This is a genomic window from Mesorhizobium sp. NPDC059025, assembly GCF_042739655.1.
Classification (GTDB): domain Bacteria; phylum Pseudomonadota; class Alphaproteobacteria; order Rhizobiales; family Rhizobiaceae; genus Mesorhizobium.
The window spans coordinates 112575-167100 of sequence record NZ_JBHYIM010000009.1 but is presented as its reverse complement, the minus strand read 5'-3'; the positions used below and the strand labels follow the sequence as shown (position 1 = coordinate 167100).

At 61.0% G+C, this 54526-nt stretch carries 63 protein-coding genes (2 of these 63 only partly in view); 33 read left to right on the top strand and 30 right to left on the bottom strand.

From position 1 onward, the window contains the following. From ACFWYE_RS21570 to ACFWYE_RS21515, 12 genes are all read right to left on the bottom strand, one after another. Positions 1-368, bottom strand: partial view of a M20 aminoacylase family protein gene (locus tag ACFWYE_RS21570; RefSeq protein ID WP_379114155.1) — the 5' end (the start) only. It extends 862 nt beyond the left edge of the window; the window shows 368 of its 1230 coding nt (coding positions 1-368); the start codon lies at positions 366-368; the stop codon falls past the left edge of the window. Further along, the gene (locus ACFWYE_RS21565) at positions 368-1720 is read right to left on the bottom strand and encodes an LLM class flavin-dependent oxidoreductase (RefSeq protein WP_379114153.1); all 1353 of its coding nucleotides are present in this window, start codon (positions 1718-1720) and stop codon (positions 368-370) included. Before ACFWYE_RS21565 ends, ACFWYE_RS21570 begins: the two co-directional genes overlap by 1 nt. A 33-nt stretch (positions 1721-1753) precedes the next feature. Further along, entirely contained in the window at positions 1754-2740 is a 987-nt protein-coding gene (locus ACFWYE_RS21560) for an MsnO8 family LLM class oxidoreductase (protein ID WP_379066681.1), read from the bottom strand. 165 nt (positions 2741-2905) lie between these two features. After that, the gene (locus ACFWYE_RS21555; RefSeq protein WP_379114151.1) at positions 2906-3553 is read right to left on the bottom strand and encodes a DUF3088 domain-containing protein; all 648 of its coding nucleotides are present in this window, start codon (positions 3551-3553) and stop codon (positions 2906-2908) included. 302 nt (positions 3554-3855) lie between these two features. Continuing rightward, positions 3856-4044 (bottom strand): hypothetical protein, encoded by a 189-nt coding sequence (locus tag ACFWYE_RS21550; RefSeq protein ID WP_379114150.1) that lies wholly within the window; start codon positions 4042-4044, stop codon positions 3856-3858. Between the two features lie 256 nt (positions 4045-4300). Continuing rightward, on the bottom strand, positions 4301-4813 hold the full coding sequence (locus tag ACFWYE_RS21545) for a DUF995 domain-containing protein (RefSeq protein ID WP_379114148.1): 513 nt from the start codon (positions 4811-4813) through the stop codon (positions 4301-4303). Positions 4814-4838: 25 nt separating this feature from the next. After that, positions 4839-5801: a glycoside hydrolase family 26 protein gene (locus ACFWYE_RS21540; RefSeq protein ID WP_379066673.1), complete on the bottom strand. Its 963-nt coding sequence runs from the start codon at positions 5799-5801 to the stop codon at positions 4839-4841. Between the two features lie 15 nt (positions 5802-5816). After that, complete coding sequence (locus tag ACFWYE_RS21535; protein ID WP_379114147.1) at positions 5817-6413, bottom strand: DUF995 domain-containing protein; 597 nt, start codon at positions 6411-6413, stop codon at positions 5817-5819. A gap of 7 nt (positions 6414-6420) precedes the next feature. Further along, positions 6421-7812 carry a UDP-glucose dehydrogenase family protein gene (locus ACFWYE_RS21530; protein WP_379114146.1) on the bottom strand — a complete coding sequence of 464 codons (1392 nt, stop codon included), beginning with the start codon at positions 7810-7812 and terminating at the stop codon, positions 6421-6423. Positions 7813-7855: 43 nt separating this feature from the next. Further along, complete coding sequence (locus ACFWYE_RS21525) at positions 7856-9703, bottom strand: glycosyltransferase family 2 protein (protein WP_379114145.1); 1848 nt, start codon at positions 9701-9703, stop codon at positions 7856-7858. Then, the gene (gene galE, locus ACFWYE_RS21520; RefSeq protein ID WP_379114275.1) at positions 9700-10686 is read right to left on the bottom strand and encodes a UDP-glucose 4-epimerase GalE; all 987 of its coding nucleotides are present in this window, start codon (positions 10684-10686) and stop codon (positions 9700-9702) included. Before galE ends, ACFWYE_RS21525 begins: the two co-directional genes overlap by 4 nt. Continuing rightward, entirely contained in the window at positions 10686-11699 is a 1014-nt protein-coding gene (locus ACFWYE_RS21515) for a UDP-glucuronic acid decarboxylase family protein (RefSeq protein ID WP_379114273.1), read from the bottom strand. The genes galE and ACFWYE_RS21515 overlap by 1 nt, the downstream gene beginning before the upstream one ends. Before the next feature lie 429 nt (positions 11700-12128). Here ACFWYE_RS21515 and ACFWYE_RS21510 point away from each other — a divergent pair, with 429 nt between their 5' ends. After that, the gene (locus ACFWYE_RS21510) at positions 12129-13283 is read left to right on the top strand and encodes a helix-turn-helix domain-containing protein (protein WP_379066665.1); all 1155 of its coding nucleotides are present in this window, start codon (positions 12129-12131) and stop codon (positions 13281-13283) included. Between the two features lie 55 nt (positions 13284-13338). Here ACFWYE_RS21510 and ACFWYE_RS21505 read toward each other — a convergent pair whose 3' ends face one another. Both ACFWYE_RS21505 and ACFWYE_RS21500 read right to left on the bottom strand, forming a co-directional pair. Next, positions 13339-13812 carry a LysR substrate-binding domain-containing protein gene (locus tag ACFWYE_RS21505; RefSeq protein ID WP_379114144.1) on the bottom strand — a complete coding sequence of 158 codons (474 nt, stop codon included), beginning with the start codon at positions 13810-13812 and terminating at the stop codon, positions 13339-13341. After that, entirely contained in the window at positions 13769-14233 is a 465-nt protein-coding gene (locus ACFWYE_RS21500) for a LysR family transcriptional regulator (protein WP_379114143.1), read from the bottom strand. The genes ACFWYE_RS21505 and ACFWYE_RS21500 overlap by 44 nt, the downstream gene beginning before the upstream one ends. Before the next feature lie 66 nt (positions 14234-14299). Between ACFWYE_RS21500 and ACFWYE_RS21495 the strand changes: the two genes are divergently transcribed. The 4 genes from ACFWYE_RS21495 to ACFWYE_RS21480 all read left to right on the top strand — a co-directional run bounded on the left by ACFWYE_RS21495 (position 14300) and on the right by ACFWYE_RS21480 (position 18565). Further along, positions 14300-15352 (top strand): agmatine/peptidylarginine deiminase, encoded by a 1053-nt coding sequence (locus ACFWYE_RS21495; RefSeq protein ID WP_379114142.1) that lies wholly within the window; start codon positions 14300-14302, stop codon positions 15350-15352. 113 nt (positions 15353-15465) lie between these two features. Continuing rightward, entirely contained in the window at positions 15466-16461 is a 996-nt protein-coding gene (locus ACFWYE_RS21490) for an agmatine deiminase family protein (protein ID WP_379114141.1), read from the top strand. Between the two features lie 8 nt (positions 16462-16469). Continuing rightward, positions 16470-17360, top strand: a complete 891-nt coding sequence (gene aguB / locus ACFWYE_RS21485; protein WP_379114140.1) for an N-carbamoylputrescine amidase — start codon at positions 16470-16472, stop codon at positions 17358-17360. Between the two features lie 119 nt (positions 17361-17479). Continuing rightward, the gene (locus ACFWYE_RS21480; protein WP_379114139.1) at positions 17480-18565 is read left to right on the top strand and encodes an extracellular solute-binding protein; all 1086 of its coding nucleotides are present in this window, start codon (positions 17480-17482) and stop codon (positions 18563-18565) included. Between the two features lie 33 nt (positions 18566-18598). Here ACFWYE_RS21480 and ACFWYE_RS21475 read toward each other — a convergent pair whose 3' ends face one another. Then, positions 18599-19600, bottom strand: a complete 1002-nt coding sequence (locus ACFWYE_RS21475; protein WP_379114138.1) for an FkbM family methyltransferase — start codon at positions 19598-19600, stop codon at positions 18599-18601. Between the two features lie 295 nt (positions 19601-19895). On the opposite strand from ACFWYE_RS21475, the gene ACFWYE_RS21470 reads away from it, so the two are divergent. The 7 genes from ACFWYE_RS21470 to ACFWYE_RS21440 all read left to right on the top strand — a co-directional run bounded on the left by ACFWYE_RS21470 (position 19896) and on the right by ACFWYE_RS21440 (position 26683). Next, positions 19896-20234 carry an ArsR/SmtB family transcription factor gene (locus ACFWYE_RS21470; RefSeq protein WP_379066652.1) on the top strand — a complete coding sequence of 113 codons (339 nt, stop codon included), beginning with the start codon at positions 19896-19898 and terminating at the stop codon, positions 20232-20234. Positions 20235-20292: 58 nt separating this feature from the next. Then, positions 20293-20760, top strand: coding sequence for an SRPBCC family protein (locus ACFWYE_RS21465; RefSeq protein ID WP_379114137.1), 468 nt, complete (start codon positions 20293-20295; stop codon positions 20758-20760). 222 nt (positions 20761-20982) lie between these two features. Beyond that, positions 20983-21918 carry a sugar ABC transporter substrate-binding protein gene (locus ACFWYE_RS21460; RefSeq protein WP_379066648.1) on the top strand — a complete coding sequence of 312 codons (936 nt, stop codon included), beginning with the start codon at positions 20983-20985 and terminating at the stop codon, positions 21916-21918. Between the two features lie 60 nt (positions 21919-21978). Further along, positions 21979-23547, top strand: a complete 1569-nt coding sequence (locus ACFWYE_RS21455; RefSeq protein WP_379114136.1) for a sugar ABC transporter ATP-binding protein — start codon at positions 21979-21981, stop codon at positions 23545-23547. After that, positions 23534-24532: an ABC transporter permease gene (locus ACFWYE_RS21450; RefSeq protein ID WP_379114135.1), complete on the top strand. Its 999-nt coding sequence runs from the start codon at positions 23534-23536 to the stop codon at positions 24530-24532. Before ACFWYE_RS21455 ends, ACFWYE_RS21450 begins: the two co-directional genes overlap by 14 nt. Positions 24533-24672: 140 nt before the next feature. Beyond that, the gene (locus ACFWYE_RS21445; RefSeq protein ID WP_379114134.1) at positions 24673-25665 is read left to right on the top strand and encodes a LacI family DNA-binding transcriptional regulator; all 993 of its coding nucleotides are present in this window, start codon (positions 24673-24675) and stop codon (positions 25663-25665) included. A gap of 79 nt (positions 25666-25744) precedes the next feature. Next, on the top strand, positions 25745-26683 hold the full coding sequence (locus ACFWYE_RS21440; protein WP_379114133.1) for a MerR family transcriptional regulator: 939 nt from the start codon (positions 25745-25747) through the stop codon (positions 26681-26683). A 66-nt stretch (positions 26684-26749) separates the two neighbouring features. On the opposite strand, the gene ACFWYE_RS21435 is transcribed toward ACFWYE_RS21440, so the two are convergent. Then, the gene (locus tag ACFWYE_RS21435) at positions 26750-27538 is read right to left on the bottom strand and encodes a 3-hydroxybutyrate dehydrogenase (RefSeq protein WP_379114132.1); all 789 of its coding nucleotides are present in this window, start codon (positions 27536-27538) and stop codon (positions 26750-26752) included. Between the two features lie 202 nt (positions 27539-27740). Between ACFWYE_RS21435 and ACFWYE_RS21430 the strand changes: the two genes are divergently transcribed. Both ACFWYE_RS21430 and ACFWYE_RS21425 read left to right on the top strand, forming a co-directional pair. Further along, entirely contained in the window at positions 27741-28490 is a 750-nt protein-coding gene (locus ACFWYE_RS21430; RefSeq protein ID WP_379114131.1) for an acetoacetate decarboxylase, read from the top strand. A gap of 28 nt (positions 28491-28518) precedes the next feature. After that, on the top strand, positions 28519-29679 hold the full coding sequence (locus ACFWYE_RS21425; RefSeq protein WP_379066636.1) for a patatin-like phospholipase family protein: 1161 nt from the start codon (positions 28519-28521) through the stop codon (positions 29677-29679). A 17-nt stretch (positions 29680-29696) separates the two neighbouring features. On the opposite strand, the gene ACFWYE_RS21420 is transcribed toward ACFWYE_RS21425, so the two are convergent. Both ACFWYE_RS21420 and ACFWYE_RS21415 read right to left on the bottom strand, forming a co-directional pair. Beyond that, on the bottom strand, positions 29697-30719 hold the full coding sequence (locus ACFWYE_RS21420) for a transporter (protein ID WP_379114130.1): 1023 nt from the start codon (positions 30717-30719) through the stop codon (positions 29697-29699). 130 nt (positions 30720-30849) lie between these two features. Beyond that, positions 30850-32454 carry an inorganic phosphate transporter gene (locus ACFWYE_RS21415; RefSeq protein WP_379114129.1) on the bottom strand — a complete coding sequence of 535 codons (1605 nt, stop codon included), beginning with the start codon at positions 32452-32454 and terminating at the stop codon, positions 30850-30852. A gap of 363 nt (positions 32455-32817) precedes the next feature. On the opposite strand from ACFWYE_RS21415, the gene ACFWYE_RS21410 reads away from it, so the two are divergent. Further along, entirely contained in the window at positions 32818-32982 is a 165-nt protein-coding gene (locus ACFWYE_RS21410; RefSeq protein WP_129413309.1) for a Flp family type IVb pilin, read from the top strand. 55 nt (positions 32983-33037) lie between these two features. Beyond that, positions 33038-33178: a Flp family type IVb pilin gene (locus ACFWYE_RS21405; protein WP_379114128.1), complete on the top strand. Its 141-nt coding sequence runs from the start codon at positions 33038-33040 to the stop codon at positions 33176-33178. Between the two features lie 108 nt (positions 33179-33286). On the opposite strand, the gene ACFWYE_RS21400 is transcribed toward ACFWYE_RS21405, so the two are convergent. Next, positions 33287-33655: a hypothetical protein gene (locus ACFWYE_RS21400; protein ID WP_379114126.1), complete on the bottom strand. Its 369-nt coding sequence runs from the start codon at positions 33653-33655 to the stop codon at positions 33287-33289. 190 nt (positions 33656-33845) lie between these two features. On the opposite strand from ACFWYE_RS21400, the gene ACFWYE_RS21395 reads away from it, so the two are divergent. Further along, entirely contained in the window at positions 33846-34388 is a 543-nt protein-coding gene (locus ACFWYE_RS21395; RefSeq protein WP_379066624.1) for an NUDIX hydrolase, read from the top strand. 131 nt (positions 34389-34519) lie between these two features. Here the strand turns inward: ACFWYE_RS21395 and ACFWYE_RS21390 are convergent, their stop codons facing one another. Both ACFWYE_RS21390 and ACFWYE_RS21385 read right to left on the bottom strand, forming a co-directional pair. Continuing rightward, positions 34520-35059 carry a GNAT family N-acetyltransferase gene (locus ACFWYE_RS21390; protein ID WP_379066622.1) on the bottom strand — a complete coding sequence of 180 codons (540 nt, stop codon included), beginning with the start codon at positions 35057-35059 and terminating at the stop codon, positions 34520-34522. 105 nt (positions 35060-35164) lie between these two features. Further along, a complete protein-coding gene (locus ACFWYE_RS21385; protein ID WP_379114124.1) occupies positions 35165-35395 on the bottom strand; it encodes a YdeI/OmpD-associated family protein in 231 nt (76 codons plus the stop codon). A 107-nt stretch (positions 35396-35502) separates the two neighbouring features. On the opposite strand from ACFWYE_RS21385, the gene ACFWYE_RS21380 reads away from it, so the two are divergent. Beyond that, positions 35503-35964 carry a DUF2214 family protein gene (locus ACFWYE_RS21380; RefSeq protein ID WP_379114123.1) on the top strand — a complete coding sequence of 154 codons (462 nt, stop codon included), beginning with the start codon at positions 35503-35505 and terminating at the stop codon, positions 35962-35964. Positions 35965-35974: 10 nt separating this feature from the next. On the opposite strand, the gene nth is transcribed toward ACFWYE_RS21380, so the two are convergent. Then, the gene (gene nth / locus ACFWYE_RS21375; protein WP_379114121.1) at positions 35975-36775 is read right to left on the bottom strand and encodes an endonuclease III; all 801 of its coding nucleotides are present in this window, start codon (positions 36773-36775) and stop codon (positions 35975-35977) included. 22 nt (positions 36776-36797) lie between these two features. On the opposite strand from nth, the gene ACFWYE_RS21370 reads away from it, so the two are divergent. After that, positions 36798-37292 (top strand): DUF2244 domain-containing protein, encoded by a 495-nt coding sequence (locus tag ACFWYE_RS21370; protein ID WP_379114119.1) that lies wholly within the window; start codon positions 36798-36800, stop codon positions 37290-37292. 153 nt (positions 37293-37445) lie between these two features. Further along, positions 37446-38366, top strand: a complete 921-nt coding sequence (locus ACFWYE_RS21365) for a methylated-DNA--[protein]-cysteine S-methyltransferase (RefSeq protein ID WP_379114117.1) — start codon at positions 37446-37448, stop codon at positions 38364-38366. Positions 38367-38398: 32 nt separating this feature from the next. Here the strand turns inward: ACFWYE_RS21365 and ACFWYE_RS21360 are convergent, their stop codons facing one another. Further along, complete coding sequence (locus ACFWYE_RS21360; protein WP_379066612.1) at positions 38399-39292, bottom strand: EamA family transporter; 894 nt, start codon at positions 39290-39292, stop codon at positions 38399-38401. Positions 39293-39521: 229 nt separating this feature from the next. Here ACFWYE_RS21360 and ACFWYE_RS21355 point away from each other — a divergent pair, with 229 nt between their 5' ends. From ACFWYE_RS21355 to ACFWYE_RS21315, 9 genes are all read left to right on the top strand, one after another. Beyond that, positions 39522-40430 (top strand): ribokinase, encoded by a 909-nt coding sequence (locus ACFWYE_RS21355; protein ID WP_379114115.1) that lies wholly within the window; start codon positions 39522-39524, stop codon positions 40428-40430. Between the two features lies 1 nt (position 40431). Then, positions 40432-41904: an amidase gene (locus ACFWYE_RS21350; RefSeq protein ID WP_379114113.1), complete on the top strand. Its 1473-nt coding sequence runs from the start codon at positions 40432-40434 to the stop codon at positions 41902-41904. A gap of 88 nt (positions 41905-41992) precedes the next feature. Further along, entirely contained in the window at positions 41993-42316 is a 324-nt protein-coding gene (locus ACFWYE_RS21345) for an ArsR/SmtB family transcription factor (protein WP_379066606.1), read from the top strand. Next, on the top strand, positions 42313-42732 hold the full coding sequence (locus ACFWYE_RS21340; RefSeq protein WP_379066604.1) for an SRPBCC domain-containing protein: 420 nt from the start codon (positions 42313-42315) through the stop codon (positions 42730-42732). Before ACFWYE_RS21345 ends, ACFWYE_RS21340 begins: the two co-directional genes overlap by 4 nt. Before the next feature lie 146 nt (positions 42733-42878). Then, positions 42879-43100, top strand: coding sequence for a hypothetical protein (locus ACFWYE_RS21335; RefSeq protein ID WP_379114111.1), 222 nt, complete (start codon positions 42879-42881; stop codon positions 43098-43100). 11 nt (positions 43101-43111) lie between these two features. Further along, positions 43112-43582: a DUF1801 domain-containing protein gene (locus tag ACFWYE_RS21330; RefSeq protein ID WP_379114109.1), complete on the top strand. Its 471-nt coding sequence runs from the start codon at positions 43112-43114 to the stop codon at positions 43580-43582. 68 nt (positions 43583-43650) lie between these two features. Continuing rightward, positions 43651-43989 carry a YciI family protein gene (locus tag ACFWYE_RS21325; RefSeq protein WP_379114108.1) on the top strand — a complete coding sequence of 113 codons (339 nt, stop codon included), beginning with the start codon at positions 43651-43653 and terminating at the stop codon, positions 43987-43989. A gap of 5 nt (positions 43990-43994) precedes the next feature. Beyond that, complete coding sequence (locus tag ACFWYE_RS21320) at positions 43995-44426, top strand: DUF1801 domain-containing protein (RefSeq protein ID WP_379114106.1); 432 nt, start codon at positions 43995-43997, stop codon at positions 44424-44426. Between the two features lie 131 nt (positions 44427-44557). Beyond that, positions 44558-45172 (top strand): LysE family translocator, encoded by a 615-nt coding sequence (locus tag ACFWYE_RS21315; RefSeq protein WP_379066595.1) that lies wholly within the window; start codon positions 44558-44560, stop codon positions 45170-45172. 473 nt (positions 45173-45645) lie between these two features. Here the strand turns inward: ACFWYE_RS21315 and ACFWYE_RS21310 are convergent, their stop codons facing one another. Then, a complete protein-coding gene (locus tag ACFWYE_RS21310) occupies positions 45646-46590 on the bottom strand; it encodes a nucleoside hydrolase (protein ID WP_379114104.1) in 945 nt (314 codons plus the stop codon). A 130-nt stretch (positions 46591-46720) separates the two neighbouring features. Between ACFWYE_RS21310 and ACFWYE_RS21305 the strand changes: the two genes are divergently transcribed. Both ACFWYE_RS21305 and ACFWYE_RS21300 read left to right on the top strand, forming a co-directional pair. Next, a complete protein-coding gene (locus ACFWYE_RS21305) occupies positions 46721-47146 on the top strand; it encodes an Hsp20 family protein (RefSeq protein WP_326890129.1) in 426 nt (141 codons plus the stop codon). 63 nt (positions 47147-47209) lie between these two features. Further along, positions 47210-47467, top strand: coding sequence for a DUF1150 family protein (locus ACFWYE_RS21300; RefSeq protein ID WP_054309700.1), 258 nt, complete (start codon positions 47210-47212; stop codon positions 47465-47467). 229 nt (positions 47468-47696) lie between these two features. Here ACFWYE_RS21300 and ptsN read toward each other — a convergent pair whose 3' ends face one another. The 6 genes from ptsN to lptC form a co-directional block, all read right to left on the bottom strand. Then, on the bottom strand, positions 47697-48161 hold the full coding sequence (gene ptsN / locus ACFWYE_RS21295) for a PTS IIA-like nitrogen regulatory protein PtsN (RefSeq protein ID WP_129413289.1): 465 nt from the start codon (positions 48159-48161) through the stop codon (positions 47697-47699). Positions 48162-48220: 59 nt separating this feature from the next. Further along, positions 48221-48805, bottom strand: coding sequence for a ribosome hibernation-promoting factor, HPF/YfiA family (hpf, locus tag ACFWYE_RS21290; RefSeq protein ID WP_379066590.1), 585 nt, complete (start codon positions 48803-48805; stop codon positions 48221-48223). A 265-nt stretch (positions 48806-49070) separates the two neighbouring features. Further along, complete coding sequence (gene rpoN / locus ACFWYE_RS21285) at positions 49071-50594, bottom strand: RNA polymerase factor sigma-54 (protein WP_379114102.1); 1524 nt, start codon at positions 50592-50594, stop codon at positions 49071-49073. A 174-nt stretch (positions 50595-50768) separates the two neighbouring features. Beyond that, a complete protein-coding gene (gene lptB, locus ACFWYE_RS21280; protein ID WP_245488616.1) occupies positions 50769-51479 on the bottom strand; it encodes an LPS export ABC transporter ATP-binding protein in 711 nt (236 codons plus the stop codon). Between the two features lie 95 nt (positions 51480-51574). Next, positions 51575-52165: an LptA/OstA family protein gene (locus tag ACFWYE_RS21275; protein WP_129413285.1), complete on the bottom strand. Its 591-nt coding sequence runs from the start codon at positions 52163-52165 to the stop codon at positions 51575-51577. Next, the gene (gene lptC / locus ACFWYE_RS21270) at positions 52152-52874 is read right to left on the bottom strand and encodes an LPS export ABC transporter periplasmic protein LptC (protein WP_379066587.1); all 723 of its coding nucleotides are present in this window, start codon (positions 52872-52874) and stop codon (positions 52152-52154) included. The genes ACFWYE_RS21275 and lptC overlap by 14 nt, the downstream gene beginning before the upstream one ends. A gap of 346 nt (positions 52875-53220) precedes the next feature. Between lptC and sppA the strand changes: the two genes are divergently transcribed. Both sppA and ACFWYE_RS21260 read left to right on the top strand, forming a co-directional pair. Further along, the gene (sppA, locus tag ACFWYE_RS21265; protein ID WP_379066585.1) at positions 53221-54171 is read left to right on the top strand and encodes a signal peptide peptidase SppA; all 951 of its coding nucleotides are present in this window, start codon (positions 53221-53223) and stop codon (positions 54169-54171) included. An 81-nt stretch (positions 54172-54252) separates the two neighbouring features. Further along, positions 54253-54526, top strand: partial view of an integration host factor subunit beta gene (locus ACFWYE_RS21260; RefSeq protein WP_129413282.1) — the 5' portion only. It continues 11 nt past the right edge of the window; 274 of the gene's 285 nt are visible here — the first part of the coding sequence; the start codon lies at positions 54253-54255; its stop codon lies beyond the right edge, outside the window.

The following is a 54526-nucleotide window of genomic DNA, read 5'->3' as shown; positions in this document are numbered from 1 at the left end:
GCTGCCAGTAGGATCGTCGTATGACCATCATGGCCGCAGGCATGCATGGTGCCTGATGTCGTGCTGGCATAGGCCAGGCCCGTCGCCTCCAGGATCGGCAGAGCATCCATGTCGGCCCTGATGCCGATCGAGGCATCGCCAGCGCCATTGCGCAACGTGCCGACGACGCCGGTCTTGCCGACGCCGCGGGTTACGTCGTAGCCCCAGGATTCCAGCAGTTCCGCGATCAGCGCCGAGGTCTTCACCTCGCGAAAACCCATTTCCGGCTCGCTATGCAGCCTGTGCCGCAGAGCGACGAATTCGTCACGATAGGCAAGCAGCGTCGACGCGACGTCATCCTTGAGCGGAGCGGCTTGATGAATGGTCATCAGGCCGCGCGCTCCGCTGCGGATTTGGCTTCCTCGCCGGACTGGTTGTAGCGGCTCTGCTTGAAGGGCAGATCGAGATGATCACGCAGCGTCGCGCCGGCGAGCTGGTTGCTGTGTCGGCCGCGCGCCTCGAGCAGCGGCAGGACGTGTTCGGCAAAGTCATCGAGACCTTCGGTGATCACCTGGAACGAAAGAACGAAACCGTCGGCAGCTCCACCATCGACCCAGCGGATGATCTCGTCCGCCACCTTTTCCGGTGTCCCGATGAAGCGCGTACGCGGCGTGGCAACCTCCAGGGCGACCTCCCGAAGCGTCTGCCCCCGCTCTCTTGCGGTCCGCTTGATACGATCGGTGGTCGAACGGAAATTGTTCTGGCCGATATCGCCCAGATCGGGGAACGGCTCATCGAGCGGATAGGCCGCGAAATCGTGATGATCGAAGAAGCGGCCGAGATAGCGCAGCGCTTCCGGCACGCTGACGAGATCGCGGATCAACTGATATTTGCGCTCCGCCTCTGCCTCGGTCGTTCCGACGATCGGTGCAATGCCTGGGAATATCTTGATGTCGTCGGCACCGCGCCCATGCGCCACGGCAGCATCTTTGAGCCGCCGGGAAAGCGCCTGGTTTTCCTCGAAGGAGTCGGCGCCGGCGAAGACGGCGTCGGCATGACGGCCGCCCAACGACACACCGTCCTCGGAGGCGCCGGCCTGAAACAGCACCGGCTGTCCCTGGGCGGAGCGGCCCAGATTGAGCGGCCCTTCCGCCGAGTGGAACCGCCCCTTGTAGTTCAGACGATGCATCCTGGAGAAATCGGCATATTGGCCGCTCTCGCGATCGCGCACGAAGGCATCGTCGTCCCAGGAATCCCACAGGCCTTTGACGATCTCGATATGCTCGGTGGCGATCTGATAACGCAGCGCATGCTCGGGATGCTTGTCCCGGCCATAGTTCCTGGCCGACCCCTCGAGAGGGGACGTAACGGCGTTCCAGCCGGCGCGGCCGCCGCTGACCAGATCCACCGAACCGAACTGCCGTGCGACGGTAAACGGGTCACTGTAGGATGTGGAAAGCGTTCCGACCAGGCCGATGCGATCCGTCACCGCGGCCAATGCCGACAGGAGCACGATCGGCTCGAACCGGTTGAGAAAATGCGGGATCGACTGTTCGTTGACGTAGAGCCCATCGGCGACGAACGCGAAAGCGATACCAGCGGCTTCGGCCTGCCTGGCAGTCCTGACATAGTAGTCGAAGTTGGTGCTGGCGTCGGCCGGCACGCTGGGGTGCCGCCAGGCATTCATATGCCCCCCGGGGCCTTGCAGCATGATGCCGAATGGAATGCGTTTTTCACTCATGCGCGAAATCCTTCTTCCTGGTCGGGTTGCGCCTTACGCGGCGACAGCCGAGCGTCGACGCGCCAGGAGCTCCAGCGTGGCGAGACGCCACGAGCCGTTGACGGCCGGTTCGACGATGAATTCGGCGATGCCGTAACGATCTGCCAGGCGATCGAATTCGGACCACACCTGATCGGGCGTGCCGGCGATCACGCTCGATTGCTTCGGTTCGATGCGATACTCGGCGGCGCCCACCTGACGGGCATATTCCTCGGCCTGCTCCGCGCTGCCGACCGTTACGCTCTGGGCACCCGGCACATGCACCTTGAACAGCTTGGTGTTTTCCGCCTCGGCAATGGCCTCGCCGGCATATTCCGAAACGATCGCCGATACGGCGACGATCGGCGCCTTACCGGCAATGCTGCGATAGGTCGACGCGACCGCATCGAGCAGGGCATCGTCACCGTTGAGGTGGCGGGCAAAAACAAACTCCCAGCCATGTGCCGCGGCAAGTTCGGCGCTCTCGACACTGGCGCCGAGCAGGAAACGCTGCGGCGCAATCGTCGGCAAGGGCGTTGCGGCCAACCCTTCCACCGGCCCTTGCCTGTCAAGATAGGCACCCAATTCCGCGATCTGCTGCGCAAAGTCAGACTTGCGGGACGGATCGCGATCTGCCTGCAGTGCACGGGTCGACAGCGGCAGGCCGCCTGGCGCTTTGCCGACACCAAGGTCAACGCGGCCTGGCGCCAGCGACGCGAGCAGGTTGAAGTTCTCCGCCACCTTGTAGGCGCTGTAGTGCTGCAGCATGACACCGCCCGAACCGATCCTGATACGGTTGGTGTGGGCGAGCAGATGGGAGATCAGGATTTCCGGCGAGGAGCTGGCAAGGTCGGGAACATTGTGATGCTCGGCCACCCAGAAGCGATGGTAGCCCAGGCGCTCCGCCAGCTGTGCCAATGCGATGGTGCGCTTCAGGGCATCCGTCGGACTGTCCTGGCCGGCAAGCGGGCTCTTATCCAGTGCACTCAGGACGTAGGACATGTCATCCCCTTTCTGATCGCGTATTCCCGGGGATTTTAGTCGATTAATTCTATAGACTTTATAGTCTATTTGGCGAAATTGACCGCTTATGGAGAAAAGCCTTTCAGCGGATGAGCGAAATTCGGAATGCCCCGCTCACTTCGCTGAAAGGCTCCCACCCGACCTCTAGGGATGAGGCGGCGGGATGAGTTCGCGCTCCACAAGAACTGCGATGATCGGTTCGGCACCAGCAACGAACTGCCTGCCACCGGCTTCACCTGAAGCCTGTCCCGATGTTTCACCGGACCGGAGTATGAGAACAGGCAATGCCTGGTTTGCCTCTCCGACCAGGGCAACAACCTCTGCACGCGGCCGTTTGAAATCGATCCGTCGGATATCCAGCAGATCCTCAAGTACCGGAAACGAAGCAATGACCCCTTCGACCAGCGCCGAATGGCGACAAAAGAAGCGCTGCTCAGGATATGCCGCATCCTCAAAATTGGGAGAAAGCAGGAAAAGGCGTGGTTTTTGCTGGTCGGTTGTTGTCAAGGCAATATCCCGTTCTCCGGAAGAGCGTACTTGTCCCGGGCAATGAAGCCGGAAGGGTCCGTCGCCATTCAATGTTCGATATCGATAATCGTTACGGAAATTGAGTTCACGGGAAAGAAAAACGCCTCTTTCCATGCCATCGATATCGAATGTTTTTTGCGCGGACCCCGTCGGCCAGAGTTTCGGAACGGCGCAGTGAATGTTTCTTTGCACGGCAATGACCGCCTCACCGAGGCACGGTAAGCGATCCATCATCCGAGCGGGGCGGACGGAGGTTTCTTCCAACGTCCACACTCTTCGATTGTTTCGCGCTGCGATTATTTTTTACTGTCGGGCGAGGGAGAGCGACGCTAGAAGGCCCCGGCAATCAAGACGGTGCCGCTGTAGCAGTACGGAACCGTCGCCCACTTCCACGCAAGTCGTTAAGAACAGGCTCCGCGAAAGCTGTGCATTTGCAGCGTTGTTTCCACGGTGTCTTAAGCGACTCGGTGTATCTCTTGGTTGCATACGTGCATGCCCCAACCAATGAGGAATGACAGGATGGCTTCGATTTCGAAGGCTGCCCCCTCCCGGGCCGGCAGTAAGCTTCACACGGTTCCGCTGCTTTGTGCCGCGATCGTGGCAATGGCCCTATCGGGCTGCAACTCCATTACCGACAGCAATGTAAGATCCGTGTCCGTTACCACGCAGACGAGCCATGCCTTCACGGCGGAGGTCATCAAGCCTAAAAGCAGGATCGCGACGGTCAGCCGCCGCGCTGCGGTGGCCAAGAGCACGCAGAACATTTCCGATAACGTGCGATTCTATGGTCGCGCGCCGCATATCTGCTCGCCAAGCGGCTTCGGGCAGACCTCGCACTGTTTCCTCAGAACCTGACGCCAGACGTCCTCAAGAGGGAACCGGCAGCTGCTCGAACAGCTGCCGGACTGGAGCGTTTCCGTTTTTCACGGAAACACGGGAACGCTCAGGCTCTTTGTTTGTACGCAATTCCGGACGGAAAACCGTTACACACTTTTCCTGGAATTGCTCGGGTCAGCGCCCGAGTGTCAGTTTGTCCTCGACCTTGCCCAGTTTCGCGACGACATAGTCGCCCCGACGCAGCTTGGTGATTTCATCACCCTTCCGGACCGGCGCGTTTGCAAAGACGTACCAATCGCCCTTGGGCTCACGCCTCTGGTAGATGACGTTGCCCTTCCTGCGGTGGCTGAAGCAGGTGAGGGCTGGCGCGGCGCCGCTCTTGGCGTACCAGTCGGCTCTGAAACAAAGCCGGCCTGCATCGGCAATGAACCAGCTTCCCACCCCATACGAAGCGTCCTTGCCCTTCCCAGTCCATGCCGAAAAACGGCGCTGCGGCACGGCAAAATACCCGGCGCCGTCTTTCCATATCCACGACCGCTGGCTGTAGAGCCGATAGAGATCGTCGTTGCTGAGCGGTTCGGCCTGTCTGATCGTGGCAGCGCTTGGCGCGGCCGAAGCGGCAACCGTAGCGGCCCCCGCCGCGCCGACCAATGCCGCAACCATGATCAGTCTCTGTGCAATGGTCATCTCTTTTCTCCCGCCCTGGTTCTCATCAGTTGGATGCTTCGCGCGTCTGCACGACACGCCAGTTGGGCAGGCCATATCCCTTCGGCCACGGATAGACCTCGCGGTCATCGAAATAGACGATCGCCTTCAGCTCGGGAAATTCGGGATAGGACTTGGCGACAGTCTGCGCCCAATCCTTGACGTATCCGGCATCCCCTTCATAACCGAGCTCTGCAACCACGATCGGTTTGCCGAAGCCTTTGACGCGGGCGTACTTCTCCCGCATCTGCTCGACGAAACTCGTTTCGTGACCGACGACACCCTGGTCGTAGGGTTGATAGCCGAACACCGACAGGCCGACGATGTCGACGAAATTGGTGCCCGGATAAAATGCTTCCAGCCCTGCGTTCCCCAATGGAGACCACATGTATTTGGCGGTCTTGTTGTGCTCACGGCACACGGTCACCATGCGCTGGTAGGCTTTCGCATAGTCGGCTGGATTCCAGTGCGCCCAGGTGAACTGGTTGTTGGTCTCGTCCATTTCCTGTGCCCAGCGGATGGTGACATCGCTCTTCAACTTGGCCGCTTCAGAGCAGACCGCGGCCATGTAGCCGTCGCGTTCACCGCTCAGGATGCTGTGCAACAGTTGCGATGAAGACAGCCGCCAGTTGGGCGACCACGACCATGGTTCGACGGTGACCAGCAGCGACCGCCCGCGTTTCTGCGCGTAGTCGTCCGCCAGTGCGAGGGTGCGAAGGTCGACGTCCTCCCAAGGCAGGAACAGATGCTCGATCTTCGAGTTGGCGTCGGTGCCGAAATCACCATGGGGGTCATAAGCCCCAAAGCCGACAGAGGTCGGGGTGATCACTGGACGCTTGTCGGAAGGCATGGTTGCCGTCGCCGAGTTTTCATTGGGGATTCCAAGTGGACGTTTGTTGGCCGCCAGGCTTACCCCAGTCAGCATCAGTCCCGCGCACGAGAGCGCGATAGCTGCAAGTTTCCTCTTCATTGTCGTTCTCCACTGTCAAAACGCACCGACCGGCGCCCGCGTCGGCAATGGTGCGAATTTTGGGGTTTCTGTCGCCTGCGCCACCGGCCGGTAGGCCATCACCTTGGCGCTCACTGTGTCTTGCTTGACGAGCTTTCCGTACTCGTCGTCCTTGTCCGGCGCCGTGTGCCTGAACACGTACCAGCCTCCGGACGGTTCCTTCTTTTGATAGACCGTGCCGTCATGAACCATGTGGCGGAAGCAGGTCTTGTTGGGGGAGCTGCCGCTGGAGCCGTGCCACACAGCCCGCAGGCACAACTGCCCGTCATTGGTCAGGGTCCAACGTCCCTCTGCCCAACTGGCATTGGCTCCGTTGCCAGACCAGGCCCGGAAAATGCGACCTTCTTCCTGGAAGCGTCCCGCGCCATCGCTCCACTGCCAGGTCTTGTCCCGGTAGAGGTCATAGAGTTCGAGGGCGGTCATGGCTCTCGCTTGGGCAGGCAGCGCGCCTGGCTCGGCGGCAGAGGTCGCCGTTCCACAACACAGCGCGAGGCCGAAAGCCGCGACCGTCAACGGCCATGCGCCAGGTGCAACACCACCGCGCCGCAGGCAATCGATGTGATGACTGTTCATCCGCGCCTCACTTTCCACGCAGCATCCGCGGCAAGCCGGAAGCTGTCTTTTCGAAATCCGGTTCGTCCGTTGTGGGTGTCGCCCATTCCGCGTGCTCGGAGCGTTGCCCGACCACCGAAACGTGGAATCCTGCGGCGGACGCCGCGCCCGGTTCCAGCGCATTGCGCAGGTCGACGAGCACCGGCGTCCGCACCAGCCGCCTGAGACGGCCTAGGTCGATGCGGCGGATGCTGTCCCATTCGGTAAGCACCACCACCGCATCCGAATTGCGAGCACATTCGTAGGGATCGTCCAGAAAGGTGACGTCCTCCAGCATACGTGCAGCGTTCTCCAGTCCGACCGGATCATAGGCACGGACGATGGCCCCATAACGCTGCAGTGTCTCGATGAGCGGCACCGAAGGCGCTTCGCGCATGTCGTCGGTGTCCGGCTTGAAGGTCAATCCGAGCACGGCAATCGTCAGCCCCTCGACGTCACCACCGACAGCCTCGATGACCTTGAGCGCCATCTTGCGTTTACGGGCCTCGTTGGCGACGATCGTTTCCTCCACGATGCGCAGAACCACGCCGTAGTCCTGAGCGGTCCTCAGCAGCGCCAGCGTATCCTTCGGGAAGCAGGATCCGCCGTAACCTGGGCCGGCATTGAGGAAGCTGGTGCCGATGCGCCGATCGAGCCCGATACCCAGCGCCAGTTCGCCCACGTTGCTGCCGACCTTCTCGCAGAGGTCCGCCAGCTCGTTGATGAATGTGATCTTGGTGGCCAGAAAGGCGTTGGCGGCATATTTGATGAGCTCCGACGTGCGCCTGTCCGTGAAGACGAGCGGAATATCGCCCAGCGCCCCCTGATAGAGGGCTGCCATCACAGCCCGCGCGCGACCGTCCTCGACGCCGATGACCACGCGGTCCGGCTTCATGAAATCACCGATCGCCGCGCCTTCGCGCAGGAATTCCGGGTTGGAGGCTACCGAAAACGACCCATACGGACGCGCACGGGCGATAATCTTTTCCACCGCATCGCCGGTACTGACAGGGACCGTCGATTTGACCGCGACCACTGCGCCTTCGGCCAGGAACGGCGCCATCTCGCGCGCCGCCATGTAGACAAACGAAAGATCGGCATCGCCCTGCCCTGCCCGCGAAGGCGTGCCGACCGCAATGAACACGACCTGTGCATTCGTCACCGCCGCGGCAAGATCACAGGTAAAGGCAAGTCGTCCCGCCGCCTGGTTGCGTGCAACCATCTTGTCGAGGTCCGGCTCGTAAATCGGCAATCGCCCTTTGAGGAGACCCGAGATTTTGTCGACATTCTTGTCGACGCAGATCACCTCGTGACCCCATTCAGCAAAGCATGTCCCACTGACGAGGCCGACATAACCGGTTCCAATGACTGCGATTTTCATGGCACCCAACGCCTTGCGGCGCCCCCGTTTCAAGTTTCAGTACTCACTCCGTCGTATCCTCGACGGCCCAGCGCCAATGTGGCCTGAACACCGTCTTGCGCAGTTCCGTGCGGCCGATCCCGGCACCGGCAGCCGAATAGCGCTCCTCGAACAACTGCAGGTGTTGCGCGCCCCAGGCGAGAACTTCGACGCTCTCACGGCCGTGCAGGACAGCAGCAAAAGCAGGCAGCGCGATCATCGAAAGAACGCCCGCGGTCACGGCAGGGCGATAAAACCGGCTGACCACCTTCATGCGATTTTCGCGACCGTGCCTGGCCAGGATGACCACCGTCAGCATGGCGTAGAAAGCGCTGTTTATGATTGCGAAGAGATAGAAACCGCGGCCTGCGCCCGCGTCTTCGATCAACAAGGCCGGCAAGGCGGAGCCAACGGCGATCGCCACGTATGGCGCATACACTTTGAAGGGCAACGGATCGACTTCCGAAGCTCCCTTGGGAGTAACACGAAACTCGACGAAGGTTCCCGTCATCCAGTCGCGCACGGCAGCGACACTGCCAGCCAGGGCCCACGGCCAGCGGGCCAGCAGGAAGAATGCGCTTTCCCAGCTCCAGATCTTGGCATCGACCGGCCTGAAGCAGCCTGCGGCACGCCAACGGAAACACAGCGCTATGAGGATCAGCCATTGCGGCAGGAAATGCGCCAGGAAGTCCGGATAGGTGACAGCCACGAAATTTTCGTCGCGCAGCAGCGCGATGACCGGTGTCGCCACCATCAAAGCCATCAGCGAAGAAAAGAGCGGGTACCAAAGTTGGGAAAACAGGAACTGGAACTGCAAGCGCCGCGGCAGGCGAGGCACATAGACCGGCGAATATTGCAAAAGCAGCGTCACCAGGCTGCGGGACCACTGGAATTCCTGGGTAACGAGGTCGCCAAAAGTACTGGGCCCGTCGCCATGTGCGATTGCGTTTACCGCATGAATGCCACGCCAGCCGTGTGCATTCATCATCAGGGTCGTGGAATGGTCCTCGGCCAGTTCCGGCCCCAGGCCGCCGATTTCCTTGAGCGCGGCCGTGCGCACCGCATAGTGTGATCCGAAACAGAGTGGAGCGAGCCCGGTGTTGTGGCCAACCTGCATCGCCCCATGCAGGCTTGCCTCTGCATAAAGCCGCCCCCGAGCAGACCAGCTTCGGTCAGCATTGCGATCGCAGATGCTCGGCGCGGAAACATAGCCGATCGACGGGTCGGCGAAAGGCCGCAGCATGTTCCACAGATAGTCGGGTTCCGGGATATGATCGGCGTCCAGCTGCGAAACGAAATCGTAGCGGTCGTAACCGTAGTGATCGTAGAAGAAGGCGAGATTGCCTTCCTTGCAGCGCGTGCGCCGTGGCCATGCGGGGCGATGATAGTCAGGTCGGCCGCGACGGGTCGAAATGAAGACGCCATACCAACGGCACCAATCAATTGTGTCGGGCGAAGGATCTTCATCGGCAAGCCACGTATCATGCGGAACGGTCTGCGCCAGCATCGCGCGCAAGGTCTCGGCAACGACCGAAAACGGCTCCGAGGGTGCCTTGGTCACCACCATGGCGACGCGACTGCCTGCAGGTATCCGCAAGGAACCGGTGGGATGGCGGGCACGCGCGAAGACAACGATCAGATAGGCCGGCATCAGTGTGATCCAGGCAAGTTCGTAGGTGGTCAGAGCACTTCCGAACAGGCTGAAGTGATGGGACGGCTGGAGCCACCAGACCCAGAAATAAAGCAGCGCCATGAACCAGAGCGCGACGCCTACGAAATACTCCGCACGGCGATGACCAGTGAGGACCGGAGCCAGCAACGGCTTCTGAGCCGGTCGGGCACAGCGGTTTTCGATGATGGAGGATCTCATCATGGCTGCACCTCCAGACCGAAAAAAGGCGCTGCCGTACGTACGATGGTGTCGAGATCCGAATATTGCGGCGAGAAGCCAAGCGTCGAGCGGGCAAGACTCGGATCCGCGTAGAGCACGGGGGGATCACCGGCGCGGCGCGGCTGGATGGCGATCGGGACGCTGTGCCCGGTGACGCGATCGATGGTTTCGAGGATCTCGAGGATCGAGGCACCGTGCCCGGTGCCGAGATTCACGGCGAGATTGCCGCCACCCCGCGCCAGATGCTCATAGGCCAGTACATGTGCCCAGGCGAGATCACTGACGTGAATGTAGTCGCGTATGCAGGTGCCGTCGGCGGTGTCATAGTCGTCGCCGAACACTTCGAGCCTTTCGATACGGCCGGCGGCAGCCAGCAACGCCCGCGGAATGAGATGCGTTTCGGGATCATGCCACTCGCCAAGCTCACCTTCGGGATCGGCTCCACAGGCGTTGAAATAGCGCAGCGCCACATAGTGCAGGCCAAACGCGGTGGCATAGTCGGCCAGCATATGTTCCGCGATCAGCTTTGTCTTGCCATAGGGATTGATCGGAACCTGCGGCATGCTCTCGGCGATCGGAAGACTGGCGGGCACGCCATAGGTCGCGCAACTGGATGAGAAGATGACCTTTTCCAGCCCGGCCTGCCGGGCGGCGTCGAGCAGCGACAGCATCCCCGCGACGTTGTTGTGGTAATATTTTGAAGGATCCTCGACGGATTCGCCGACATAGGCGGAAGCGGCGAAATGAATGGCCGCCGTCGGCTGAAAACGCTCCATCGTGCGCGTCAGATGAACGGTATCCAGCACATCGCCGTGCACGAATGGCCCCCAGCGTACCGCCGAACGGTTTCCAGTTGCCAGATTGTCATAGACCACCGGCTCCAGGCCTCTCGACCGCAACAGCTTGGCTGTGTGGCTTCCGATATAGCCGGCGCCACCGGTAACGAGGATACGCCGGCTGCCCATCATGCCACCTCCGTAAGCTCGCGGCCTTCGGCGGCGAGGACGGCTTGGAAATGAGCAATGGTTTTTTTCAACCCCTCGGCCAGCACCACCCTGGGCTGCCAACCCAGTTCGCGCATCGCCAGCGAAATATCGGGACGCCGCTGACGGGGATCGTCTGTCGGTAACGGGCGATGAACAACGCGCGATCGCGACCCGGTCAGGGCAAGCACCTGCTCGGCGAGTTTGCCGACTGTGAACTCGACCGGATTGCCCAGATTGATTGGCCCCGTCAGTGACGGCGGCGACGCCATCATGCGCAGGAAACCGTCAATCAGGTCATCGACAAAGCAGAAGGAACGCGTCTGCGAACCGTCGCCATGAATGGTGATATCCCTGTCCTGGAGAGCCTGGACTATGAAATTGGAGATAACGCGGCCATCGTCGGGCCGCATGCGCGGTCCGTAGGTATTGAAGATGCGGACAATCTTGATCTCGACGCCACGCATTCTGCCGAAGTCGTGAAACAGTGTCTCGGCGCAACGCTTGCCTTCATCATAGCAGGAGCGCGGCCCGAACGGATTGACGTTTCCCCAGTAGCTCTCGACTTGCGGATGAACGTTCGGATCGCCATAAACTTCTGAAGTCGAGGCCTGAAGGATGCGGGCGTTGTAGCGGGCAGCATTTTCCAGCAGGTTCAGCGCACCAAGCACGCTGGTCTTGGTGGTGTGGATCGGATCGGCCTGATAGTGCGGCGGCGAAGCCGGGCAAGCGAGATTGTAGATCTCGTCGACCTTCAGATCGATCGGATCAACGACATCGTGGCGAAGCAATGTGAAGGCCCCCGACGACCTCAGATGCCGGACGTTTTCCGGCCTGCCCGTGGAGAAATTGTCGATACAGACGACCCGATGTCCTTTGCGGATCAAGAGCTCGCACAGATGCGAGCCCAGAAATCCCGCACCACCGGCAACGAGAATTGTCCTGGAAGATTTGGGACGCGGTGTCCGCAAAATGTCGTTCCAAGTCGGCTCAATATTTGCCGGCTCGGAACGAAATAAATAGTTGGCTACTCTACTCAACAACGCCTCCAACGATTTTACGCAAACTCAGTTTTTTTTGCTTATTTGTTTCGCAGTTCGAATTCTTTCCAAATATTATTTGTTATACTCCATCTACCTGCCAATATTTAACGATGTTAATTGGTAATTAGGCATTAAATATTTAGAGCATATGTTCTTGGAGCTGTCGTTATCCTTGAATCCGAGATGTTATCCCGGTGTACATTTCTCTCAGCCAAGTCTGGCGACGACGCGTGCGTGAAATGCGGGCCAGTCCGGACGGTTCCGCAGCCACAAATTGTCGCCATGAATCCAAGGCACGTAGAAGAAACCGGCTTTTGCTCTGCAACTTTTTGAAAGGTTGCAGCGTTTGTTCGGCAAGATGGTCCGGGTTGGAGGTCCTGAGTGAGCGATCGTTCAGACCAGCCTGATAGGGTGAACGCGTCGGCCGACCCGGAAGGGACGCCCCGCGTGGAGCGGCGACGTTGGCCACGCGAACCCGATCAGGCGAACGGTGCGGCTTTTTCCGCGCCGCCGGCCCTCACGCCGCTGCGTTTTTCAACAGCGCCACTCGAACCGGCAGAACAATTCTCCATCTGGCGTTCTCACCTGGAGCCCATAGTCGAAGTCAACCTGCCTGACGGGGTGACTCCGCAGAATGGCTTTGCCGCCGAACATACGGCCTGGAATCTTGGCAAGATGCTGCTCGTGCGGCAGCGCACCGATGCGTATCGCTACGCACGGTCGGCTGAAAAACTTCGTTCGAGCTCCATAGACCATTGGTACATCGGCATTCCACACAGAGGAAATGCCTGGACCGAGGTCGATGGCCATGTCGTGGAAAGCCGCCGCGACACGGTCACATTTCGCTCGCTCGGCCACCCCTATCGCGGAAGGGCCACCGAAAGCGAGGTGACCCTGCTCTATATGCCGTACGACCTGTTCGCCGGTCACGCCGGTATGCTGGTCGCAGCCAACAATTCAGTCTTCACGGGCAACTACGCGACCCTTTTGATCGACTATATCGGCAGCGTCGAAACAAGACTGCCGACACTTGTGGCCAGCGACCTTGTGAAGATCGTCTACACAATACGAGACATGCTTGTGACTTGCCTTGCAGAGGCAGCGGCCAGTCGCCAAAACGGCGTCAACCCGTTGACATTGAGCGCGATGGAGCGGGTGCACCACTACATTCACAGCAACCTCGGCTCGCAGGATCTCAATCCCGACAGCATCTCTCGTGCGATGGGCATCTCCCGCACTCGCCTCTACCAGTTGTTCGAGGCAAGCGGTGGGGTTCTCAACTATATACGCAGGAGGCGCCTGCAGGATGCTTATGCGGCGCTCAGCGATCCGGCCAACAACCAGCGCGTGCTGGACATTGCCGAGGAAGCAGGTTTCGACGTTGCAGCGAATTTCACGCGCGCATTCATCCACGAATTCAGGCTAAGCCCAAGCGATGTCCGGAAGGCGGCTGCCGGCCAGGTGCCTGCGGTTACCCACATCGATCAATCGGCGACGCCAACTTTCGAGAAATGGCTGCGAGAACTCGGTCGCTGACATTCAAATCGATATGGCTACACTGTTGTCGCTTCGGCCGATGCCATGGGACTTGTCATCGATCGCCTCCATGCATGGCCTGTCCGGCCAACCAATCCCATACCCCCTGAACATCGACATCCCTGAGCCGGTCCCGCGTGGACAGGGCATACCATGCGCGGCCGGTTTCGAGGGCGTAGCCGTAAGGGTGCACGAGCGCCCGCGTTGCCAGGGCAACCTCGACCAGCGGCAGGCTGCCCAGCGCCACGCCCTGGCCGAGTTCGGCCGCAGCAAGTGCAAGATCGCAATCACTGAAGTTGCTACCGTGCCAACTGCCATTCGCGTCGACGCCAGCGCCCCTCAGCCAATCTGCCCAGCCAAGCGGCCGCTCGTCATGGATGAGCGGGACCCGAAGCAGGTCGGACGGTTCGTCCAGTGTTCCCGCCAGCGTCGGAGATGCAACCGGTGACAGGATGTCCTTTGCGATCAGCAGGTTCTCGTACCCCTCAGGCGGCGCTTCGGCGTGGATGATCGCCAGGTCTATCTCCATCGTCTGGAAAATCGATCGCAGTGCCGCTGGTATCGAGCCAGGGCTCGCAGGCAGGGACAGCCGCCTGCAAGGCGGGCAAGCGATGCAGCAGCCATCGCCGGCTGAAATCCCGCGGCGCATAGATGACGACGCTGCCGGGCTTTCGATAGGGCTCCAGGCGCCGGTAGCCCTCCTCCATCAATTCGAGGCAGCGGCGTACCGTGCGCTGATACTCGCGCCCCGCATCCGTCAGCCGAACCTCACGGCCGATGCGCAGGAACAGCGGTTGTCCGACATGGCCCTCGAGCAGGCGCATCTGATGACTGATTGCCGACTGGGTAAGGCCGAGTTCCTCGGCGGCACGGCTGAAGCTTTCGAGCCGCGAAGCTGCTTCGAACCCCTTCAGGAACTGAGTGGGAGGAATATGTCGAAACCGCACCATTCATGAATTCCATTCAATAATAGCAGGAATCCTTCTCAGTTGTATGGGATCACCATCGGCATAACAATGAGCTCCACACATGAATGGAGAGTTTTCATGAATGCCCTCGAGTGGCCCGCGCAGCAGCTGAAATTTCGTCGACCGGCGGAATTCGAGCCCCACGCGAAAACGTGGATGGCGTGGCCTCATCGTCAGGACCTGTACGGCGCCGGTCTATCGGCAATGCAGCGGGCGTACGCCGATGTCGCACAGGCCGTTGCCCGGTTCGAACCCGTCAGCATGGTGGTTCATCCCGATCATGCCGGTGGTGCCCTCGCCATGCTTGGAAGCGGCATCACCGTCGTCGAGATCCCGATCGACGATTGCTGGATCCGCGATTCAGGCCCGACCTTCCTGAAACTCGCCGATGGCAGCCTCGGCGGCGTATCCTGGCGCTTCAACGCCTGGGGCCGCAAGCATGAGCCTTATGACCTGGACAATGCGCTGGCCGAACGCATCCTGGCTCGAGAGAATGCCCTTGCCCTTCGTTCCTTCCTCTATTGCGAAGGCGGCTCACTGACCACCGACGGTGAAGGAACGCTGATCGCGACCGAAACCAGCCTGCTGCATTCCAATCGCAATCCCGGCCTGTCGAAGGCATGGGTGGAGAAGGAACTCATTCGCATGCTCGGTCTCGAAAAAGTCGTTTGGCTGCCAGGCGACCCGCTGGATCTCGAAACGGACGGCCATGTCGATGGCATGTGCTGCTTCGTGCGTCCCGGCGTGGTGATGTTCGAATACAATCCCGACCCGGCAGATCTGCACGGGCGCATACTTGCCGACAATCTTGCGGCTTTGCGCAGTCAGACCGACGCACGTGGACGCAGCTTCGAAGTCATCCCCATCCCCGAGGCCTACGATGTCGAAGCGACCAGCGACGTTTTCGCACGTTCCTACATCAATTTTGCCATCGCCAATGGCGGCATCGTCATGCCGACCTTCGGCCGTCCTTCGAGCGAAGAGGCCATGGCAGCGGTCGCACGCGCCTTTCCGGATCGAAGCATCGTCACCGTCGATGTCGGGGCTGTCGTGCCTGCCGGAGGCGCCATCCACTGCATCACCCAGGAACAACCACTGTAATGGACCAACCAAGGAAGCCATCATGGACACGTCGTCACGTCATCATGGCAACGGCAGGATTGGCGCTCATGCCTGAGATCGCGATCAAGCCGGCGAACGCGGAGAACCGGAAGGTGACAGTTCCCTCAGAAGCAGAACCGCATGCCAGAACCTGGATGGCATGGCCAAGCACGCCGGCCGTTTACGGTGGGCCAGGGGCTTATTACGAAAGTGTCCAGGAGACGCTCGGTCGACTGGCGGCGGCGATCGCTGAGAACGAGCCGGTGGCGATGGCCGCCGCAGCGGAACATCACGCTCTTGCGGCAGAGCTGTGCGGTCCCAAGGTCGGGCTCGTCGACATCGCGACCGACGACATGTGGATGCGCGATTCCGGACCGGTATTCGTGCGCGCTTCAGGCGGCACGATTGCCGCGGTCGATTTCCGCTTCAACGGCTGGGGCAACAAGCAGGCGCATCCGCGCGATGCCGAAATAGCTTCCAGTGTCGCCAAATCCGCCGGCGTCGATCGTCGGGTCTTTCCGGTCAGAGGCGAAGGTGGCGGCATCGAATATGACGGCGACGGCACCCTGTTGCTGACCGAAAGCTGCTGGGTCAACGACAACCGGAACCCCGGGCTCAGTCGTGCCGAGATCGAACAGCACCTCAAGCAGGCGCTCGGCGTCGAGGTCGTGATCTGGGTCCCTGGCGTTCGCGGCAAGGACATCACCGACGGGCATATCGACGGTTCGATCCGCTTCGTGAAACCCGGGCTGCTCGTCGCCAGCGGTTGGCCAGGCGATACGTCCGAATGGGGTCGGGCTCACGAGGAGGCGCTCGCCATCCTGGCCAACGCTGCAGACGCGCGGGGACGCGGTTTCGAAGTGATCTCCATTCCCTCCGCAACGAATCCGCGTTCCGCGAGCGAGGACTTCCTGACCAGCTATGCGAACTACTATGTCGGCAACGGCGCGCTCTACACGCCGCAATTCGGCGACAGGAAAGCCGATGCCATGGCCCGCGAAACACTCGGCCGGCTGCATCCGGAACGCCGCATCGTCCAGCTCGACATGGACCGCATCTATGAGAATGGTGGCGGCATTCATTGCGTAACCCAGCAGCAACCTTTGTGAGGTGAACTATGCGTCAGCTGATTGCGGCCGCCGTCCAGATTTCCTGCACAGACGATGTCGAGGCCAATCTCGACAAGCTCGAGCACCATGTACGCGAAGCATCCAGGCGCGGCGCGAAGCTTGTCGTACTGCAGGAACTGTTCGAAGGCGTCTATTTCTGCATGGATGAGGACAGGCGCCACAATGTCCGTGCCCGCCCGCTCGATGGCCATCCGACCATCGCCCGCATGGCTGAACTGGCACGCGAGACGGGCACCGTCCTGCCGGTGTCGCTGTTCGAGCGTGATGGTTCGAGATTGTTCAACACGCTGGTGATGATCGACGCCGACGGCAAGGTGCTCGGCCACTATCGCAAGAGCCACATCCCGGACAGCCCCGGCTATTCCGAGAAGCTCTACTTCGCCGATGGCGACACCGGCTTCAGGGTCTTCGAAACCGCCGCCGGCAAGATTGGCGCCGGCGTCTGCTGGGACCAGTGGTTTCCCGAGGCCGCCCGCGCCATGGTGCTGATGGGCGCCGAGGTGTTGATCTACCCCACTGCCATTGGTTCGGAGCCTTCTTATCCCGGCTGGGACTCGAGGGATCATTGGCAACGTGTCATGCAAGGACACGCCGGCGCCAATCTTACCCCGGTCATCGCCGCGAACCGTATCGGCGTCGAAAAGGGTGAGACCAACGAGGTGGTGTTCTACGGCTCCTCCTTCATCACCGACCACACCGGCGCCAAGCTTGCCGAAGCCGACCGCGTCTCCGAGAGCGTGATCACAGCCGCTCTCGATCTCGATGAGATCGCGGCTGCCCGGCGCAGCTGGGGGGTGTTCCGCGATCGACGTCCCGATCTGTATCAGACGCTTCTCGAAACAACACCGGAGCGGCTGCTCGCCAGGGATGCGGCCTGATGGCAAGCGGCGTCCAGCCCGCTCCGATGAAGACCATCGGAGCGTCCGCAAGGCCCGCGCGACGCTCTGATTGAATGGCTCCGGCAACGATCCGGAGTACAATACCAAGGGAGGAAATGATGAAATTTTGGCCCGCGCTTGCCGCGGCATGCCTTTTTGCGACCTCGGCTCTGGCCGAAGAAAAGGTGCTGCACCTCTATTCCTGGGAATCCTATTTCGGCCCCGACACCATCTCCAAATTCGAGAAGGAAACCGGCATCAAGGTCTCTTATGACCTGTTCGATTCCAACGATATGGTCGAGACCAAGATCCTCACCGGCGGATCCGGCTACGACGCCATCACCATCAACCTGTCGCCACACCTGCAGCGTGAATTGTCTGTGGGCGTTTGGGCCACGCTCGACAAGGGCCGGCTTTCCAACCTTGGCAATCTCGACCCGGCGGTGGTTGCGCGTGTCGACGAGATCGACAAGGGCGGCGCGCATGGCGTGCCATGGATGTGGGGCACGACCGGTGTCGGCTACAACATCGACAAGATCAAAGCCATCATGCCCGACGCGCCGGTCGACTCGCTGCGCATGCTCTTCGACCCGGAAATCGTCAGCAAATTCGCCCCTTGCGGCGTCACCATGCTCGACGATTCCGAACAGGTCCTGGGCCTCGCGCTGATCTATCTCGGCCTCGACCCGGACACCACCAATCCCGACGAATTGCAGAAGGCGGTGGATGTCGTCACCAGGATCCGTCCCTATGTGCGCAAGTTCCACAGTTCCAGCTACATCAATGATCTTGCCGAGGGAGACGCCTGCGTGGCGCTCGGCTTTTCCGGCGACATGCACATCGCCGACATCCGCGCCAAGGAAGCAAAACGGCCGTTTTCGATCACCTACCGGCTGTCGAACGAGGGCAATCTGATGTGGGCGGACGTGCTGGCGGTGCCAAGCGACGCCCCCCACCCGGAGGCCGCGCACGCTTTCATCGATTTCGTGATGCGGCCCGAGATTGCCGCGTCGGCCGCCCGGGACACCGGCTTTTCGACCGCGAACAAGGCCGCGCTTGCCTTGCTCGACGAAAAGCTGCGCACCGATCCGGATCTCTATCCGTCAGCAGAAGCCCAGAAGCGCTTTCATCTGCCCAAGGCGCTCGATCAGAAGGCGTTGAAGATGTGGTCCAAGGCATGGAACCGGGCCAAGGGCCTGGAATGAAAGGCCAAGGCGACGTTGTCGTCGTCAGGTATTCTATTCGTTGATCAGCCCTTCCAGCCGTTCGATCCAGAACGGACTGCGCGTGGCAACGATATCGTAGCCGAAACGCCGCGATTTCTTGATATCCGCAAGTTGCTCCGGCGCCGTGATCTCGCGGCGCCGGCCATGCCCCAGCCAGAAGACTCGCAATTTCAGCACATCCAGCGCATGACGCGTGGTGGCGTGGTCGAGATCCGACCCATGGTCCTCATAGACAAAAACGCTATCGCCGCCGAGCAACATCGTTGCGCCGGAGAATGCGGCAATCTCCACCCCCTCGACGTCGAGCTTGACGATAAATTTGTCGAGTCCGGCAAAAAGCGGCAGTGCAGCAAGATCGTCGACGCTGATCGTGTCGCATTCGAGAATGGGGCGTGAGCCGTCGGCAGGATCGACGGTGGTGCGCGCCTCATGCTTGACGCCGAAGATCCGCACGTGCTCACCGCTCGCCGCGCCGATAGCCCGGTTCAGGGCGCTGTACCGTCCGCCGTTGAGCGAACGATTATCTTCCAGCACGCGGAATGTATCCGCCGCCGCCTCGATCGCCACGGTTGGCTTGTTGCCGGCCTCAGGACCGCTCGCCAGGATCGACCAGTAGCCGTAATTCGCGCCGCCATCGATGAATCCGTATTCGACGTCACGCGCAGCGTCGAGCAGCGTCAGCATCGAGCGCTCGTAGGAATAGTCGGGTAAAAGCAGGATCGACCAGTACGGATCGCAATAAGGAACACGCATCGACGCACCAGGCGTCAATGCAAAGACCATCGACCGCTTGCTTGGCAGCAAGGCACGAACGCCACGCGCCACATAAGAGAACCCGAACTGGCGCAGTGGCAGCAGAACACGCATTGCCAACCGCAGTGTCCGCAAGGCGACGGCCTCATGCAGGCTCGCGCCTTCTATGCGACCGCTGCGCGCATCGATCCCGATATCTCTTGCCGTGGGCTTCAGCATGCGCGCTTCAATATCCGAGATCGTCTCCAAATACGATGCCACCAGCATACCCCAAGATCGTTTCCCCCCAATGAGACTTTTAGCCTCGACCGCCCTTACATCACGTTTGTTGCGCTTCTGCCGGGAAACCAACTGTTAACCTTACCCTCAGGCCGGCAAGGCAGGGGTTCTTGGGCTCATCCTCGACAATCCATGTTGGAAATCTCGTGATGATCATCCCGCACCACTCACGAAAAACGAAAGATGTGCTCGCCTCCCGTCATCGGCGACGCTCCGCTTGACAAAGCTGTTTCCTTTCTTATTTTACCAATTAGCTAATTAGCCGATCGGAAAAATAATGGACCAGCTCAGCCTCACCTTCCATGCGCTTGCCGATCCGACCCGTCGCGCCATCCTGATGCGGCTGGCTGAGAGCGACGCCACCGTCAACGAACTGGCGGAGCCATTCGACCTCCGTCTTCCCACCATCTCGAAGCACCTCAAGGTGCTGCAGGAAGCGTCTCTCGTTTCCCAGACCCGCGAGGCACAGCGACGGCACTGCCATCTCGAAGCCAAAGCGCTGAAGGAGGTGGCCGACTGGGTCTGGAACTACCGCACGCACTGGGAGGAAAGCTTCGATCGGCTCGATGCCTTTCTGAGCGATATCGCAGCAGCAGGAAAAGCCACCAAGAACTAGCCGAACACCCCGTTACCTCAACCCAACCAATTGTTTTGTTTAGAATGGAGTAGTTTTCATGTCCAAGACCACCTTTACCGCCGAAACGGGCAAATACGAGATCGTCATGACGCGGACGTTCGACGCGCCGCGTGAACAGGTCTTCGCCGTCTACACCGATCCCAAGGCAATCCCGAACTGGTGGGGCCCAAGCTGGCTGACGACGACGATTGACAAGTTCGAGCCAAGGCAAGGTGGTGTCTGGCGCTTCGTGCAGCACGACAAGGCGGGCAACGAGTATGGCTTCCACGGCGTTCACCATGAGATCACGGCCCCCTCCCGCATGGTGCGAACTTTCGAATTCGAAGGCATGCCCGGCCATGTCCTGCTCGAAACCGTCACCTTCGAAGAAGTCGGCGGCAAGACCAGAATCGTCGCGCAATCCGTGTTCCAATCCATCGAAGCGCGTGACGGCATGGTTCAGTCGGGCGCCGAGTCCGGAGCCGTCGAGAGCTGGGATCGGCTGAGCGCACTGCTTTCCGCCTGAGTATTCGCAAACGAAGCTGAAGCCGCCGGCCCTGCCGGCGGCTTTTCGTTTGCAAGGACAGTTACTTCTTCCCATTCAAGGGGCTGCGTTGGTCAAGGACAATGGAAATGGTCGCATCATTCGCCCTGCTGGATATCCTTGACAGCTTTGTTGAAAGTCTGCGATGAAACGTTTCATCGCGTTCGGGAGGAAAGGACGCGATGGCAAATCGTGGAGGAAGAAATGAAGTTCGGAAAGATTATCGCCGCCGGCATCCTGGCGGCTTCGCTGACCGTGCCTGCTGTCGCCTTCGCCGCCGACAAACCTGTTGTCGGTCTGGTCATGAAGTCGCTCGCCAACGAGTTCTTCAAGAACATGCTGGAAGGCGCCAAGGCGCATGAAGCCAAGCGCGGTGACTATACGCTGAAAGCCGTCGGCATGCAGTCCGAGACCGATATCGAAACCCAGATCAACGCTGTCGAAAGTTTCATCACCGAAAAGGTCGACGCGATCGTCGTGGCGCCGGCAGATTCCCGCGCGCTGGTGCCGCCGCTGAAGCGCGCCATGGAAGCCGGCATCGTCGTCGTCAATTTCGACGTGGCGCTGGACGAGAAGGCCAAGCAGGAAGCTGGCGTCGAACTCGCCTTCGTCGGACCTGACAACCGCGCCGGCGCCAAATTGGCTGGCGACGCGCTCGCCAAGAAGCTCGGCGAAGGCGCCAAGGTCGTCATCATCGAGGGCAACCCCGGTGCCGACAACGCCGCGCAGCGCAAGCTCGGCTTCGAGGATGCCATCAAGGACGGCAAGCTCAGCCTGATCGATTCCCGCACCGCTCACTGGGAAACCGAGGAAGCCAATTCGGTCTTCGCCAACATGCTGACCGCCAATCCCGACATCAAGGGTGTGATGGCCGCCAATGACTCCATGGCCGTCGGCGTCGTCAAGGCCATCGAGGCTGCCGGCAAGACCGGGCAGATCGAGGTTGTCGGCTTCGACAACATCCCGGCCGTGCAGCCTCTGCTCAAGGAAAAGAAGATGCTGGCGACCGTCGACCAGTTCGGCCAGCAGATGGCGGCCGATGCCATCGACAAGGCGCTTGGCGTGCTCAAGGGCGGCGCGCCGCTCAAGGGCTGGGTCAAGACCGACATCAAGCTCGTCACGTCGGACGACGTGAAGTAACGTCCTCGACCTGATGCCGCGCCTCTCAACAAGGCGCGGCATTGGAAGGCGGAACCAGCCATGGCAAATCCAATACACAGTGCTGCCGCCCAGGCAGCCTTCGCTGACACGCGTCCAGTGCTGGAGCTGTCGGATGTGCGCAAGCGTTTTGGCGGCGTCGTCGCGCTGAACGGCGTCTCCTTCTCGCTGCGGGCCGGCGAGGTGCACGCGCTGGTCGGCGAAAATGGTGCCGGCAAGTCGACGCTCATCAAGATCCTGTGCGGTATCGTCAAGCCGGACGACGGCCACATCGCACTCGACGGAACCGCCTATGCACCCCACTCCCCGGCCGACGCCAAGGCACATGGCATCCAGGTCGTGCACCAGGAATTCAATCTGCTGCCCTATCTGTCGGTGGCGGAGAACATCTGTTTCGAAGACATCCCGCGCAAACGCTTCGGCATCGTCGACTACGGGGCCGTCCACGACAAGGCCCGTCAGGCACTCGCTCGCATCGGGCTCGACGACATCGACGTCCGGCGACCGGTCGAAACGCTCGGCGTCGCGCATCGCCAACTGGTCGAAATTGCCCGCGCGCTGATGGGCGAAAGCCGCATCCTGATCCTCGACGAGCCCACGGCGACGTTGACGGCGCGCGAGACCGAACGGCTCTTCGCCATCATCGATGGTCTGCGCGCCAAGGGCGTCGCCATCGTTTTCGTGTCGCACCATCTCAATGAAGTCTTCGCCAATTGCGATCGCGTCACGGTGTTGCGCAACGGCGAATCCGTGATGACAGCCGACATCGCCGATATGACGCAGGAGAAACTGGTCGCTTCAATGGTCGGCCGCCAGCTTGCCGCCCAGATGGCCGAGACGCGCAACCTCGACGCCAGCAGCCGCATCGCATTGTCGCTGAAGAACCTTCGGCATCCGGCATCGCCGCACGCCGAAGGTGTTTCACTCGACGTACGCTACGGCGAAATCCTCGGCATTGCCGGCCTTGTCGGCGCCGGCCGCACCGAACTGCTGCGGGCGATCTTTGCCGCCGACCTGCCACTGTCAGGCACGCTGGAGCGCGACGGCCAGCCACGCCGCTATACAAGTCCCAAGGCGGCGATCCGCGACGGCATCGGCTTCCTGACCGAAGACCGCAAGGAGGAGGGCCTGATCCTCGCAATGTCCATCGCCGCCAATGTCAGCCTGGCCAATCTTGGCAAGGTCTCGCGCGCCGGGCTGCTGGACGCCGATGCGGAGAGCCGGCTTACCGAGAAACTCGGCAAGGAGATCAAGCTGAAATACGGCAGGACCGCCGATGCGGCTTCGACGCTCTCGGGCGGCAACCAGCAGAAGGTGGTCCTGGCCAAATGGCTTGCCAACGATCCGAAGATCCTGCTGCTTGACGAACCGACACGCGGCGTCGACGTCGGTGCCAAGGCGGAGATCTACGCGCTGCTGCGCGGTCTCGCCGACAAGGGCCTGGCCTTGCTTGTCGTGTCGTCGGAACTGCCTGAACTGATCACGCTCTGTGACCGCATCCTGGTGATGTCGAAACACCGTATCGCCGGCGAGGTCGCACGCGAGGACTTCTCCGAAGAGCGTATCCTTTCCCTCGCCTACAAGGACGAGAACAATCATGGACGTCACTGAACTCAACGGCCCTTCGACCGGCTCGCTCGGCACCACCGCCAAGACCGTGCTGCGGGAGGCCGGCATCGGCATTGCGCTGATCGTGCTGATCATCGTCTTTTCGCTGACGACTCAGCACTTCCTGACTTCGTCGAACATCACCAACATCCTGACCCAGGTGACGATCAACCTCGTGCTTTCGATCGGCATGACCTTCGTCATCCTGATCGGCGGCATCGACCTGTCCGTCGGCTCGGTTCTGGCCTTTGCCGCCGTCGTCGCCGGCACGGTGATGACGCTTCCGGGTCTCGATCCGACGGTTGCCGTCATGCTGGCAACGATAAGCGCCGTTGCGGCAGGTATCCTGTTCGGTCTGTTGAATGGCCTGGTCAGCGCCTGGTGGGGCATCCCTTCCTTCATCGTCACGCTGGGAACGCTGAACATCGCCCGCGGCGCCGCGCTCCAGGTCACCGGCGCGTCGACCATCTATTCCTTCCCGGCGGCCTTCAACGCCTTCGGCTCACAGACGATCTACGGCGTGCCGGTGCTGTTCCTGATTGCGCTGTTGCTTGTGGCAATCGGCTGGTTCGTGCTGACCCGCACAGTGTTCGGGCGCGTGCTCTACGGCATCGGCAACAACGAAGAAGCGACCCGGCTCGCCGGCCACAACGTGTTCTTCTACAAGGTTGCGGCCTTCACCATCTGCGGTGCGGCGGTGGGCATCGGCGCCATCATTTACATGGCGCGCCTCAACATCGCGAGCCCGATCATCGGCATCGGCTTCGAGCTCAACGCCATCGCCGCCGTCATCATCGGCGGCACCAGCCTGAGCGGCGGCCGTGGTTCGATCGTCGGCACATTGCTTGGCGCCTGCATCATCGGCGTGCTGGCCAACGGCCTTATCCTGCTTGGCCTCAGCGACTTCATGCGCCAGATGATCACCGGCTTCGTCATCATCCTCGCCGTCATCCTTGACAAATATCGCGAAAGGCTAACGAAAGCCTAGCGCATGACCCTGAAAATCGGAATCGATTTTCGGAAAGGATCATGCGCCAGATGAAAATGTTAGAGCGACCTTTGCGCGTCCGAAGAGACGCGCGGCGCTCTAATGTGGCACAATCGCCACGACATTCGGGTGGAACCAGCGTGATCAACATCAAGGACGTTGCCCGGCAGGCGGGGGTTTCGATCGGAACGGTATCGCGCGTTCTGGCCAAGAACGAAACCGTGGGCGCCGCGCTGCGCGAAAGGGTCGAGGCGACGATCCGCGAACTCGACTTCAAGCCGAACCATGTGGCGCGCGGCCTGCGCCGCCGCCGCACCGACATGATCGGCCTGGTGATCCCCGACATCACCAATCCGTTTTTTGCCGAGCTTGCCAAGCATGTCGAGGCCATCGCCTTCCGCTCCGGCCTGTCGGTGCTTCTGTCGATCACCAACGACGATCCCGAGATCGAGGTGGCGCAGATCGAAAGTCTGTTGAAGAGCCGCCCCACGGGCTTGATCGTGGTGCCGATCCAATCCGGCCAGTCGCGGGGCTGGAAAGGCGATACGGCGACCGTCGTTGTCGATCGTCGCCTGGCTGGCCATGGCCTGTTGTCCGTCGATCACCATGGCGGCGCCGCACTTGCGGCAGACCATCTGATCGGGCTCGGCCATCGCACCATTGCCTACATTGCGGGCCCAGCCGACGCACCGGTTTCCCGAGCGCGCCGAGCAGGTTTTGTCGATCATCTCAACGCCGCGGGCATAAAGCCGGAGATCATCGAAGGCCATTTCGACTACGTCTCCGGCGAAGCACTCGGTCGCCGGCTGCTCGATCGCACTCGGGCCAGGCGCCCGACTGCGATCGCGACCGCCAACGACCAGCAGGCCATTGGCCTTCTGCGCGCGGCCGACGATCTCGGCATCAAGGTGCCCGATGAGCTTTCCGTGATCGGCTTCGACGACATTCCGCTCGCCGGGCTGATAACACCCAGGCTCACAACCATCGGCCAGCCTGTCGAGGAGATCGCCAAACGCGCGGTCGCGGCGGCGATCGATGGGAGCGGAGCAGCTGCCGGAAACGACGATCTGCTTTCCGGAGTGCTTGTCATACGCAACTCCACGGCGCCGGCCGACAGGAAAAGCGACGGCTAGCTTCCGCAAAGAGCCCTGCGCAAAAAAGCCTTGTAACCGCGCTTGACCCTCCACCTGGTGGAGACGTTAGGACGATTCCATGAGCGAGAAAATGCACACGATCGGCGACCTTTCACGGCTGAGCGGCATCTCGGTGCGGCGGATCCGTTTCTATTCCGACAAGGGACTGCTGCCTCCGGCAACCCGGACGTTCAGCAACTACCGGGTCTACTCCGATGCCGATGTCGCCCGCCTGGACTTGATCCGTGCGTTGCGGGAAGCCGGCATCAGCCTGGCCGCCATCAGCAAGATCCTGTGCCGGCGTCTTTCGCTGAAAGAGGTCCTGGCGATGCGGCTCGATACACTGGAAACCGAGATTGCATCCCGCCGCCGCATCGCCTCCGTGCTGCGCACCACGCTCAGGATCGACCAGCCAACCGAAACCGACTTGAGGAGACTTTGGACGATGACAACCCTGTCCCAGACGCAGATGCGAAGCATGATGGAACGGTTCTACGACAAGGTGGCCGTGCACGCCGACATGGGCGAAGACTGGAAACGGCAGATGATCGACGCTTCCATGCCGGAGTTGCCGGACGATCCGACGGCACGCCAGATCGATGCCTGGAACGAGATCACCGCGATGATCACCGACGAGAGCTTCCTGGCAGAAATGCAGGCGGACACAGCCACGATGTGGAACGGTGAATTCGACCCGGAGTCTTACGCGGAAGCGGCGAATTCAACCCTGGCCAGGGTCAGGGCCGCGATCGACGAAGGCAAGGACCCGCTATCGCCGACAGGTGCGGCCATTGCCCGCGAGTGGCTGGAGAAATCGGCGAAAGCGATGCGCCGGGAACCTGACCGCGCCTTCCTCGACTGGCATCTCGGCCAATACAGAAAACATCACGCCCGTTCGGCGCGCTACCAGGAAATGCTTGCCATTCTGCGCGGCGAGCAGGCGGGCCAGAAACCCGGCAACGAGTGGCAATGGATCAACGAGGCAATGATGCCGCTGCTGGTTTCGCCCAGTCACTGATCCGCTTGGTCAGAGCACCCGGCGCAGCCAACCCGCGCCGGGTTTGTCGTCCGTGCTGTGGGAGGCCTACTGCGCCGTCCAGCCGCCATCGACCGGCAGCGTCGTGCCGGTGATCTGTTTCGCGGCATCCGAGCAGAGGAACACCGAAAGCGCTGCGATTTCTTCCACCGTCACGAATTCCTTGGTCGGCTGGGCCGCCAGCAGCACATCATGCTTGACCTGTTCTTCCGTCATGTTGCGTGCCTTCATCGTGTCGGGAATCTGCTTTTCGACCAGCGGCGTCCACACATATCCCGGTGCAATCGCGTTGACGGTCACGCCGTCCTGCGCAGCTTCGAGCGCCACCGTCTTGGTGAGGCCGGCGATGCCATGCTTGGCAGAGACGTAGGCCGACTTGAAAGGCGAAGCGACCAATGCATGCGCGGATGCCGTGTTGATGATGCGGCCCCATTTGCGCGTCTTCATGCCGGGCAGTGCCGCCTTGATCGCATAGAACGCCGCAAGCAGGTTGATGCGGATGATCGCTTCCCATTTGTCGTCGGGAAACTCCTCGATCGGCGCGACAAACTGGATGCCAGCGTTGTTGACCAGGATGTCGACGCTGCCGAAGGCCTTTTCGGCCTCCTGCACCATCGCGGTCACTTCCTCGCCCTTCAACATGTTGGCGCCGGAATAGCGGCACTGGACGCCGAAATCCGCTTCGATCGCCACGCGTTCCTTCTCGATGTCGGCGGGATCACCCAACCCGTTGATGGTGATGTTGGCGCCTTCGGCGGCAAAGGCTCGGGCAATGGCGAGACCGATGCCGCTGGTCGAGCCGGTGACGAGCGCGTTCTTTGAAGTCAGGGAACCCATGATGATCTCTCGGCTGGCGGTTGAAGTGACATTCTAACTAGGTGCATTGCAGCAAGTTTCCATCACAAACATGTGTCGATTTCATCCGGGAACCGTCAAACGACTGAAATCGTTCATCGACCCGACACAAACCCGTCATGCTGCCATGCAACATGACATTCGTTATTTCTGATGTGACATCCTTCAGTCCCGAGGTGACAGCTTGGAAATCGCCGACGTCGTGAAGCGCGCTTACGCCATGCCGCTGACCAATCCCTCTTTCCCGCCGGGCCCCTATCGTTTCTTCGACCGCGAATATGTCATCATCACCTACCGCACCACGCGTGAAGCGCTGGAAGCGGTGGTGCCGGCGCCGCTGGAAATAGACGGCGAACCGCTGGTGAAATACGAATTCATCCGCATGCCGGACTCCACAGGTTTCGGCGACTACACTGAAAGCGGCCAGGTCATTCCCGTACGCTTCAATGGCGAGCACGGCGTCTACGTCCATTCCATGTATCTGGACGACGATGCTCCGATCGCCGGCGGCCGCGAATTGTGGGGCTTCCCGAAGAAGCTGGCCAACCCGAAGATCGTCAATGAAGGCGAGGTCGTCGTCGGCACCTTGCACTATGGTTCCGTGCTCTGTGCTACCGGCACGATGGGCTACAAGCACCGCGAAGCCGACCGCGAACAGGTGATGGCCGCGCTGACCGCGCCGAACTTCCTGGTCAAGATCATTCCGCATGTCGACGGCACGCCGCGCATCTGCGAGCTCGTGCGCTACCACCTGGCGGACATCACGTTGAAAGAGGCCTGGGCCGCCCCTGCGGCACTCGACCTGCGCCCGCATGTCATGGCCGATGTGGCACGCCTGCCGGTGCTCGAAGTCGTTTCGGCACTGCATTTCACTGCCGACCTCACCCTCGGCCTCGGCGAAGTCGTCCACGACTACCTCGCCGGCGCGCGCTGACCGTTTCCATCATCTGCCGGAGTTGACCGTGCTGGACCGCAACAAAACGAAGGCGAACAACGCCACCATCCAGGAAATCGCTTCGCAGTATGATCGGGTCGCGCTCGTGCTGCAGGGCGGCGGTGCGCTCGGCGCCTATCAGGCCGGCGTCTACCAGGCCTTGTCCGATGCCGGTTGCGAGCCGACATGGCTTTCGGGGGTTTCGATCGGAGCCATCAATGCCTCGATCATCGCCGGAAATGAGCCGAGCCGACGCCTGCAGCGGCTCGAACAGTTCTGGCAGACGATTTCCGGCCGCAAGATCTGGGCCTATACGCCGGAAGGCGACATCTATCGCGACATCCGCAACCGCACCAGTTCCTGGATGACAATGACGATGGGACAACCTGGCTTCTTCAAGCCACGTTTCCCAAACCCATGGCTGGAGCAGTCTGGGGCCGAGGGCGCAACCAGTTTTTATGACACGGCGGAATTGAAAGACACACTTGAGCAACTGATCGACTTCGATGTGCTCAACGATGGCCGCAAACGCCTGAGCGTCGGTGCGGTCAACGTTCGTACCGGCAACTTCGTCTATTTCGATACCGACAAGGTGCGTATCGGGCCAGAGCATATCATGGCTTCCGGTGCCTTGCCGCCGGCCTTTCCCGCGATCCGTATCGAAGGCGAATACTATTGGGACGGCGGTATCGTCTCGAACACGCCTCTGCAATATCTGCTCGACCAGGAAGAGGACCGCAGCTCGCTGGTTTTCCAGGTCGATCTGTTCAGCGCTCGCGGTGTGCTGCCGCGTGGCATGCCGGATGTGCTGTCGCGCCACAAGGACATCATGTATTCCAGCCGCACGCGCCAGAACACCGACAACTTCAAGCGCATCCATGGCCTCAAGATGCAGCTTCTCGACGCGCTGAAGCGCGTGCCGGCGGAGATGCGCACTCCCGAGGAAGAGGCACTGATCGCGGACTATTCCGACGCCGGAATCGTCAACATCATCCACCTCATCTACCAGCACAAGGGCTATGAGGGGCACGCGAAGGATTACGAATTCTCCGGCACTTCGATGCGCGAGCACTGGGACATGGGGCTGGAAGATACACAGCGGACCCTGCGCCACCATCAATGGCTGACGCCGCCGACGAATGTGGAAGGTGTGGCCATTCACGACCTGCATCGCGAGGATCCGACCTGAAGGTCGGATCGCTGAGATCAGAAGCGCAGGCTGACACCGGCGCGACGCAGGAGCCAATAAAACAGCGCGGTCGCGCCAACGCCGAGCCCGACCGCCCACAGGAAGCCGGTCTCGCTGTGCGTGAACGGCAACCCTGCGGTGTTCATGCCGAAAATTCCGACCACCAGCGTACCCGGCAGAAGCAGTGCGCTCATCACGGCCATGGCTTTGAGGCTGCGGTTGGATTCGTCGGCGAGTTCCGCCGCCATTTCCTCCTGCAGCAACCTGGCGCGATCGTTGATCATGACGATCTCGCGGTCGAGTCGTTCGAGCCGGGTCGACAGGCGCTGCAACACCGCATGAGCAGTCGAGGAAAGCTGCCACTCCTCGCGGTCTTCATCCTCGAACAGAGCCACCATGCCGGAAACCGGCCTGTGCAAGGCAACCGCCAGCCGACGTACTTCCTTGAGCCGCCGCCGTTCATCGCTCAGCCGTTCGGTGACGAGATTGTCTTCCACTTCATCGAGCTGTCGTGCCGCCTCGCCGAGCCTCAGGCCGGTGTTCTTGCAGAAGGCTCCGACGATCGCCTCGAACAGATCGAAGGCCGTGGGCAGCTTCAACCCGTCGCCGAGTGCACGGCGCAACTGGTCGACACCTTCCAGGGAATGCCGGCGTCCGGTCACCAGCAGGCGTTCGGTGACCGCGAAATGCAGCCGGCCGATGGTGCTCGATCGACGCTCGATATCCTTGTGCATATCGGCCGACACGCCATGCACCACCCCATCCTCATGACCAAGCACGAGACTGTCGTGCCCTTCCAGTATGGCGCGCGACGCATGAGGCAGCTGGCAGGCGTGCCCTACCCAGCCATGCGCACGCTGGTCGACCAGATCGACGTGCAGCCAAACCCATCCTTCTTCCGAGGCGAGCGCGGCCTCGATGTCCTTCTGCGCCAGAACCGTGGCTGGCTGGCCCGGCAATGCACGATAGGCAAAGATCAGGCCGGGCACCTGCTCGCTGCTCTCGTGGCCCGGAAGGTTGAAACGCGGTGCTTCATTCATCGATGCATGGAGCCTTGATTGGGTCGAGAACGATCCGAAAGTCCTTCGGGACAAAGTCCCGTGACAAAAACCACGAAAAGGCTGGCGCGGTGAAGCCGCGCCAGCCTCGCTGGTCCGAGGCGGCGCGCGCCTAGAACAGCGCACGCATCAGCACGAAGAGGCCGAAGGCCAGCGCAATCGAAGCCGGCAGCGTCAGTACCCAGGCGAGCAACATGTTGCGCACCGTCGACCACTGCAGGCCGGAACCGTTCGCAGCCATCGTGCCGGCAACACCCGACGACAGAACATGGGTGGTGGAGACCGGCAACCCGAGCATATCGGCGGCGCCGATCGTGCCCATGGCAACCAGTTCGGCGGAAGCACCCTGGCCGTAGGTCAGGTGCGTCTTGCCGATCTTTTCGCCAACAGTGACGACGATACGTTTCCAGCCCACCATGGTGCCGAGGCCGAGTGCCAGCGCGATCGCGATCTTGACCCAGAGCGGAATGAACTTGGTCGCGTTGTCGACGGCTTTGTGATAGGCCGTCACCACCTTCAGGTCATCGGCCTGCATCGGCAACAGCTTCTTCTTGTCGATCAGCTTCAGCGCTTCACCGATCAGGTAGATGTCATTGCGTGCGTTGCTGACCAGCTCGATCGGCAGCTTCTCTACCGACGGATAAGGCGATACCAGCGTGTTGGTCTGCTGGATGAAGGTCTGCAGCGCCGGCGTCGTCTGGTCGGTCCAGGTCTTCGTGCGAACGGCCTCACTGACGACAGCCTTGGCATCCGTGACAGTTATGCCCGGCTTCACATACTTTCCAAGCACTGTGTCTACTTGTGCAGCCGCAGTCTTGTAGGCCTCCAGGTAGTTCACGTCCGGCGTGCGGTTCAGCGCGAATGCGGTCGGAACAACGCCGATCAGGATCAGCATGATCAGGCCCATGCCCTTCTGGCCGTCATTGGAACCATGCGCGAAGGACACGCCCGTGCAGGTGAAGATGAGCAATGCACGGATCCACAATGGCGGTGGTGTGTTGCCCTTCGGAGCCTCGTAGAGCGCCTTGTTGCGGACGAGCAGCTTCATCACCAGAAGCAGCAGCGCTGCCATGCCGAAACCGAACAGCGGCGATATCAGCAGTGACATGCCGACTTCCGTCGCCTTCGTCCAGTCGACGCCGCTGGTGGCACTGCCGGCCGGTGCCAGGAACTGATTGGCGAGGCCCACGCCGACGATCGAACCGATCAGCGTGTGCGAGGATGAGGACGGCAGGCCGAGATACCAGGTGCCGAGATTCCAGATGATCGCCGCCGTCAGCAGCGAGAACACCATGGCAAGACCGGCGCTCGAGCCGACTTGCAGGATGAGTTCGACCGGCAGCAGCGAAATGATGCCGAAGGCGACAGCGCCACTGGCTGTAAGCACCCCCAGGAAATTAAAGAAACCCGACCACATCACGGCGAGTTCCGCCGGCATGGAATGCGTGTAGATCACGGTCGCGACCGCATTCGCGGTGTCGTGGAAGCCGTTGACGAATTCGAAGCCAAGCGCGATCAGCAGCGCGAGGCCGAGCAGGATCCACGGCACGGCCACGGCGCTGGTCAGATCCTGGCTCAGCGCATAGCCGACATAGGCCAGCCCGCCAATCACGATCGCCAGGAAAACCGGCATGAACCATTTTCCGACCATGCTTGGTCCCTCGAGCGGATGCTCGGGCCGCGGAATTCCTATTTCACTTGAAGTTACGTCCACCATTGTCCCGCTCCTTTTGCAGTGCAGCAAAATTCGATGGGAACCCTATTTAGGCCAGGTGAACCTGATGTGACGGCTTATCGCCTGCGTTCCGGTCCAAACAGGCGAGAGGCGGCTCAAGGCAAGAGTGCATATCCAACCGAACTCAATCCGAAAGATCAGACAGAACTGAAATTAAGAACCAAGTAATATTCAATATTTTATCAAAATTTCCCTGCTCTCGTTCGTGCTTTGTTAAGCAAACACCTGGTCTACACTTTGTTTACCATTCGTCTTAACCGGTCCGCAATTGAAGTCTCGCAAGATGGGCCACGGTTCGAAAAGAAACCGTCGAACGAACGTCACAACCGGGCAAAGGGTACCACCATGACCAACCTTATTTCGCGCTTCTTCAAGGATGAATCGGGCGCCACCGCCATCGAATACGGCCTGATCGCCGCTCTCATCGCGCTCGCAATCATCACCGGCGCCACCACGCTTGGCAACAAGCTGAACAGCCAGTTCACGAACATCTCCAACTCGCTCAAGTAATGGCTTCGCGGCGTTTCCGGCCGATACCGGAGACGCCGTCGACCCTTGGGCTTAAATGATTAAGTCCGATGATGGCCCAGCTTCTTGTGCGTTTGTTCAGGATAAATCGGGCGCGACTGCCATTAGATACAGCCTGATTGCCACCTTGATCGCATTTTCGATCATTGGCGGGCAACTACACTCGGCGATAAACTGAACACCCAGTTCAACATCTCCGACCAGGTCAAATGATGGCTTGATAGCCGCCGGCTGTGCATTGAAACGGGCTGCCCTTGGGTGGCCCGTTTCGCATGCACGGTCGAAACTACCGGATGTCCGATTGCAGCGACCAAAGCGCATTGTACCGATGCAGGATGAGGCTGACGTGGACCTCCCGGCCAGCAGCACTATATAAGTTCGGATGATTGCCCGAACGATATGGTGGCGGACGATGAAACGGCATTGCGCAACTGTCATCTGTGGACTGGGCCTGGCGGCTATCGCCGGTTTGCCAGCCGGAGCGCAATCCCTTCAGCCTGTACGCCCGGGCGTCAACTCGATCGGCCAGGCCGATCTGCAGGCGCTGCGAAACCAGATCCAGCGGCAGCAATTTCAGCAGCAGCAGCAGATTTATCGTGAGATCGACCGGCAGGTCGTCATACCACCGCAGCCGGTGGCGCCGGCGCTGCGGCAACCTTGCCAATCGTCGGCCAATGGCGGTAGCGTGGTGGGTGGCTGTCGCTGACAAGACAGCATGGAATTTGCTTAGCCGTCTATTAGAATCCATAATGGGATTGCAGCGCGCGAGCGATCGCGCGCACCGCAGATGTTTATGTTAGCTTGAGGTCTGCCTGAACCGCCAGGCGGGTTTGATTGGAAGTGCCATGGCGGCAACCAAGAAAAAGAGCGGGCGCGAAAATGCGCCCAGGAAAAATACCGCCCCGACCGCCACCAAGCCGTCGGTTGCAAAGCCGTTGCCGAAAAAACAGGCGGTCGAGCAAGCCAAGAAGGGCAAGACAATCCGCCAGGTCGCTGCCATCCCCTTTCGTCAGGGAGCGGATGGCGGGATTGAAGTGATGTTGGTGACATCGCGCCAGACACAACGTTTCATCGTCCCCAAGGGTTGGCCGATGCCGGGCAAGAGCGGCCGCAAGGCCGCCACCATCGAAGCCCAGGAAGAAGCAGGCGTCATCGGCAAGACATTGAAGCAGCCTGCCGGCAGCTATTCCTATTGGAAACGCCTGACGTCCAGTTTCGCGCGCGTCAACGTCACGGTCTATCTGCTCTCTGTCAGCGATGAGCTCGCGAGCTGGCCTGAAGCCGGTACGCGTCAACGTGCCTGGCTCAAGGCCGACGATGCGGCCACATTGATCGACGAGCCTGAACTGGCGACGCTTCTGAAGACGCTGCGCCTGCCTGCTGACTAGAGCAATTCCAGGAAAAGTGGGTGGCGGGTTTCCGTCCGGAATTACTCACAGAAACAAAGAGTTAGAGCGTCTCGGCGTTTCCCTAAAAATGGAAACGCTCTAGCTCGCGGCGCGAAGCAGCGAAAGCCTGATCACATGGGCAGCCGCTCGAGAAGGATCGTGGGCGCCCCATGATAGGTCGTGCGCAACACCTCCGCGTAGCCGGCCCTGACCGCCACACTCAGCGAAGGTCCGTTTTCGGGGTCGATGATACAGACCGTGCGGGCGCCGCCGAATGTCTGGTCGGCCCAAGCGACCATGCGCGACACCACTTCGCCGGCAATACCCTTGCCATGCGCCTCGGAGGCCAGCACCCAGCCGGCTTCGGGCATCCCCTCCAGCGAGGGCGTTATGTCACGCTTCATATCGTGAAACCCAGCTTCGCCGAGAAAGCGTCCGGTCGCCTTGTCTTCGATCGCCCAATAGCCATAGCCGATCAGGGACCACAGGCCGGCATGCCGCAGGAAGCGCATCCAGCTTTCCTCACGTGTGCGCACCTTGCCGCCGATGAAGCGACACACGACGGGATCGGCCCACATCTGTGCATAGGCGTCAAAATCATCCAACGCGTGAGCACGCAGGATGGTCCTTTCGGTCTCGAGGACCGGTGCGGTGCGGATTGTCGTGGTCATTGTCGCCTCTTGATCTCGGGCGCACCTAGCAGGCGCAGTATGGTGAACAAGAGCCAGTCGACAGGGCACGCCCCGGCCAGAAACCGGCAACTCAATTAGGCAGGCTCAGCCGTGCCAGGCCATGTTCATGTAGACGCCACCGCGCTTCAACTCATCCAGCATCTGGTTGAGCCGCTTCAGCCGTGTTTCTTCGCGTTTGGCTCGCGAGATCCAGCCCAGATAATCATTCTGCTGGTAGTCGGGCCGCGCGGCATACGCGGCCCCGAGCCCATTCTGATCGAGCGCGACCCTGACATCCTCAGGCATGGGATTGATTGCACGTGTCAGCTTCGTCATCCGGCAACATTAGTCGGCCGCGGATGGAGGTCAATTCAGCGGCATGCGATTAAGCCTGCTGGGCATTTCTCTGCTGACATCGTATGAAACGCCATCGCGAAGGGGGAATGCAGATGGAAACCACCGATCTCGTCCTGACCATCCTGCATCACCTGCTTGCCTTTTCGCTGGCAGGTGTGATCGCCGCCGAGTTCGTGCTGATACGCAACGAACTGACGCCCGGCACATTGCGCCGCCTCGCCCGCGTCGATCGCCATTACGGCATGCTCGCCGTTCTGATCATCCTTATCGGCATCGGCCGCGTCTTCCACGGCCTGAAAGGCTGGGAATTCTACGTCTACAACTGGGTGTTCTGGGTGAAGATGGCGATCTTTGCGACAGTCGGCCTGCTCTCCATCGTGCCCACCATCCGCTTCATTTCCTGGAACCGGCAGGCCTCGGCGAGCCCCGCGTTCCAGCCGCCTGGCCACGAGCTGACTTCGGTGCGCCGTTACATCTGGCTGGAAGCTCTGCTTTTCCTGGCGATCCCCGCGTTCGCTGCTGCCATGGCGCGTGGTTACGGTCTCTAGGACCTATCGGCTAGAGCACTTCACCGGCAGGTTCCAGCGGAGCCAGTTCGACCAGAGGTGCCGGAATGGCATTGGTCTTTTCGGCGGCCTTGCAGATGTCGGCGATGATGCAAGCCTGACAGTCGGGCTTGCGCGCCTTGCAGACATAGCGGCCGTGCAGGATCAGCCAGTGATGCGCATGGCGCATATATTCGTCCGGAATGATCCGGATTAACCCTTCCTCGACCTGTTCCGGCGTCTTGCCGGGAGCAAGCCCGAGCCGATTGCCAATGCGCAGGATATGCGTGTCCACGGCCATCGTGTGCTGACCAAACGCCATGTTGAGCACGACATTGGCGGTTTTCCTGCCCACCCTAGGCAGCTTGACAAGTTCGTCGCGGCTGTCAGGCACCTCGCCGCCGTAATCGTCGATCAGCGCCTGCGAAAGCGCGATCACGTTCTTGGCCTTGTTGCGCCACAGGCCGATGGTGCGGATGTATTCGCCCACCTTGGGCTCGCCAAGCGCCAGCATCTTTTCCGGCGTGTCGGCGATTTTGAACAGCGGGCGGGTCGCCTTGTTGACACCGGCGTCGGTGGCCTGCGCCGACAGCACGACGGCCACCAGAAGCGTGAATGCATTCACATGTTCGAGTTCGCCCTTGGGCTCGGGCCTTTGTATGGCAAAACGACGGAAAATCTCGTGCACTTCGGCTGGCGTATACGCCGACTTGTTCCTCGACGATTTCTTTGCAGCTGGCGGCGACGCCGCGTTGCGTTTGGACGCGGACCGATTTTCCGAACTGCGACGATCTTTGAGCTTGGGGACTGCCATGCGCTTCCTATAATATTACGCGATGAGCGATACAAACGCCCCTTTCGCCGCTGACGAGCCGGTCTTTCAGGCTTTGCTCATGCCGCACCGATCGCTTGGCCGCACGGGCTTCGCGATCCTGATCGGTGCGTTGCTGTTTTGCTGGGCTGTCACGGGCGTGGTCTTCCTGGCCAACGGCGCCTGGCCGATCTTCGGCTTCTTCGGCCTCGACATTCTGGCCATCTATGTCGCTTTCCGCCTGAACTATCGTGCGGCACGCGCCCGCGAGGAGGTCTCGGTGTCGCGCACAGCGCTCGATATCCGCAAGACCGCCCCTTCGGGCAGGACCGAGGAACACCATTTCAACCCGTTCTGGTCACGCTTCTCGGTGGCCCGCCACACCGAGATCGGCATCACCGCAATGGCTGTCGAGTCGCGCGGTCAAAGCGTGGCGATCGGCGGCTTCCTCAACCCCGACGACCGCGAGAGTTTCGCCACGGCTTTCGCCCGCGCGCTCGCCACGGTAAAGGCACGCTGACCTTCGCAGGAAACGGGTGGAGACCGTCCCCGGAAATCCCGATATTCGCGTTCAAGAGCACGATCCCGGAAAGCAGACTTTCCGGACAGGATCATGCGGCGAAACAGGAAGAAGGAGCAGAATGCGCTGCATTCTGCTCCGGGAGAAATTGCCATGAACGCTCATCTCGCTATGAATACCAGGATGCCGATGAAGATCGCCCCGACCCTCGAGAAGGACATCACGCCCGACGGCAGTGACTATGAAGTCGTGCGCCGCGCCATCGAGAAGATCAGCCTCGACTACCGCGACCAGCCATCCCTGGAGGCTTTGGCCGAGGACGTTGGCGAAACGCCAACCGGCTTGCAGAAACTGTTCACCCGCTGGGCCGGATTGTCCCCGAAGGCCTTCCTGCAGGCCGTAACGCTCGACCATGCGCGCAGACTGCTCGATTCGGGCATGCCGCTGCTGGAAACCTCCCTTGAAGTCGGCATGTCCGGCCCAGGGCGGCTGCACGACCTGTTCGTGACGCACGAGGCGATGTCGCCGGGCGACTACAAGACCCGCGGCGAAGGATTGACCATTCGCTACGGCTTCCACCTCTCGCCTTTCGGGGTCGCGTTGATCATGGTCACCGATCGTGGCCTGGCCGGCCTCGCCTTCAACGACGCCGGCAGCGAACAGGCCGCGTTCAAGGACATGTCGAGCCGCTGGCCGAATGCCAACTATGTCGAGGACATCAGCGCCACCGCTCCTTATGCCGCGCGCATCTTCGATCCGGCCCGCTGGCGCTCCGATCAGCCGCTGCGCGTGGTGATGATCGGATCGGATTTCCAGCTGCGCGTCTGGGAGGCATTGCTGCGCATCCCCATGGGCAAGGCCTGCACCTATTCGGCGATTGCCTCCGAGATCGGCCAGCCAACCGCCAGCCGTGCTGTCGGCGCTGCGGTGGGCGCCAACCCATTGTCCTTCGTGGTGCCGTGCCACCGCGCGCTCGGCAAGTCCGGCGCGCTCACCGGCTACCATTGGGGCCTGACCCGCAAGCGGGCCATTCTGGGTTGGGAGGCGGGCCAGCTTTCGGCTGGCACAGCCTGATCCTGAAGATCGGAGAGACGGTCGGTGCCGCTCTAAGCGTTTGAGCGAACGCGCCGCGTTGTTATCCGCGACCCGAACAGATTGATGCACAGGCCCGCAATGACAAGGCTGGAGGCACCGAGCTTCCAGCCTTGCAGTGGTTCGCCGAGCAGCACGGCCGAGCCCAGAAAACCGAACACCGGCACCAGCAACGTGAACGGCGCGACCGTCGATACCGGATATTGGGCAAGCAGACTCGCCCAGACCGCGAACCCGAGCAGGGTCGACAGGTAGACGATGTAGGCAATCGAGCCGACTGATACCCAGTCGAGGCTGGTGAAGCTCGAAACGAGGTGATCGGGATCGAGCACCAGTGCGACCACCAGCAGGACCGGCAGTGCGAAAAGGCTGCCCCACACCACCAGTCCAAGCACGTTGGGAGTCGTCGAAAGCTGCGAAATCCGTTTTGAAACGATGTTGCCTCCGCCCCAGGAAGCCGCTGCTGCGACGAGCAGGACAAGACCGATCACGCTGACATCGCCGCCGACATTGAAGGCCACCACGCCGACGCCGGCAAAGGCAAGCAAGGCGCCGGCCAGTTGCCATATCGTCGGCCGTTCGCCAAGCAGCAGCACCGACAGGCCAATGGTGAAGAACACCTGCAACTGCAGGATGAGCGACGACAGCCCCGCGCTCATGCCAAGCTTCATGCCGGTGAACAGGAAGCCGAACTGCATGGCAAAGATCAGAAGGCCATAGAGTGCGATCAGACGCAACGGCACCTTTGGACGCGGAATGAAGAACACCCATGGAAAGGCCGCGAGCACAAATCGCGCCACGCCCAGCGCCAACGGCGAGACCTGTCTCAGCCCGAGCTTGATGATGGCAAAATTGACACCCCAGATGAAAACGATGCCGAGGGCCAGCAGAAGATGACGCAGGCGCATGGTTCAATTTTCCTGATGGAATCATTTAAATAATTGAATTTATTGTTTTATTTTACCGGCACGGCGACAGATCCGCAAGGTGCCCGCTTGCCGGCTGCATCGCTCTTGATGTCCGAACAATTGCGCAGGGGAAGGATGGCCGGCTTACCGGCAAATCGGTTTCCTTCGAGCAGGAGAAACGCTAGGGTCCGCGCCAAAATAAGCTCAGAACAATCCTGAGGGGCCTGCCTTGATCGTCACCATCGGTTCCATCAACCTCGACCTTATCGTCACGGTCGAGCGCCTGCCTGGCCCTGGCGAAACAGTGCCGGGAAGCTCCTTCACAACCGCGCCTGGCGGCAAGGGCGCCAACCAGGCACTGGCCGCGGCGCGTGCCGGTGCCAAGGTGCGCATGGTCGGGGCAGTCGGCAAGGATGGCTTCGCCAGCGATGCGCTGGCGCTCTTGGAAGCTGGCGATGTCGACTTGTCGGCCGTCGCCCGAACGCACAGCTCCACCGGCACCGCCCATATCCTGGTCGGCGGCGATGGCGAGAACATGATCGCGGTGGTGGCCGGCGCCAACGACGCCGTGCTGCCCGGCGACATCGTCAAGGCACAGCTCAAGAAAGGCGATGTCGTGCTGCTGCAGCACGAGATCCCGCTCAAGACCGTGGAAACGGCACTCGAAGCGGCAAGAGAGGTTGGCGCGATCACCGTGCTCAACACCGCACCCGCTCGCAGCGAAGCCGCCGGGCTGCTCGCCAAGGCCGACTATGTCGTGGCCAACGAGACCGAATTCGACCTTTATTGCCAGCCGCTCGGGTTGACGGGAGCGGATCGTCCGGAGCGCATGCGCGCCTATGCAAGGAAAACCGGCCGCACCATCGTCGTCACCCTCGGCGGCGAAGGCGTTCTGGCTGCGGCCGGCGAGGAGTTCCTGAAAGTGCCGGCTCTCAAGATTGCTCCGGTGGATACGGTCGGTGCCGGCGATACGTTCTGCGGCTATCTGGCGGCAGGACTGGAATCCGGCCTGGCATTGGAGGCGGCTCTGATCCGCGCGGCGGCCGCCGGCTCGCTCGCCTGCCTGAAGCCCGGCGCCCAACCGGCAATCCCGCTGGCAGCGGAAGTCGAAGCCGCACTCGGCGCGGACAACCATTGATATGGGCAATTCTCGTCCTGCGAGCCGGCACGCCGTTCCACCGGCGGGTCCTATCTGCGCCCTGAGCGCGGTCGACCTCGCCGCAGCGATCCGCGAACGACGGCTCTCGGTGCGAAAGGTCATGACTGCCTTCCTCGATCGCATCGAAGCGCTGAATCCCAAGGTCAACGCCATCGTCTCGTTGCGCGATCGCGCCGAGCTCCTCGTCGAGGCGGATGCGGCGGACGCCCATCTTGCTGCCGGTGGCGAGACCGGCAGCCTCTTCGGCCTGCCCATCGCCATCAAGGATCTCGCCCAGACGAAAGGCCTCAAGACCACGTTCGGCTCGCCGATCTTCGCCGATCTCGTGCCCGAGGCAGACGAGTACTTCGTCGAGCGCATGCGCAAGGCCGGCGCCATCGTCATCGGCAAGACCAACGTGCCGGAGTTCGGTCTCGGCTCCAACACCTACAACCCAGTCTTCGGGCCAACCCTCAATGCCTTCGATCCCGCCTGGACGGCTGGCGGATCCAGTGGCGGTGCAGCTGTCGCCCTGGCGCTCGACCTCGTGCCGCTGGCCGACGGCAGCGATTTCGGCGGTTCGCTCCGCAATCCTGGCGCCTACAACAACGTCTTCGGCTTCCGCCCATCGCAAGGACTTGTGCCGGGCGGCCCCGGTTTCGAGGTCTTCCACGCACAGATGGGCGTTGAAGGACCGATGGGCCGCAGCGTGCGTGACATGGCGCTCCTGCTTGACGTGCAGGCCGGTTATCACCCGCAAGCACCGCTATCTTATGATCCGCAGGGATCCTTCCTGAAGGGCATCGGCGACGGCACGACAGCCGGTGGCAAGATCGGCTGGCTGGCTGATCTCGGCGGCCATCTGCCCATGGAGGACGGCGTCCTCGATCTCTGCAAGGCAGCGCTGCAGCGCCTCTCTGACATTGGTTTCGAGGTAGAGCCTCTGCTGCCGGATGCAGATTTCGAAGCCCTGTGGCAGGCTTTCGTGACGTTGCGCCAGTCTTCGAGCGGCTGCGGACTGAAACTGCTCCACGACGATCCGGCAAAACGCGCGCTGCTGAAGCCCGAAGCGATCTGGGAAGCGGAAGGCGCGTCCCGGCTATCGGCGTCCGAAATCCATGCTGCAGCGATGCGGCGTACCACCTGGCATCGCACGCTACTCTCGTTGTTCGAGCACTACGACCTGCTGGCGCTACCGACGGCGCAGGTGTTTCCGTTCGAAGTGTCGACGCACTGGCCGCACGAGGTTGCGGGCCGAGCGATGGACAGCTACCATCGCTGGATGCAGGTCACGGCCTTTGCCACGCTGGGCGGCTGTCCAGCCGTGAATGTGCCGGCAGGCTTCGACACCAGGGGCAGGCCGATGGGCATGCAATTGATCGGCCGGCCGCGCGGCGACCTTGCCGTCCTGCGTGCCGCTGCAGCCTATGAAGCCGTTTTGCCCTGGAAAATCGGCGCTTCTCCCGAGAGTTAGTCGTTTCTCGATCTCCAAGATTCACGCTTGACTAATCCATAACTCTCCAGCTATATGTCAATCCATAGCCAACGGGTTATTGATTTCGATGACGGACGCGCACGACCTGTTGTTCAAAACGCTTTCCGACCCGACACGTCGGGCTATCTTCGAGCGATTGTGTCGCGGCGGAGAGCAGACGGTCGGCGCCCTGACAACGCATGCCGGCGTCTCGCAACCCGCCGTCTCGAAACATCTGGGCGTGCTGAAACAGGCAGGCCTGGTGCGCGACCGCCATGAAGGCCGCCAGACACATTACAGCGTGCAGCTTGGTGCGCTGGCCCCGCTGGTCGACTGGACAAAGGAGATGGCCGGCTTCTGGGAAAGTCGTTTCGACGACCTCGAAGATCTGCTGAAAAGGATGGATCAATGAGCGAAACACGCACCGTCGTCGTTGAACGGGAGATCCCGTTCCCGCCGGAAAAACTGTGGCGCGCGCTGACGCAGCCGCATCTGATCGAGGAGTGGCTGATGAAGAACGACTTCAAGCCCGTTGTCGGCCACCGCTTCAACCTGCGTGGCGAATGGGGCGGCGTGCTGGACTGCGAAGTGTTGGCCATCGAACCGCACAAGACCCTGTCCTACCGCTGGGACTTCGCCCATGACGACCCTGCCTACGGCATGAAAAGCGTGGTCACCTTCACACTGACTGCAACGGAGAGGGGAACGCATCTGCGCATGGAGCAGGCCGGCTTCCGGCCAGACCAGAAGCAGGCCTTCGGCGGCGCCAAGGCCGGCTGGCAGCAGTTCTTCACAAATCTCGAACAGCTACTGGTCAAGAGCGACTAGAGCATTTTGTAGCCAAGTGGAATCACTTGGCGTTACAAAAATGCGACGAAAACAAAAACTTAGAGCGTTTCCGCGTTTCCGTGAAAAACGGAAACGCTCTAGCTGCTCAGGCAGGTACGTCACCCAACTTTGGAAAGAAGGGAACCATGATCTGGAACAAATGGATTCGACAGTCCCATCGCTGGCTGTCGATCATCTTCACCGCCACCGTCGCCGCCAATTTCATCGCCATGGCGATGGGACAGCCTCCCGCATGGATCGTTTATTCTCCACTGCTTCCGCTCTTCCTGCTGCTGTTCAGCGGGCTCTACATGTTCGTCCTGCCTTACATCGCCAAGGGCCGCGACGGCCAACCGACCAGCAGATAGGATCGACAGCCATGCCGGATGGAAAAGCTCCAAAACCAGCAAAGAGCATCAAGCCAACCACCAAGGTCGATCCGGACAAGCCGGTCCTGCTTTCGGGTGGCAACCCTCAGATCGCCAAGGGATACGGCGACGCGCCAGTGCAGGCATACATAGCCGCATCGCCCGGCTGGAAGGGCGAAGTCACCCGTCGCCTCGACGTCATCATCGAGAACACTGTTCCCGGTCTGCGCAAGGCCGTGAAATGGAACTCGCCGCTCTACGGCGTCGCCGACGAAGGCATGGGCTGGTTCCTCGGCATTCACCTCTTCACCAAATACGTGAAGGTGTCCTTCTTTCGCGGCGCGTCGTTGAATCCCGTCCCGCCAGGCGCCTCCAAACAGAAGGAGGTGCGCTACTACGACGTCTACGAAGACAGGCTCGACGAAGCACAATTTGCCGATTGGGTCAGGCAGGCCAGCCGGCTGCCGGGCGAGAAGATGTAACCGGTGCGCAGCCCCAGGCCAGCGCACCCAATCCCCACTGAAAAAGACGATGGGATCGAGGAGACACAATGCTCTTTCTGGTGCTGATTTATCAGGACGACGCTAAGATCGCGGCTGCAACCGCCGACGAACAGCAGGCCATCGGGCGCGACTACGGCGAATTCAACACGTTCCTGGCCAAAAGCGGCGCCTTGCGCGGAACGGCCACATGGCCCGCCGGCGTCGCGACCGTCCGCTCGCAGGATGGCCACACGTTCGTTACGGAAGGATCCTACCAGGCGTCCGGCGACCGGATTGCCGGCTTCTTTCTCATAGAGGTCGCGGATATGGTTGCCGCGACCTCATTCGCCAAGCGTGTGCCCGGCGCGCAATATGGCGGCGTCGAAATTCGGCCGGTCCAAGGGTAGACATCATGACAAAGAACTCGACCGCTCACGAAGACACTCCGCCTTCCGAACTTATCGACCAGACCATCAAGGCGCTGGGTGACTGGCGCGGCGAGACGCTCGCCCGGCTGCGCGCGCTGATCAGGCAAGCCGATCCCGATGTTGTCGAAGAGGTCAAGTGGCGCAAGCCGTCCAACTCCATGCTGGGCGTTCCGGTCTGGGAACATGACGGCATGATCTGTACCGGCGAGACCTACAAGGCAGCCGTGAAGCTGACCTTTGCCAAAGGCGCCTCGGTGGAAGACCCTTCCGGCCTGTTCAATTCCAGTCTCGACGGCAACACAAGGCGCGCCATTGATTTTCACGAAGGGGACGTAATCGACGAAGAAGCCTTCAAGGCGCTCATCCACGCCGCCGTGGCGGTGAACACTGCAGGGAAGACATCAAAGAAGGCTTGAAGCTCCGCAGGCCTTCTTCCGACCGATGACTGGGGCCTCAACAACTCGCTTGCCCTCCCCTTGCACCTCCAAAGGCAGCGTGCATTGATCTCGAAGCCGGCTCAGGCCGGCATCGAATTGGGAGATCGTCCATGTCGCCTTCGCTTTATGCCGCTTATGTCGTGGCCTGTATCGTCATCGTCCTGGTGCCGGGACCGACGGTGACGCTGATCATCGCCAACTCGATCCGCCATGGCACCCGCGCCGGTCTCGGCAATGTCGTGGGCACGCAGATCGGCCTCGCCATGACGATCGGCGTCGTCGCCATCGGCCTGACCTCGCTGATCGCCGGCATGGGGCACTGGTTCGAATGGGTTCGTCTCATCGGCGCCGCCTATCTTATCTGGATGGGCATCCAGATGTTCCGCAACAAGGGCAGCCTGAACCCGGACGGATCGGTCAGGAAGCCGCGCGGCGGCTTCGTTCTGCAGGGCGTTCTGGTCGCTGTCAGCAATCCGAAGACACTGGTGTTCTTTGGCGCGTTCTTCCCGCAATTCATCGACCCGAGCGGCAATTTTTCACTGCAGATGACCGTAATGGGCCTGACCGCTCTGGCCTTCGCTGCCGTTTCCGACAGTTGTTACGCGCTCGCGGCCGGTCGTGCGGGGCGCCTGCTCTCGGCACATCGCATCCGCCTGCTGTCGAAGATCAGCGGCGGTTTCCTGGTCGGTGGCGGTCTGTGGCTGGCATTCTCGAGAGCAAAATAGGTTTCCGCATCATGCCGCTCGCTGGGCCACACGGGCTTAAGCTCTTGCTTACGAGCGGGCGGCTGTTGGCTGCAGCCTTGTTGATTTTGCTGATAGCCCTGTTTCCGTTGTGGCTATCGTCTTCAGCGAGTCCGATCGTCAGCAGATCGACCGTAAGCGCAACCGTGAAATCCATCGCGCAAATCCCCCAGCCAGCGGCGGGCAGCCTCGTGGGAGAAGGCTATAGGTATATGGTCGCCTTGGCCTCTGACGGCACGACCGCTTTCGTGAACGATCACGTGTCGAGACCGCATCCGCGCGGATCAGAAATATTGCTGGAGCGCAGCATGCATGCGGATGGAACCGTCAGCTACAGGGTGGCCGGCTCGACCCGCTAGGGCAATTCCAGCAAAAGTGCGCAACGGTTTTCCGTTCGGAGCTGCGTAAAACAGGGAAAGCGTTCCCGTGAAAAACGGAAACGCCCTGGCGCAATCTCAGTTCAGTTGTCCCAGTCTTTCCGTCAGCAGCCCGAAGAAGCCGTCTGAATCGATATCGCGCATGACGGTGGCGTTCTTCGGCCGGTCGGTAACGCCCCACCAGTCGACCACGGTCATGCCCATGGTCAGATCCGAGGCCGTTTCGACGCTCACATTGCAATGACGGCCCTTGAACAGTTCCGGCTTCAGCAGGTAGGCGATGACGCAGGGGTCGTGCAGCGGTCCACCATCGGTGCCGTATTTCTCCTCATCGAAACGCTCGAAGAAATCGAGCAGCGAGGCGGTTGCGTCGCCGACTTTCGAACCCATCCTGCGGAACGCCTCGACCCGCTTGGCGGTCGTCAGTGCCTTGTGGGTGACATCGAGCGGCATGACCACGATCGGCACACCGGAGCGGAACACCACGTCCGCCGCATGGGGGTCGACATAGATGTTGAATTCGGCTGCCGGCGTGACATTGCCGCCTTCGAAGAAACCGCCGCCCATCAGCACGATTTCCTTGATCCGCGGCGCGATCTTCGGTTCGCGTACCAAAGCGAGCGCGATATTGGTGAGCGGTCCGAGCGGGCAAAGCGTTATCGTACCGGGCTCCTCGCGCATCAACGTTTCCACGATGAAATCGACTGCATGCTGCTCCTGCAGTTTCATCGTCGGTTCCGGCAGGTCGGGGCCGTCAAGGCCGGTCTTGCCGTGCACGTGCTCGGCCGTGACCAGTTGCCGGACCAATGGCCGGATGGCGCCGGAGAACACCTTGACGTCGCGGCGGCCGGCCAACTCACAGATCTTGAGGGCATTCTTTTCAGTCAGCCGCAGCGGCACGTTGCCGGCGACAGCAGTGATACCGACCACATCCAGTTCAGGGCTCGCCAGTGCGAGCAATATGGCCACGGCATCGTCCTGGCCAGGGTCGGTGTCGATGATGATCTTGCGTTTATCCGGCATTTTGTGTCCTTGGTTGGCGGGGCCTTTGATGGCTTGAACTCGCCCGCGCGGCGGACCATATCAATGAAGACCGGGAAAATGCCAGTCGGGTTTTCACCGGTACATGTCGCTCTTGGAGGACAACGGTACGATGAGTCGAATGACGCCCTTTTCCAGTCCGCTTCTTTTGGGCTTCGATGCAATGGAAAAGACGCTGGAACGCCTGGCGAAATCCGGCGACAGCTATCCACCCTACAACATCGAACGGCTGCGCGGCAGCGAAGGCGATGCCGAAAGGCTGCGCATCACGTTGGCGGTTGCCGGCTTCGCAGAAGACGATCTGGACGTGACCACCGAAGAGAATCAGCTGGTGGTGCGTGGACGTCAGAGCGACGACACGGAGCGCGAATACCTTCACCGCGGTATCGCGGCCCGCCAGTTCCAGCGTTGTTTCGTGCTGGCCGACGGGATGCGGGTGTTGGCGGCGGAGTTGAAGAACGGCCTCCTGTCGATCGACCTCGACCGGCCGGAAGCCGAGAGGCTGGTACGAAAAATAAACATATCGGTGAAAGACTGACTTTGCCGATGGCTCTTACGCGTGGCGGCCCTGGACAGGCGCCTCGCTGAAAGGAGGCTTAAAATGCCCAGAACTATCGAAAGACTGACCATGACCAACAGCGAACTCGCCCACCTTGGCGAAGGCTCGGTCGCCTATCTCAGAAAAGTGTCGAGCGATGACCTGCGCGGCCGCTTCCCCGGTCTCGAGGAAATCCAGCCTGGCATGGAACTGTGGGCGCTGTTTGCCGCCAACGGCCAGCCGATCCTGTTGTCGGATGCTCGCGACCGTGCCCTTGCCGGCGCGATGGAGAACGACCTGACGACCGTCGCCATCCACTGACGCATGACCCCGAAAATCGGGCTCGATTTTCGGAAAGGATCATGCGCCGCGTAAAGGACGGTAGTCACCTGTCTGGAATGAAAACGGGCGGCACGCGCCGCCCTTAGAGCGTTTCCGTTCTTCACGGAAACGCGGAATCGTTCTCAGTATTTGTTTTTCGCAATTCCGGACGGAAAACCGTTACACACTTTTCCCGGAATTGCTCTGGAAGCTTTAATTTTCCGAGATATCAGGCTGCGTGCGAAGCCGGTGCCTGCGAAAGCAGCGCCAGGATGGCATTGGCGTCGCGCGTACCGCGGATCTTGGCCACTGTGTCGGCATCGCGCAGCAGCCGCGCGATGCGCGACAGCGCCTTGAGATGATCTGCCCCGGCACCTTCAGGCGCCAGCAGAAGAAACACCAGGTCGACAGGCTGGTCATCGAGCGATTCAAAATCGACGGGCGTCTCCAGGCGGGCGAACACGCCGGCGATGCGCTTTACCCCCGGCAGCTTGCCGTGCGGAATGGCGATTCCGTTGCCGACGCCGGTGGAGCCCAGCCGCTCACGCTGCAGGATGATGTCGAAAACCTCGCGCTCCGGAATGCCGGAGATCGTGGCGGCGCGCTCGGCGAGCAACTGCAGGAGCTGCTTTTTCGAGTTCGCCTTCAACGCCGGCATGATCGCCGAAACGTCGATCAGATCACTCAGATCCATCTGAAAAATCCCTTGTTCGCCCACCACCCTCGACCGTGCCGAAGCACAGCCAAGGGGCGTTATCCCTGTGCGACCTTTGTTGTCGAAGGGTCGATCCAGCCAATATTTCCGTCCGGCCGGCGGTAGACGATGTTGAGGTGATCGTTTCCGGCGTTGCGGAAAACGAAGACAGGAGTGTCCTTGGTATCCAGCTCGATCACCGCTGAGGCGACCGACATGGTCTTGAGGACCAGGGTCGATTCCGCGACGATGGCGGGCGCGTAATTTTCCGGGATTTCCTCGTCGTCATCTGCGAGCGGAGCCATCACCGTATAGGCAATATCCGTGGCTGCGCCATTGCCGGCACCCGAGGCATGCGATTTCAGGCGGCGCTTGTAGCGGCGCAGGCGGGTCTCCAGCCGGTCCGCTGCAGCCTCGAAGGCCGCGGTCGGCTCCTGGGCATCGCCAGTTGCCTGCAACGCGGTGCCCGAATCCAGACGGATCATGCAATCAGCGGTGTAACGCGAACCGGATTTCACCACCGTCACATGTCCGGCAAAGCCGCGATCGAAATATTTCCCGATGGCTTCGCCGATCCGATCGGTGATGCGCGTACGAAACGCATCGCCGATGTCCATGTGTTTCCCCGAAATGCGCAGCGTCATTGAAAATTGACCTTTCCTGCTCAGGCTTCACACTGTCTGGAGTTTATACCTGTGGTCCGCGCAGACAAGCTTCGCGGCACCGTCCGCGCCCGATTTTGTAACCGAACCTTGTCGCTGGCCATTGGACCGTACCTTGACCGCCCCCAGGTCAACTTCACGACGGACCGACCACCTCCGGGCCGTAGCCCGTCTCATGCGGGCGGGCTTCTAGCCAACTCCCCGGCGCTTGTCAACGAAACGAAAAACTGTGGAAATCCGCGGCTTCTCAACGACCGACGCCGGCGAGCGCTCGCTTTTCACGTCGCCGCTGCACCGAAGACGGAATGTTCATTGCTTCCCGATACTTGGCAACCGTCCGGCGCGCGACATCGACCCCGTCGGCCTTGAGCAGGTCGACGATCGTATCGTCGGAGAGCACGTCTTCCGCCTTCTCCTCATCGATGAGCTGCCGGATACGATCCCGCACCGCTTCCGAGGAATGGGCGGCGCCGCCATCGGCAGCGGCGATCGATGCGGTGAAGAAATAACGCAATTCGAACACACCGCGCGGCGTCAGCATGTACTTGTTGGCCGTCACCCTGCTGACGGTCGATTCATGCATGCCGATGGCGTCCGCCACCGTCTTCAGGTTGAGTGGCCGCAGATGGCGCACGCCATGGACGAGAAATGCATCCTGCTGCCGCACGATCTCGGAAGCCACCTTGAGGATGGTCTTCGCACGCTGATCCAGGCTGCGGGTCAGCCAGTTGGCGTTCTGCAGGCATTCGGACAGAAAATCCTTCTCTGCCTGCACCCTGGTCTGGCTGAACACCCGGGAGAAATAGACCTGATCGACCAGGACGCGCGGAAGCGCATCGGCGTTGAGTTCCACCGCCCAGCTTCCATCGGCGGCCGGGCGCACCTCGACATCCGCGACGATGGCATCGCTGGCACCGCCGGAAAAAGCGAGGCCCGGTCTTGGGTCCAGTGCCCGGATCTCCGTCAGCATGTCGAGGAGATCTTCCTCGTCAACGCCGCACAGGCGCTTCAACGTCTGGAAATCCCGCCTTGCGAGCAGTTCCAGATTGGCGACAAGTGCCTCCATTGCCGGATCGAAGCGGTCACGTGCGACGAGCTGCAGCGACAGGCATTCGGCCAGATCGCGTGCGAACAGGCCGGATGGTTCAAAGCCGCGGCAGGCGGCAAGAACACGTTCGACTGAAACCGCATCCGTCCCAAGACGTCCAGCGATTTCACCCATCTCGGCATGCAGGTAACCAGCCTCGTCCAGTCCATCCGCAAGTTCAGCGGCGATCAGCCGGTCACCCGCATCGAGGAAGGTAAAGGCAATCTGCTCGCCGACATGCTCGCGCAGGGTAACGGCGGCGGCAGCCACGTCCTCCATGTCGAAACCCTCGGAAGCGCCGGAGCCACCGCCGGGCGCCGACTTCCATTGCTGTGAAAGGTCGGGCCCGACCCGTTCACTGACACCTGGATCATCCGGAAAGATATTTTCGAGCGACGAATCGAGCTTTTCCGATATCGCCTCGGAACTCCAGGCCGTCTCCGCCTCGAACCATTCGTCGGCATCCGTGGGCTTCCGCTCACCTTCGCTCTGCTGCGCTGGTTCCACCGGGGTATCCGGCTGCGGATCAGCGCGCTCCAGCAGGGGATTGCGTTCGATTTCCTCGTCGATGAAACGATCAAGCTCGACATGGGTAAGCTGCAACAGTCGGATCGACTGCATCAGCTGCGGCGTCATCACCAGCGACTGCGATTGTCTCAGCTGTAGTTTGGCAGCAAGCGCCATGTTCTGGATGCGAAATCCCTATTCGGTGAAGCCGTCGGCAGCAATGCAATCAAATGGCCCGGCTTTTGCTTGTCAAGCAACGAACCTTAGCACGCCGGATGGCCGTGAGGTTAGGCGGGCCGTCAAAACCGCATGCAAATCCGGAGCTTGCCAGGTACGCGCCCGGTGCCGGAGTTAAAGGGTGAAGGCCTCGCCGAGATAGAGCCGCCGCACGTCCGGATTGGCGACGATCTCTTCTGCCCGGCCATGCGTGAGCACTTCACCGGCGTGGATGATATAGGCACGATCGATCAGGCCCAGCGTCTCGCGCACATTGTGGTCGGTGATCAGGACGCCGATGCCACGAGCCGTCAGATGGCGGACCAATTGCTGGATGTCGGCCACGGCGATCGGATCGATGCCCGCGAAAGGCTCGTCAAGCAGCATGTAGGCCGGACGGGTCGCCAAGGCGCGCGCGATTTCGAGACGGCGCCGCTCACCACCCGACAAGGCCATGGAGGGTGCCTTGCGCAGATGGGTGATGTGGAATTCCTCCAGCAATGCGTCGAGCTCGCGCTCACGTGTCTTGCGGCTCTTTTCCACCACCTCAAGAACGGCGCGGATATTCTGTTCGACGTTGAGACCTCGGAAAATCGAGGCTTCCTGCGGCAGATAGCCGATGCCGAGCCGTGCACGGCGGTACATCGGCATGGAGGTGACATCGAAACCATCGATCTCGATCTTGCCCTCGTCGACTGGAACCAGCCCTGTCACCATGTAGAAGCAGGTGGTCTTGCCGGCGCCATTGGGCCCGAGCAGTCCGACGGCTTCACCGGCGCGTACACCGAGCGAAACGCCATTCACCACGCGCCGCCCCTTGTAGCTCTTGGACAGGCCGCGGGCCATCAGCGTGCCCTTGAGCTTGACTTTTTCGCCACCGACAATGGCAGGCGCGGCCGGCTTGGCGTCGGTTTGTTTCAGCAACTGCATCGCGCTTTCGGTCAGGGTTTCTTGGTCGAATCCGGGTTGATCTGCATCATGACGCGGCCGGAACCGCCTTTGCTGCAGCCGTCGACATTGGCAAGGCCGGATTTCATCTGCACGGTCAGCTTGCAGCCGGTGAGCACATTGTCGCCCTGGCTCAGCACAACCTTGGAACCGGTCAGCACCAGGACCTGGCTTTTCATGTCAAAAGTGCCGCGCTCGCCGGTGGCGATCTGGTCGTCGGACTTGAGATAAACAGTCCCGTCGACTTCGAGATGATCGATATTGGTGGAGCCGCCAAGCGCGGGACCAGCCATGGCCGCACTCTTCGAGCCGTCCTTGCCCGCGGCGGCATCCTTCAGATAATACACTTTGAGGACTCCGGCCTTCAGCAGGGTCGGACCTTGCACCACGCTGACATTGCCCGTGAAGATGGCAAGGTTCTGTTCCTGCCTCACTTCCAGCTTGTCGCTCTCGATCTGGATCGGCTTGTCGCCGGAAAGCTTCAGGCCGGACATGTTGGTCTGGGCCGACTGCGCGAAGGCTGGCACGGATGCAGCTGCCAGAAATGCCGCAGCAGCAAGCCACTTCATGTTATTGGGCCGCATTCGGCTCTCCGCTCTTGTCGCTGGTCGTCTTCAAAACGCCAGGCTCCAGGTTGACTCGAACCCGCTTTTCGAAAACCAGCACCTTGCCGCTGTCTTCCACCGACATGGAGTCGGATTGGATATGCGAGCCGCGCGTGACGATGTCGACCGGGTCGTTCGTCTTCATATTGCCTTTCGCCATATCAAGGAAGGCCGATTTCATCTTCACCACCATTCCACTGGTGGTGGTCATGGTGATGTCGTTGGCCAACTCCAGCGTGTTGGCGTCGCGGTTGTAGACACCCCTGGCTGCGCCGACCACCGCCGACGTATCCTTGTCGAGCGGGAGCTTGGCATCGATGCCTTCAAGGCCGATGATGCTTTCCTTGGCTACATCCTGGATCGCCCGCAGCGCCTTCATCGAATAAGGCAGGTTCTGCTTGGTGAAACCCTCGAGCTTGGGGTTGGCCATCACCAGCTTGCCATTGGAGAACGCGCTGCCGTCCGCTTGAACCGGGGCTGCCGGCGGGGTTTTCAGATAGGAATAGACCGGAAAGGCGATCGCGATGATGCCAGCAATGACCGGCAAGGCGAGTTTGAGGATACGAACGCGGCGCGAATGGCGCTGCGCGCTGTCGAAGGCGACCGCGCGTTCGGACGGGAGCTCGCCGCGTTTCGGCGCGACAATAACCTCGTCCTTGCCTTCCGGGTCGGTCGTTCGTGCCAACATGTAAACCTTCTGGTCCTTTTGCCCGCCGAACCCGCGCCTTATTTGGTGCCGGTTTGCGCCCAAGCAAGCGCATGCGAAGAAAAATCGCAAAAATATGACTTACCCCTGCAGCGGAGAAAACCGCCAGGGGGTCGGTCAAGACTAGCATGACGCCTTTTTCACCGCCATGCCTACATTTCGACTATCACGCTGCCCAGTATTGCCAGATCGCTAATGAAGAGTTCATCCGCAGATCCCGAATGCTTGCGGCAACGATGCCGCACGGCGCACGGGCCTGAAAGCGGTAGCCCTGAATTGGCGGTTGCATTAAAAGCGTCTGCTTGCGTGCCCAGAAACTGAGGCTGACATGACCCTGAGAGCCGACGACCTGATCGACCGACGCCGCCTGCGGCGCAAGCTGACCTTCTGGCGCATCGCCGCCATCGCCGTGCTGCTGATCGGGCTGGCCATGCTGTCTGCCTGGTATTATCGCGGCGGCGAGAGCACCGGCGTCGATCACATCGCCAAGATCAAGATCGAAGGCACCATCACTCAGGACGATGAACTGATCCGCCGCATCGAGGCGGTGCGCAAGGCATCGCATGTCAAAGGCGTGATCCTGCTGGTCAATTCGCCGGGCGGCACCACCGTGGGCGGCGAGACCATCTACGATGCCGTGCGCAAGCTTGCCGCCGAAAAGCCGGTCGTGACCGAAGTCGGCACGCTGGCGGCATCCGCCGGCTACATGATCGCCAGTGCGTCGGATTACATTGTCGCGCACCAGACCTCGATCGTCGGCTCGATCGGCGTGCTGATCCAGTATCCTGACGTGACCGGTTTGATGGACAAGATCGGCGTCAAGCTCGAGGAGGTGAAATCCTCGCCGCTCAAGGCATCGCCCTCGCCTTTTGCGCCGACCACCGAGGAAGCCCGCGCCATGGTGCGCAAGCTGATCATGGACAGCTATGACTGGTTCGTCGACATCGTCGCCGAGCGGCGCAAGCTGCCGAGGCCGCAAGCGCTGGCGCTGGCTGACGGCTCGATCTTTACCGGCCGCCAGGCCGTCGCCAACAAGCTGATCGACGCGTTGGGTGGCGAACAGGAAGCCGTGAAGTGGCTCGGCACCAAGGGCGTCGATGAAAAATTGAAGGTCGTGGAGTGGAAAAGCACGGAGCGCAGCAGCCTCTTTCTTCCCAACGCGATGGTCCGCCAGATCGGCCGCGCACTTGGCCTGCCGGTGGAGAGCGAAGAGGTGCTACGCCAGATCGGCGCCGACCGCTTGTTCCTTGACGGTCTCGTCTCGGTCTGGCACCCTTGATCTGGCGTGGGGCATAAGTCAAAAAGCGAATAAAATCATCCGCATAAAATTGGCCGCCGCGCCTTTACGGGGACCGTCCGCATGATCAAGTCCGAACTCGTCCAAATCATCGCCACCCGCAATCCGCATCTGTTCCTGCGCGATGTCGAAAACATCGTCGGCGCGGTCTTCGACGAAATCACCGACGCGCTCGCGGAAGGCAACCGCGTGGAGCTTCGTGGCTTCGGCGCTTTCTCGGTCAAGAATCGCCCCGCTCGCACCGGTCGCAACCCGCGCACCGGAGAATCGGTCGAGGTCGAGGAAAAATGGGTGCCGTTCTTCAAGACCGGCAAGGAATTGCGTGAAAGGCTGAACG

Excerpts from the sequence above, each read along its gene's own strand:
- ACFWYE_RS21565 (WP_379114153.1), bottom strand. The coding sequence starts at position 1,720 with ATGAGTGAAAAACGCATTCCATTCGGCATCATGCTGCAAGGCCCCGGG.
- ACFWYE_RS21560 (WP_379066681.1), bottom strand. The coding sequence starts at position 2,740 with ATGTCCTACGTCCTGAGTGCACTGGATAAGAGCCCGCTTGCCGGCCAG.
- ACFWYE_RS21545 (WP_379114148.1), bottom strand. The coding sequence starts at position 4,813 with ATGACCATTGCACAGAGACTGATCATGGTTGCGGCATTGGTCGGCGCG.
- ACFWYE_RS21540 (WP_379066673.1), bottom strand. The coding sequence starts at position 5,801 with ATGAAGAGGAAACTTGCAGCTATCGCGCTCTCGTGCGCGGGACTGATG.
- ACFWYE_RS21535 (WP_379114147.1), bottom strand. The coding sequence starts at position 6,413 with ATGAACAGTCATCACATCGATTGCCTGCGGCGCGGTGGTGTTGCACCT.
- ACFWYE_RS21530 (WP_379114146.1), bottom strand. The coding sequence starts at position 7,812 with ATGAAAATCGCAGTCATTGGAACCGGTTATGTCGGCCTCGTCAGTGGG.
- ACFWYE_RS21525 (WP_379114145.1), bottom strand. The coding sequence starts at position 9,703 with ATGATGAGATCCTCCATCATCGAAAACCGCTGTGCCCGACCGGCTCAG.
- galE (WP_379114275.1), bottom strand. The coding sequence starts at position 10,686 with ATGGGCAGCCGGCGTATCCTCGTTACCGGTGGCGCCGGCTATATCGGA.
- ACFWYE_RS21505 (WP_379114144.1), bottom strand. The coding sequence starts at position 13,812 with ATGGAGATAGACCTGGCGATCATCCACGCCGAAGCGCCGCCTGAGGGG.
- ACFWYE_RS21500 (WP_379114143.1), bottom strand. The coding sequence starts at position 14,233 with ATGGTGCGGTTTCGACATATTCCTCCCACTCAGTTCCTGAAGGGGTTC.
- ACFWYE_RS21495 (WP_379114142.1), top strand. The coding sequence starts at position 14,300 with ATGAGCTCCACACATGAATGGAGAGTTTTCATGAATGCCCTCGAGTGG.
- aguB (WP_379114140.1), top strand. The coding sequence starts at position 16,470 with ATGCGTCAGCTGATTGCGGCCGCCGTCCAGATTTCCTGCACAGACGAT.
- ACFWYE_RS21480 (WP_379114139.1), top strand. The coding sequence starts at position 17,480 with ATGAAATTTTGGCCCGCGCTTGCCGCGGCATGCCTTTTTGCGACCTCG.
- ACFWYE_RS21470 (WP_379066652.1), top strand. The coding sequence starts at position 19,896 with ATGGACCAGCTCAGCCTCACCTTCCATGCGCTTGCCGATCCGACCCGT.
- ACFWYE_RS21465 (WP_379114137.1), top strand. The coding sequence starts at position 20,293 with ATGTCCAAGACCACCTTTACCGCCGAAACGGGCAAATACGAGATCGTC.
- ACFWYE_RS21460 (WP_379066648.1), top strand. The coding sequence starts at position 20,983 with ATGAAGTTCGGAAAGATTATCGCCGCCGGCATCCTGGCGGCTTCGCTG.
- ACFWYE_RS21455 (WP_379114136.1), top strand. The coding sequence starts at position 21,979 with ATGGCAAATCCAATACACAGTGCTGCCGCCCAGGCAGCCTTCGCTGAC.
- ACFWYE_RS21450 (WP_379114135.1), top strand. The coding sequence starts at position 23,534 with ATGGACGTCACTGAACTCAACGGCCCTTCGACCGGCTCGCTCGGCACC.
- ACFWYE_RS21440 (WP_379114133.1), top strand. The coding sequence starts at position 25,745 with ATGAGCGAGAAAATGCACACGATCGGCGACCTTTCACGGCTGAGCGGC.
- ACFWYE_RS21435 (WP_379114132.1), bottom strand. The coding sequence starts at position 27,538 with ATGGGTTCCCTGACTTCAAAGAACGCGCTCGTCACCGGCTCGACCAGC.
- ACFWYE_RS21420 (WP_379114130.1), bottom strand. The coding sequence starts at position 30,719 with ATGAATGAAGCACCGCGTTTCAACCTTCCGGGCCACGAGAGCAGCGAG.
- ACFWYE_RS21415 (WP_379114129.1), bottom strand. The coding sequence starts at position 32,454 with ATGGTGGACGTAACTTCAAGTGAAATAGGAATTCCGCGGCCCGAGCAT.
- ACFWYE_RS21410 (WP_129413309.1), top strand. The coding sequence starts at position 32,818 with ATGACCAACCTTATTTCGCGCTTCTTCAAGGATGAATCGGGCGCCACC.
- ACFWYE_RS21405 (WP_379114128.1), top strand. The coding sequence starts at position 33,038 with ATGATTAAGTCCGATGATGGCCCAGCTTCTTGTGCGTTTGTTCAGGAT.
- ACFWYE_RS21395 (WP_379066624.1), top strand. The coding sequence starts at position 33,846 with ATGGCGGCAACCAAGAAAAAGAGCGGGCGCGAAAATGCGCCCAGGAAA.
- ACFWYE_RS21390 (WP_379066622.1), bottom strand. The coding sequence starts at position 35,059 with ATGACCACGACAATCCGCACCGCACCGGTCCTCGAGACCGAAAGGACC.
- ACFWYE_RS21385 (WP_379114124.1), bottom strand. The coding sequence starts at position 35,395 with ATGACGAAGCTGACACGTGCAATCAATCCCATGCCTGAGGATGTCAGG.
- ACFWYE_RS21380 (WP_379114123.1), top strand. The coding sequence starts at position 35,503 with ATGCAGATGGAAACCACCGATCTCGTCCTGACCATCCTGCATCACCTG.
- nth (WP_379114121.1), bottom strand. The coding sequence starts at position 36,775 with ATGGCAGTCCCCAAGCTCAAAGATCGTCGCAGTTCGGAAAATCGGTCC.
- ACFWYE_RS21370 (WP_379114119.1), top strand. The coding sequence starts at position 36,798 with ATGAGCGATACAAACGCCCCTTTCGCCGCTGACGAGCCGGTCTTTCAG.
- ACFWYE_RS21365 (WP_379114117.1), top strand. The coding sequence starts at position 37,446 with ATGAACGCTCATCTCGCTATGAATACCAGGATGCCGATGAAGATCGCC.
- ACFWYE_RS21360 (WP_379066612.1), bottom strand. The coding sequence starts at position 39,292 with ATGCGCCTGCGTCATCTTCTGCTGGCCCTCGGCATCGTTTTCATCTGG.
- ACFWYE_RS21350 (WP_379114113.1), top strand. The coding sequence starts at position 40,432 with ATGGGCAATTCTCGTCCTGCGAGCCGGCACGCCGTTCCACCGGCGGGT.
- ACFWYE_RS21345 (WP_379066606.1), top strand. The coding sequence starts at position 41,993 with ATGACGGACGCGCACGACCTGTTGTTCAAAACGCTTTCCGACCCGACA.
- ACFWYE_RS21340 (WP_379066604.1), top strand. The coding sequence starts at position 42,313 with ATGAGCGAAACACGCACCGTCGTCGTTGAACGGGAGATCCCGTTCCCG.
- ACFWYE_RS21335 (WP_379114111.1), top strand. The coding sequence starts at position 42,879 with ATGATCTGGAACAAATGGATTCGACAGTCCCATCGCTGGCTGTCGATC.
- ACFWYE_RS21330 (WP_379114109.1), top strand. The coding sequence starts at position 43,112 with ATGCCGGATGGAAAAGCTCCAAAACCAGCAAAGAGCATCAAGCCAACC.
- ACFWYE_RS21325 (WP_379114108.1), top strand. The coding sequence starts at position 43,651 with ATGCTCTTTCTGGTGCTGATTTATCAGGACGACGCTAAGATCGCGGCT.
- ACFWYE_RS21320 (WP_379114106.1), top strand. The coding sequence starts at position 43,995 with ATGACAAAGAACTCGACCGCTCACGAAGACACTCCGCCTTCCGAACTT.
- ACFWYE_RS21315 (WP_379066595.1), top strand. The coding sequence starts at position 44,558 with ATGTCGCCTTCGCTTTATGCCGCTTATGTCGTGGCCTGTATCGTCATC.
- ACFWYE_RS21310 (WP_379114104.1), bottom strand. The coding sequence starts at position 46,590 with ATGCCGGATAAACGCAAGATCATCATCGACACCGACCCTGGCCAGGAC.
- ACFWYE_RS21305 (WP_326890129.1), top strand. The coding sequence starts at position 46,721 with ATGAGTCGAATGACGCCCTTTTCCAGTCCGCTTCTTTTGGGCTTCGAT.
- ACFWYE_RS21300 (WP_054309700.1), top strand. The coding sequence starts at position 47,210 with ATGCCCAGAACTATCGAAAGACTGACCATGACCAACAGCGAACTCGCC.
- ptsN (WP_129413289.1), bottom strand. The coding sequence starts at position 48,161 with ATGGATCTGAGTGATCTGATCGACGTTTCGGCGATCATGCCGGCGTTG.
- hpf (WP_379066590.1), bottom strand. The coding sequence starts at position 48,805 with ATGACGCTGCGCATTTCGGGGAAACACATGGACATCGGCGATGCGTTT.
- rpoN (WP_379114102.1), bottom strand. The coding sequence starts at position 50,594 with ATGGCGCTTGCTGCCAAACTACAGCTGAGACAATCGCAGTCGCTGGTG.
- lptB (WP_245488616.1), bottom strand. The coding sequence starts at position 51,479 with ATGGCCCGCGGCCTGTCCAAGAGCTACAAGGGGCGGCGCGTGGTGAAT.
- ACFWYE_RS21275 (WP_129413285.1), bottom strand. The coding sequence starts at position 52,165 with ATGCGGCCCAATAACATGAAGTGGCTTGCTGCTGCGGCATTTCTGGCA.
- lptC (WP_379066587.1), bottom strand. The coding sequence starts at position 52,874 with ATGTTGGCACGAACGACCGACCCGGAAGGCAAGGACGAGGTTATTGTC.
- sppA (WP_379066585.1), top strand. The coding sequence starts at position 53,221 with ATGACCCTGAGAGCCGACGACCTGATCGACCGACGCCGCCTGCGGCGC.